Source organism: Proteus penneri (assembly GCF_003144535.1).
Lineage (GTDB): Bacteria > Pseudomonadota > Gammaproteobacteria > Enterobacterales > Enterobacteriaceae > Proteus > Proteus penneri.
In genome coordinates this window covers 1-57671 of sequence record NZ_PHFJ01000010.1, presented here as the reverse complement: position 1 = coordinate 57671, position 57671 = coordinate 1, and the positions used below count along the sequence as shown (strand labels likewise).

Below are 57671 nucleotides of genomic sequence, written 5' to 3'. Positions count from 1 at the left end.
ATACCATAATGGCGAAATGTTTTTCTTAATAAACTTAAATATTGGTTTAAATTACTATTTGATGAAACTAGCCCATTATCATCCCAAACACGTTTTAATACTTCATCACGATTAACCACTCCAGGGTGCTGAATAAAATAAAAAAGTAACGCATTTGCAGTAATAGAAAGATGTGTATCAACACTGTCTTTTTCTAATGATATCGCGCCATCCGTTGCGTCGTAATAAATTAAGGCATTTATTTTGTATTTCATTGTGCCCTCATTCATCCTGATTAAAATTACTGATTTTTTGTGTTTGCTATATAGTCAAATGTCATCTCAGATAATCTTGCTACTAATGCGTTACGCTCTTCTTGTGAAAGCGTAGGGCCCTCTGTTAATTCAGATAACCAAAGACCATCTGCGGCATAACGAATTAAAGTACCTAAATAACTATTATCTAATTTATCGCCTTTGGCTAAATGATCTAGCATCCAATCTCGCCAGCATTTACGCATAATAGGTTCATTTGGCATTGCTAAAGACAATATCGCTAATTGGCGACTTTCGTCAGACTGTTTTAAATCAGAAATATAAGTTAAATACGCACGAGAAAAACGCCCTGCTTCAATAGGATCATTTTCCATAATAACTGCAATACGACTATCCATAATACCTAATAGCCGTTTAAATACGGCCTGCACTAATTCCAATTTCCCGGGGAAGTGATGAAGTAGACCACCTTTACTTACACCCGCTTCTTTTGCTACAGCATTTAAAGAAAGAGAGGCTATTCCTTCATTAGCCACAATAACGCTTGCCGCTTCCAATAATTGTTCTTGAACTCGGATGGGGTCTTTTTTTCGGTGATGCGCAGTCGTATTCATGCATAGGATAATACCGACCAGTCGGTATGTTCCTTATTGATCAAAATCAATCACTTTTAGACTCGTACTAATTATCTGTAAATAATGCAGTTGACTTCACATTCCTTTATTTTTAATCAAATTTAATTTAAAAATTTAAATTAATTTATAGTTTTGACCTAGATAGATAAATTAATAATTTGAAGATAAGTTAAATTTGATTTTTATCAAGAATAAAATTTAACTTATTATTTTATTAAAAATAAAAATCAGAAAAAAACAAATAAAACAATACATTATTTGTTTATTTTAAATTAGGATTAATATTCTTTTCTAATTTAACTTTATATTAAATAGACTTCATAATATGATCATCTATTGAAATAAAATCATCAATACTTTATAAAGAAATCTAGCATCAAACAAACTCAGAATTTTAAATATTAAAAACCTTCTTTAAATAAAGAAGGTTTTAATTCTTAATGTATAACTTTAATTAAATACTGGCTTTTAATGCTTGTTCTAAATCCTCTAAAATATCATCAATATGCTCAATACCAATAGATAGACGAATTAAATCGCGTGAAACGCCTGCCCGTTCTAATTCTTCATCATTTAATTGGCGATGTGTAGTTGATGCAGGATGACATGCTAATGATTTTGCATCACCAATATTCACAAGACGAACAATGAGTTGCAATGCATCGATAAATTTTGCACCCGCTTCAGCGCCCCCTTTAATACCAAAAGAGAGAATACCCGCGGGCTTACCTGACATATAACGTACCGCTAAATCATGTTCAGGGTGATTGTTTAACCCCGCATATTTAACCCATGCCACTTGAGGATGATTCTGCAGATATTCTGCTACTTTTTGTGCATTTTCAGTGTGGCGATCCATACGTAGAGCCAGCGTTTCTAACCCTTGTAGAATTAAAAAAGCATTAAATGGTGACAATGCAGCACCTGTTCCACGCAAAGGCGCAACACGACATCTTGCTATATAAGCAGCAGCACCAAAGTGCTCAACGTAATTTACGCCATGATAAGAAACATCAGGTGTATTTAATATTTCAAAACGATCTTTATGCTCAGCCCAAGGGAATTTACCAGAATCAACAACAATGCCACCAATCGAGTTGCCGTGACCGCCAATATATTTAGTTAACGAGTGGATAATAATATCTGCGCCATGTTCAAAAGGACGACACAAATAAGGTGTTGCAACCGTATTATCAACAATCAAAGGTACACCATGACGGTGAGCAACATCAGCCAATGCTTGAATATCGACAATATTTCCGCTTGGGTTTGTAATAGTTTCACAAAATACCGCTTTTGTTTTGTCGTCAATTAACGCTTCAAGAGCCGTAATATCATCATGGGGAGCAAAACGTGCTTCAATACCAATACGAGGGAAAGTGTGTGCCATTAAATTATAAGTACCACCATACAGCTTCGCGACAGAAACAATATTGTCACCGACTTGTGCAATAGTTTGAATTGCATAAGTAATTGCCGCCATACCTGACGCTACAGCAACTGCTGCGATCCCGCCTTCTAATGCTGCAACTCGTTTTTCTAATACGTCATTGGTTGGGTTCATTATACGGGTATAAATATTGCCGGGCACTTTTAAGTCAAAAAGATCGGCACCATGCTGCGTATCATCAAATGCGTAAGATGTCGTTTGGTAAATAGGTACAGCAACGGCTTTTGTGGTTGGATCAGGTGAATAACCGGCGTGAACAGAAAGTGTCTCAAGTTTCATAGCAATTCCTTTTTTGTTGCATTTGTTCTTATCGTATTACTTAACACATCTTCATTGGAGATGTTCCAAGTGTAACTTTTCAGTTTATAAGTAATATAGATAAGCCGATATTTTCCTCATCGCATAGTGAAAAAATTTCAACTTACACAAATGCCCTTTTTAAATAGAATTTCTTGATCCAACAACCTCTATTTACGTCAATATTTAACTTAAAAACCCCCTATTTTAGGTTATTTGGTCATTTTAAGTGGTTTTATCGTTTTTTGACGAGTTGCTAACCAGCAAATTAAAGAACCGCCTGTCACCATCATTACCCCCTGCCAAAATGAGAAAGAAAGGGCGGTAGACAATAGTATTGAGGAAAATGCAGTAGAAATAACAGGCGTAAAATAAGAGAGTGTGGCTAATAAGGTTACATTGCCTCTGATCATACCGATTGTCCAAGCCGCATTAGCAAGCCCAATTGCTGCACCAGTGATTAACAAAAGCGTGATACTTTTTGTATTAATAATCCATTCAACTGGTGTTGAAAATAGGTATTGCCCCCATAACGCAAGTGAGGTTAATAAGAAAAAAGGCACTATACCATTATTCCCACCAGAAATAAGACGAGTTAAATTGCTATAAAATGCCCATAAAATGGCACCTGAAAACGCCAATATATAGCTTAATGGATTGCTTTGAATATTTTGCCATAAGCCTTCAATAGTTAGAGGATTATCCCCACTAACAACCCAAACTAATCCACTAAATGAACATAATAATCCTATGATCAGTAAAATAGAGAATCGCTGTTTATTGACTATGACAGCAAGTGCTAAGGTAAAACTAGGCCATAAATAATTCACCATTCCTAGTTCTATGGCTTGTGTTCTATCTGTTGCAAATCCTAATGCCAAGGATAAACACACTTCATATGTAACAAATAATATCGCTCCCCAAAAAAGATAACGTTTAGGAAAAAGTGATAGTTTAGGTATACCTAAGATCAAAATAAGAAACACTGTTCCTGTAGTATAAATCAGTGCAGCCCCCCCTACAGCACCAAAATACTCACTAATATTACGAATTAAACCAACAATGGTGCTCCAAAGAAGAATAGCAACAATGCCATATAACGTCCCTTTTGATGAGCTAGATATCATTTTGTGCCTTCAGATTTAAGATTGTGCCATTAGTGCCGATATTAAAATAAAACCAGCATAATTGCTTTAACCATTCTTATGCAAAAAAACAAAAAAAGTTGAATACTGAAACATTTTGTTACAATTAATATCAAACATAAAACATATTGACCTACTCCCATGAGTAGTAAAAAAAGTATCATCAATTTTATATTTATAAAATACGTCTTTTAATTTCAATTTAAAATGAATAAATAATATTTCTATTTTTTTATTCAAATATAAATTTCAATTTTATATTTGAATAAAAAAGAAACCAGACCGTCTCTTTTGAGCATAAAAAGTGTTATTTTTTGTATCCTTTTATAAATAGTTTCATTGTGAAATATATCATATGAAACATCATCTTATAAGTATATTTACAGAGTCCTTTTAGGACGTTCCTTATTAGAGACTTACAACGAAATAAAAACAAAAAATAAAAATACAATAAATATCAATACGATATGTGATACCATGAAATCATTAGATAAAATAATGTATTATTCCACTTTTTAACACTAGCTATTACCGATAGTTATCAAGATACCAATAGATATCACCTATAAAACAAGCTAAAAACGATCGTTTAAAACGATTTCTCTATTTTTTTTAGCACATCTATAATTTTTGTGAATTTGACTTAGGTATGAATATGACTGTTTTATCGTTTTTACGATAATTGCGGTAATCAGCTCTCTGTTAAATATATATAAACAGCCTTACGTTACACGTCTAAAAAATAATTTATCCCCTTTTATTCTCTATTTAAAAATAGAGAATAAATAGCGTTAACTATTAACTTAATATATTAAGTTAATAGTTAAATATATATTTAAAACATAGGAATAATTAATGAAAAAGTTATTATTGTCTGCAATTATCACTTCTGCAATGGCAGTTATTGTAGCACCTGCATTTGCAGAAGACACCGGCACTCCTGCACCAACAGAAGTCACCGTTAATGGCGGTACTGTAAACTTTGAAGGTTCTGTTGTTAATGCAGCTTGTGGTGTTGATAGTAGCTCAGCAAACCAAACTGTTCGTTTAGGTCAATTCCGCGTTGCCGAATTTACTAAAAAAGGTGATGAAACAGGTCGTATTCCTTTTAGTATTAAATTAAATAACTGCGATATTACTGTTTCAACATTAGCTGCAATTACTTTTAATGGTACAGCCTCTGACGGCGATGCAAGCGCATTTGCGTTGCAAGGTAGTGGTGCAGCGACAAATGTAGCATTAAAAATTACTGACTCAAGCAGTAAAAATGTTATTCCTGGCCAACCATCAACAACTCAAAAGTTAATTGAAGGCGAAAACCAATTAAATTATAACGCATCGCTTGTTTCAACTGATGACACCGTTAAGGCAGGTAGCGCAAACGTTACCACAAACTTTATGGTTACTTACTCTTAATTGCTCATCATTTTTGATTGATATCTGATTGCCAAGGACGGCATATTTTTATCAAAAAATACAATTGCCCTATATTCATTACCTAATATATTTTTATTATGAAAAAAATACTTATATTCCTTACTATTTTTCTCTTTCCATTATTATCTTATTCTAATGGTGTTTCATTAGGTGCCACACGTATTATTTATAATTCAAATATTAAACAAACCAACCTTGTTATTACTAACTCAGATAAAGAAAATAGCTTTTTAATTCAGTCATGGGTTTCTGATAATAACGGAGTTAAAAATAATAATTTTATTGTCACACCTCCTTTATATATTCTTGATGCCAATAAAGAAAATGCATTAAGAATTATGTATACCGGTGCACCACTACCTGAAGATAAAGAAAGTTTATTTTGGATGAATGTAAAAGTAATCCCTTCATTACAAGATGAACTAGCTAAGGAAAATACACTACAAATTGCAATACAGAGCCGAATAAAGCTTTTCTATCGCCCCGGAAATTTGCCTGCTTATAATGAAAAGTTTGCAAATCAGATTTCTTTTTCTTACCAGAATGGTGAGCTTATTGCGAATAACCCAACACCTTATCATATAACTATGGTGAATTTAGCGGTAAAGGATAATCAACTTCCTACCAGCATCATGATAAATCCGTTATCTCAATTAGTGTTAGGAAAAATAAAAAGTAATGCAAATCTCATTTCATTCCAAACAATTAATGATTATGGCGCACAGACGGCTGTATTAAAAAAAGAAATCTCTCATTAAAGATTACATCAGCTCAAGACTTCTTGGTCAAAAAACATGATTAATAAAAATACAGTTTATTTCTTCTTTTCTGGTGCTATCACAATATTAATGGCTTTGCCATTTTTAGCACACAGTGCAAACCGATTTAATCCTGCATTTTTGGCTGACTCTCCCGATTCTGTCGCTGACTTAAGCTATTTTGAAGCCGGAAATAGTATCAAACCAGGAGATTACCCTCTTGATATTATTTTTAATAATGAATATCTGAGAACAGAAAACATTCATTTTATTAGCCAAGATAAAAGTGTAACTCCTTGTTTAAATAAATCTTTTTATCTATCATTAAATATTAATACTAAACTATTTTCTGATATTGAAAACGCCTCAGATAAACAATGTATTAATATTGAAGACATTATTCCCGACTCTGTTATTAATTATGATATTGAGAAACAAGCATTAAAAATTCAAATCCCTCAAGCAGCTTTAGATCTTAAAGCACGTGGTTATATTCCACCAGAAAAATGGGATAACGGTATTACTGCGGGAATATTAAATTATACCTTTAGCGGTGCCAACAGTTGGGGAAATTCTCATAATAATAGTTACTATTTAAATCTACGTAGTGGGATCAATATTGGCGCTTGGCGATTAAGAGATTATTCCACTTGGCATTCATCTAATGGAAAAAACCAGTGGAACCACATCAACACCTATCTTCAACGCAATATCGTGTCGTTAAAAAGCCAATTACAAATTGGCGACAGTTATACGTCATCAACACTTTTTGACAGCATTAATTTCCGAGGTATTTCCTTAGAAAGCGATGACACCATGTTGCCTGATAGCCAAAGAGGTTTTGCCCCTATTGTTAGGGGAATAGCAAATAGTAATGCCAAAGTCGTTATAAAACAAAATGGCTATGTTATTTACCAAACCTTTGTTGCGCCTGGAGCATTTGAAATTAAGGATCTCTATCCAACATCAAATAGCGGAGATCTCTATGTTTCTATTGAAGAGAATGATGGCAGTAAACATGATTATGTTGTGCCGTATTCTGCAGTGCCCATTTTACAGCGAGAAGGTCAAAAACAATTTGTTATTCAAGCAGGTGAAATCCGCCAAAATAACCAAAATAAAAAACCACGCTTTCTACAAGGCCATCTAATCTATGGATTGCCTTATGACACAACAGTATATGGTGGGGCTTTAGTTAGCGCTGATTATCAATCTTATGCACTTGGAGCCGGTAAAAATATGGGCTCTTTAGGTGCATTATCAACAGATATCACTTTTGCTCATAGTAAACTACCAGATAATTCGACATCAGAAGGCTACTCTTTACGCTTTCTCTACGCAAAATCACTTAACCAATTTGGTACTAATTTTCAATTATTAGGCTATCGCTATTCTACTTCTGGATTTTACACGCTAGAAGAGACGCTCAACACACGTATGTCTGGCTATCTCTATGAAGATAATCAACAGACTCCTTCACGTTATTTTGACTTGCGTAATCATAAAAAAGGCAGTCTCCAGATCAATTTATCACAACAACTTGCCGATTATGGCTCTGTTTTTATGACAACACACTGGCAAAACTATTGGGGAACGAATGAGAAAAACGTCTTAGTCCAAACGGGTTATAACGGCAATATCAAAGGACTTTCTTACAACATTATTTACAGTTATAACCGCATGATGAATAGTGGAGAAAGGGATCAAACACTCTCTTTTGGCGTTTCTATTCCGTTACAACTTCTTATGCCTTCAGGTTATCAACCCATCAATAGTGCCTATCTCACTTATAACTACAGCCATAATAATAACGGTTATTCTGCTCATAATGCAGGTGTTGCTGGCACATTGCTTGACGACAATACGTTAAATTACAGTGTTCAACAGGGATATAGCAATCAAGGTGGCAATTATACGGGAAGTGCTTCTCTTGGATATCAAAGTCGCTATGGCAATTTCAATGCTGGTTATAACTACCATCAAGATGCTCAGCAACTCAATTACAGCCTTGCAGGTGGCATGCTGTTACACAGTGAAGGGATCACATTAAGTCAGCCATTAAGCTCAAATACCATTTTAGTTGATGCTGGCAAAACAGCAGATGTACCGATTGATAATGCAACAGGAATTTATACTGATTGGCGTGGATTCGCGGTTATTCCCTATGCCACAGCTTATCGCCAAAACAAAGTTGCTCTAGATACCACGGCTCTCCCAGATAACATCGAAATTGAACAAAATATTCAACAAGTCATTCCTACTCAAGGTGCAGTTATTAAAGTTAACTTTGACGCTAAAACAGGATATCGATTATTACTGACATTAAAACAACAAGGGCGACCGCTACCTTTCGGTGCTATCGCTACCGATAAACAGAATCATCTCTCCGGTATTGTGGGCGATGATGGTTTGCTCTACCTCTCTGGCGTACCTCACTCAGGCCTATTAGATGTTCGCTGGGGCAATGAATCATCTAAACATTGCCAAGTGAACTATCAATTACCTATTGAACAACACAATGAACCCTTTGTAAAAATGACACAGGAGTGCCAATAATGCGCAGATTAATGCTTGTTTTGGCTTTATTGATACTTTCTATAAGCAAAGGCAATACTTATGATACTTTGATTCAAATTAATGCCCGAGTAACCGGCAACACTTGTACAGTAGAAACCAACTCAAAAACAATTACGGTGAAACTAGGTAATATTGCGACTAAAGATTTCACTTCAACGACAATTACTCAACAACGTACACCTATTATCCCTTTTAGTATTAAGTTGGTAGATTGCCAACCCGAAGCCAGTGGCGTGAAAGTCAGCTTCAAAGGGACGCCTTCTGCATCAGATAATACATTACTTGCAGTTAATCAGGATGGTGCTCAAGGTATTGCTATTGCACTTATGGATAAATCAGGCACACCTATTGCCATCAATGAGAAAAGCCAATCTTACCTGTTATTGCCTAATCAAGATAATACCTTGCAATTCTATGCCCGCTACGTCGCAACACATTTGCCTGTTAGTTCAGGGCAAGCTAATGCGACTGCGACTTTTTTACTGGAGTACCAATAATGAAATATTTCCTTTCTTTCTTATCATTACTGGTTTTTTTAGTGTTTATCCCTGAGAAAAGGGTATGGGCAGTGGCAGATCCTCTTATTGTATCACCTGTACCTATGAGTTTTGATGGTGCTGCTGATGGAACGCCAGCCGGTACGCCAATCACTTCAACATGGATTGGGGAAACATCTGTTTATAATGGTTTCAAATGTGAGAACAAATTCCTACAAAAATGTTGGGTTGAAACACTCTATGCCAATGCATTAGGTTCAAAAATAAGTGGGATCTACTATTATGAAGGCAGTAATCGATATCCTGTGTATGCTCTTGCTGGCGTAAAAGGTATTGGTTATGCCTTTGGGTTAAAAGATAATAATGACAATGTTTCTTATGTGCCTATTGATGTCGGCACAGGCTCAAGTGCAACGATTATTTATCCCGCAGCAGGCTCAACAGTAAACAAAGGCGTAGACCGCGTCTCATTAAAAGCAAAAGTTGTCTTTGTCGTTACTGACGAACACTTAGAAACTGGCGTTTATAATATTCCTTACACCGTAATTGCCAATACTTGGTCTGAGTACGGCGGTGCTCATAAAGGAAATAACACCTCACTTGTCGCGATAAATCCTGTAACAATCACCATTAAAGCTCGTGGCTGCACAGTCAATACCAAAAACCTAACCTATGAGTTAGGTGATATTTCAATGAGAGAGATGAGTGCTGTTGGTTCAACTTCAAAAATACAAACAAAGCCCATTTCAGTGACTTGTGATACCAATGTTCACTTGTACGCCAGTATGACCGATCAATCTACCTATTCTAATAATACGGATATTCTCACCTTAACATCAGATTCAGATGCATCAGGTATTGGTATTCAATTTTTCTTTAATGATACCCCTACCCCCGTAACTTATGGACCTGACATTAGTGCAACGGGACAACCTAACCAACGTTTACTTCATATAACAACATCTAATAACGAAAACTACACATTAAACCTGTCAACTCGGTATATCACGACTGGAACACTAAAACCTGGTAAAGCAAACGGGTTGGCCAGTCTGACTTTTTCTTATCAATGATGATTTGAATTTTTAAGGCTGATAAATGATAGATAACAGCAAAACCATTAATTTTCGTATAGGTCAGCGAATACGCCATTTACGAAAAAAATTAAAATATTCAGGTACTTTATTCGCTAAAGAATTAGAGATAAGCCAGCAACAGCTTTCTCGTTATGAACGAGGAACAAATAGGATCAGTATCGAATTAATTTATCGTATCTCTGAGAAATTTGATGTTCATATTAGTTACTTCTTACAAAGTAATCATATTTCAAGTATTGAACAACGAAGAAAAACTCAAGAAAAAAACAATCGGTTAATTGCCGAAAGCTGTATTAAGAATGATTTTAATTGAACGTAATCTATTTACTCTTTTTCTCATTACTGGCTATCTTTTACTTCTCTTTATTTTTAATTAAATAAATATGTATTCTTTTCTATTATAAAAAAGCCACCTTAACGGTGGCTTTAGGGTAAAAATTAAAGGTAATTAGCGTCCGGCTTTTAATTTTTGGTAATAGCTTTCGTATAATACAGTTGCATCACCCACATCATTTTGCCATTCGCCTTTGTTAATAATCTCTTCTGTTGGATAAAGAGAATTATCTTTAGTGATCACATTTGGTAGTAATTTTTGTGCGGCAAGGTTTGGTGTTGGATAACCAATATTCTCTGCAACTTTGGCGGCTATTTCTGGACGTAATAAGAAGTCGATAAGTTTATGAGCACCTTCGACATTCTTAGCATTAGCAGGTATCGCTAAGCTATCCATCCAGAAAATACCCCCTTCTTTTGGCCACACCATTTCAATCGGGGCGCCAGCATCACGAGCAATAAATGCCGAGCCATTCCAAATCATCCCTAAATTAACTTCCCCTTGCATATAAGGGTTAGCGGGGTTATCTGAATTGAATGCTAATACATTTGGCATCAACTTTTGTAGCTCTTTATAGGCTTCTTCAATCTGTTTAGGATCAGTTGTATTGCCCGAATAACCTAATTTCAATAATGCCATTTGGAACACTTCACGGGCATCATCGGTTAATAACAGGCTATCTTTATATTCAGGTTTCCATAAATCTGCCCATGAAGTAATGCTACTCACATCAACTTCATCGCTATTAATACCAATAGCTGTCGCTCCCCAAATATAAGGGATTGAGTAATCATTTTCTGGGTCGAATGATTTATGTAATAAACTAGGATCGAGATTATCAAAATGAGTTAATTTTGATTTATCGATTTTTTGTAGCATGCCTTCATGACTCATTTTAGAAATAAAATAAGTAGAAGGAACCACCAAATCATATGCACCTTCTTTATAGGTCTTTAACTTGGTATACATGCTTTCATTGGATTCATAGGTGGAATAAATCACCTTAATCCCAGTTTCTTTCGTAAACTGTTCAAGCAAACCAGGCGGCACATACTCCGTCCAGTTGTAGAAATATAATGTCTTACCATCATCAGCCGATGCTGTGCCGATACTTAATGCCATTACACTGGCAGCAAGTACAGAGGACCACTTTTTCATTTATGTTTCCTTCAGTGGTTGATGCGTTAATATCAAATAGGCAGCTAGCCTACCTCCAACAGATTGGTCATTAAGACCCCAAAAAGTGCGAGAAACTCGCACTAATACATGTCATTACGCTTTGCCAGTTCGGTCTTTTAAGATCAACTGACTAATTAACACTAATACTAAGGATAGACCTAAGAGGATGGTTGCAAGCGCATTCACCTCAGGTGAAACCCCAACTTTCACCATTGAGTAAATTTTCAGTGGTAAAATCTCATAGCTTGGTCCCGTCACAAAAGAAGAAACCACCACGTCATCCATGGATAACGTAAAGCTTAATAACCAACCTGAAGCCACTGCTGGCATGGCTAAGGGCATAATGATTTTACGTAAAATAGTAAATTCACCCGCACCTAAATCTTTGGCTGCCTCTAACATTTTCACATCAAATCCACTTAATCGTGAGTACACCGTTACTACAACAAAAGGTAGGCAAAATGTAATATGTGAAAATAAAAGCGACCAAAATCCCAATGAAACACCTAGGATCATAAACAGCACAAGCAATGAAATTGCCATCACAATATCAGGTGACATCATGACAACAAACAACATACCACCGACAAATTTTTTGCCACGAAAACGGTAGCGATAGAGTGCAACCGCTGCTAATGAGCCAATTAATGTCGCAAATGTCGCAGACGTGACCGCCATCGTTAATGAATGCCCAGCCGCTTGAAGCAGACTGTCATTATTAAATAAAATGGCGTACCAATCTGTGGTAAATCCTTTCCAATTAATCCCGAAACGCGATGAGTTAAAAGAGTTAACTATCAGAATGATAATCGGGATATAAAGATACGCGTAAATAATGGACATAAATCCACCACGCAATAACCGTCCTATCATTCTATTTCTACCTTCTTATGCAGTAGCTTCACGGCTCGGTAATACACAAACAGCATTAATCCCATCACCAATGTTAAGCAAATACTGGTTGCCGCCCCAAAAGGCCAGTCACGAATATTTAAGAATTGGCTTTTTATTACGTTACCAATTAGTAAATTCTTCGCGCCCCCCATTAAATCAGCGACAAAGAATAACCCCATAGCAGGTAACATCACGAGTAAACAACCCGCAATAATGCCTGGCATTGTTAATGGAATAATAATACGAATAAAGGTTTGAAATTTATTGGCACCTAAATCGCGCGCTGCTTCTAAACAAGATTTATCTAACTTTTCAATGCTGGAATATAACGGTAATACCATAAAAGGTAGCAAAATATAAACCAGCCCCAGTACAACGGCTTCTGGGGTATAAATAATCCTGAGTGGTTTATCAATAAGTCCAACCCACAACAGAAATTCGTTAAAATAACCTTTTGTACTTAGGAATATCTTTAATCCATAAATACGAATAAGGGAGTTTGTCCAAAAAGGTACAATCAATAAAAACAACATTAATGGCTGTATTTTCTTAGGCATTTTTGCAAGGAAATAAGCAAAAGGATAACCTAATAATAAACACGCTAATGTTGCTACCGCCGCCATATTGATTGAATGCAGTAATACTTCTGCATACATAGGATCAAATAAGCGATAATAGTTATCGAGTGTAAAGACCATCTCGACAAGGTTAGCATCATCACGCGTTAAAAAACTGGTCGCAATGATCATGATATTCGGCAAGAAGACGAACACCATCAACCAACCCACAACACCAGTAATTACGATGTTTTGAAATAGTTTACGTGTTTTCTTCATCTGCCAGCACGACCTCCCAGCTTTCAACCCAAGTCACTGCAATTTTTTGGTCTAACGAGTGATCAACATCTGGATCATCTTCATTAAAGAATTCACTAACCATCACTACCTTGCCATTTTCCATTTCAACAACAGAATCTAGCGTCATGCCTTTATAGTTACGTTCACGAACATAACCAATCAGACCAGGAAGATTTTCAAGATCGTGAATTTCTTCAACCCGGAGATCTTCAGGTCGAAGTAATACTTTGAGGTGCTGGTTTTGTGTCACTGGTAATGTGGTATAAATATCACATTCATGACCTTCAACATCAGTACGAATACGCGTTTCATCAATACGATGGAGTACACGTGCATCAAAGATATTAATTTCACCTATAAATTGCGCAACAAACAGGTTTGTTGGCTCTTCATAAATTTCACGCGGTGTTCCATCTTGCTCAATACGCCCTTCACGCATCACCACGATCCGGTCTGACATAGTCAGCGCCTCTTCTTGGTCATGAGTCACGAAAATAAAGGTTATTCCTAATTTACGTTGTAAGGCTTTTAATTCATTTTGCATCTGTTTACGTAATTTGTAATCCAGTGCAGATAATGATTCATCAAGCAATAAGACCTTTGGTTTATTTACAACAGCACGCGCAATCGCAACACGTTGCTGTTGTCCACCTGAAAGGTGTGCAGGGCGACGTTGGGCGAAATCTTCAAGTTGCACCATACGCAAGGCTTCTTCAACGCGAACATTAATCTCTTCAGCAGGCGTTTTTTGCATGCGAAGACCAAATGCGACGTTTTCAAAAACAGTCATATGAGGGAAAAGTGCGTAACTTTGGAAAACCGTATTTACAAAACGTTGTTCCGCTGGGATATCCGTAATATCTTGCCCATCAAGAATTATTTGCCCATCGTCAACGTCTTCTAAACCCGCAATTAAGCGCAAAACCGTCGTCTTACCACAGCCCGAAGGACCAAGGATGGTTAAAAACTCGCCATGGTTGATAGTGAGATCGAGGCGGGAAATAATTTGTTTTCCGTCGAAACCTTTACTTAAGGATTTTAATTCGACAACTGGTATCAGAGATGTTTTCTCAGTCATTTAAGGTAATACTCTATCCCGAAGAATAATGCAGATAGAACCGCCACTGGAAAAGACTGTGTGAGCTGCCGGAGCATTATGCTCCACAGAAGCCCAAAACCAGCGACGCCGTATGTATAGTACAAGCGGAAAATGATAAACGCAGTGACGTGAAATTGAAAGCAAAAAGGTGCTTAAACAATGAAAAACTATTCATATTTAAGTTTTTCATCATAAACTATGCTCTTTAGGATTTATGATAAAAACACAATAAAATCAAAATACTATTAATTTATATAAATAGCAAAAACCAATTAAGTTTATGATTAAATAAAATTTCGCCTAGAAGTTGTCTAATCGCCTTATTTTCCTATAAATACTTATTAGCTCATTTATTTGCAGTACTATTTTTTTGTATCGTTATTCATACAAAAAGTTAATTAAATTACGCTTCTTTTTATATTTTCATCTTATCATGATGATAAAAACTTTATATATCATATAGATAAAATTGAAATAACACCTCCTAATATTTTGGAGGTGTTAAAGGAATGGATGCCATTTTACTTAATGACGTTTTATTAATTTTTTTAAATACAAAATTGCGTTATTCACATTGGGTAAAGGGCCAATTTTATCATTTAACAGTGGAAACGTACCTGTTCTAATTAATAAGTCACGCATTTGTATCGGCGTTAACACACTGTTTGTATGGTCTTTATACCAAGATTGGATCACCGCTGCAGCTCCTGCAACTAAAGCACTAGCTGACGATGTACCACTAAAATTAGCCGTATAAGTATGGTTATCATCACTTCTAAACAGATCACCATAACCAGCCGTTGCAACATCTTCTCCCCACGCTTGTACATGAATAGGTGAACCATGCGTTGAGAAAGGCAATCGATTTAATGTATAGGGTGAACCCGCACCAACACGTATTGAATTATTATCATGACGTTGTCGATAACTTTCATAAGCAGGTAAATCTAAATCTACCCCTCCATTACCAGCCGCCATAATCACAATGATCCCAGCATCTGTTAATGCGCGAGTCGCTTCCCAAATATGCATTTCATAGTCAGCGGGTACGTAAGCTTGGTGCTCACAGATGGTTTGCATTTCATATAAAACGATATCGCCCGCATGTAATATGCGTTTACTGGCAATAATCGCATCAATGCGCCCACAAGTTAATTCAGAGATGGCATAAAACATATCTAATTTATAAGCGAGCCCTGTGATCCCTTTACCATCTTTTTTTCCCATTATTAATCCTGCAACCGCAGTACCGTGATCAGCCTGACTGGTTTTTTCATTAAAAGGGAGTAATGGTGTAATATTATCCGTTGATAAATCATGATGAGAAAGATTGAAATCCCACTCAATATCAGCGACTTGTATCCCTTGTCCATAAGCTTCTTGTTTCCATGCTTCAGAAATCCCCAATCCATTAATTTTATTAATATTTATCGTTTTTTCTGGCATATTTAGGTATTGCTGATATTGAGTAAAATCAGGCGTAATATTAGGAGGTTCAATAGGCTGTATCGGTATCGTTTGTACATATTCGATATCAGGGTGTTGTTGTAATACTTTAATCATTTCATCTAAAGAATAATGATTACTCTCTGGCAAATTAAGGTAATAATATTTATTTAGATCATTAAAATTTATTGAAATAGAATCAATATAATTTTTTGGAGGTAATTGATGAGCAGAGGACATTATTGGAACTAAAGATATATTAGTTAAAAAGGGATAATATTTTTTATGAAAATTAGAAAATAACAGATTTTTATTATCATAATCAATGTGTTTTACTTTTATAAGGATTTTTCTTTTAATGTTCATATTCAATGCTCCTCTTTTTATTTTTTTGCTTTATAGCGTAAAATATTGAGCAGTGACTATTTCCATTTTTAGTAGAGATAATATAAATAGATTGTTTTATAAAAAATAATATCAAGCCTGTACTCTAAAAATAGGCTTAATATTATTTGAATGATATTTATTAACTAAAATCAATATGTAGACGTAATTTTCCACAACAACAACATTTAAATAAATAACCTTGGCATCCACCATCATCCCATAAGCGCTCTGATAAATCAGAAAGTTCAAAACCAACGTCTTGAATATCTTGTTCTAAAGAAGCAAATTGTTCTAATTTATCCTTGATATCGTCCCATTCTACATAATCAATAAAGGCACAAGGTTCATCGCAATGTATTAGCCAATATTCTTGTTGCCAGCCATGATAACCAGGCGTCCGTTTTGTTAATTCATCGAGTTTATTTTTATCTATAGGAGGTAGAGTAGAACCACAATACTCTCCCTCTTCGTCATAAAGAACTTCTCCGCCTTCAATGCTTGCAATATCTTGAAATTCACCATCAAACTTTTCACTTGCAGAACCATCCGCAATACACCACGGGCATAGTGCATCAATATCTTCTACTGAGTAGAAAGGGCTACCATAATAGATATCAGTTTCCTTTCCACAACAATCACATATAACGGTATCATCTGTGATAAAAACACCTGTTTTTATCGGTTCAGGATGATATTTAAAATAAGGTAATGCTCTTTTTTCTGTTGGCATATGTTTTCCTATTTTATAGTTTATTATCACTTATCTTCGGCTTTATAAAATCATCCTAGCATCAGATCTAGCATGTGTAAGCTATCCTCTATGCTATAATGCGCGCTCATTTTATCTCCTTTAATAATTTAGAGATAATCACCGCCTAAATAGACGAAAGAATTACAACATGTCAGAAAATATAGAACTCAATAAATCAACAGAAAATCATGATGTTAATAGCAATTCAAAAAAATATAATTTGAACCGCTTCTCTGTTGCACCGATGCTCGATTGGACTGATCGTCATTGTCGTTATTTCTTTCGTCAGCTCAGTAAAAACACGCTGCTTTATACTGAAATGGTGACAACAGGTGCCATTATTCATGGTAAAGGTGACTATCTAAAATACAGTGAAGAAGAACATCCAGTTTCATTACAATTAGGCGGAAGCGATCCCCAAGCTTTAGCGCAATGTGCAAAATTGGCACAAGAACGTGGTTATGATGAAATTAATTTAAATGTAGGTTGTCCTTCAGATCGCGTACAAAATGGGCGTTTCGGTGCTTGTTTAATGGGAGATGCACAGCTCGTCGCAAATTGTGTGAAAGCCATGCGTGATGTGGTTGATATTCCTGTCACAGTAAAAACACGCATTGGGATCGATGACCAAGATAGCTACGAATTTTTATGTGATTTTATTGAGACTGTCAGTCGCGATAATAATTGCGATACTTTTATTATTCATGCACGTAAAGCATGGTTATCAGGTTTAAGCCCAAAAGAGAACCGTGAAGTTCCACCTCTAGATTATCCTCGTGTTTATCAATTAAAGCGTGATTTCTCGCATCTCACTATGGCGATTAATGGCGGAATTAAATCGTTAGAAGAAGCTAAGGAACACTTAAAATATATGGATGGTGTTATGGTTGGCCGTGAAGCTTATCAAAACCCATCAATTTTAGCGCATGTTGATCATGAACTTTTTGATAATCAATTGCCTATTGCTGATGCTGTCGCTGCCGTAAGAGCAATGTATCCTTATATTGAAAAAGAACTCTCACAAGGGACTTATTTAGGACATGTTACTCGTCATATGTTAGGGATTTTCCAAGGTATTCCGGGCGCTAGACAATGGCGTCGTCATTTAAGTGAAAATGCGCATAAACAAGGTGCTGATTTATCTGTATTAGAAAATGCCCTGAAATTTGTGACTGATAAATAATGTAAAAAATAAAACCAGCCCCTAAAGGCTGGTTTATTTTAATTAAAGTAATGAGAAGAAACGATTATAATTTGCAATTAAATAAGCGATTTGAAATTCAAAAGCCTCTTTAACTTCACTTTTACCTTCTTCTGAACCCTCTTTCTTTTTAATATCAAAAAAGGCGTTTTGCATTAATTGAACTGATACATCCATTGATTTTTGAAATGCAGATAAATTATTATTTTCACCCAATCGTTTAAATAATGCTTCTATCTTTTCATCAGCCACATCACGAATAAACTGTAATTCAACATTACTGACTTTATTATCCTCATAGATAAAATCAATAAAATCATTTAACTCATTCTTTTGCATAAGCACTCCATACTCTATTAATAAAATTAGTAGAAACGTAAATTAAAAGAGATAAAGTTAAAAATAAATATAAAATAAAAATAAGGTTTTTTTTTGATAATAAAAATAGGAATGCATTATATTTATTAATAAAAGATAAATATTTAAAACCTGTCTAATTTATTTTAAACAGGTTTTAAATCTTAAAAATAATAATTAAGGAATAAGTAAGCTTGATCCTTGAGATTGTCGGCTTTCAAGATAATGATGCGCTTCTTTGGCATCTGCTAAAGCAAATTTCTGATTATCTGGCACACTAACATCAATTTTACCACTACCAATTAATGCAAATAATGCTTCACTTGCAGCATCTAGCTCTTCGCGCGTTGTGATATAACCCGAAATAGATGGGCGCGTCACATATAAAGAACCTTTTTTATTGAGAATACCTAAATCAACACCCGTTACTGCACCTGATGCGTTACCAAAACTCACCATTAAGCCTCGATGTTGCAAACAGTCTAACGAGTCTAACCAAGTCGCTTTACCAACAGAATCATAAACAACTGGCACTTTTTGGTTATTAGTTAGCGCCAAAACACGTTCCACAATCGACTCAGTCTGGTAATTAATTACTTCCCATGCACCTGCGGCTTTTGCTTTAGCAACTTTTTTATCACTGCCTGCTGTACCAATCATTTTTGCGCCAATGGCTTTTGCCCACTGGCTTGCAATTAAACCAACACCACCAGCAGCCGCGTGAAATAAGAAAGTTTCACCAGTTTGTAATTTATAGGTTTCATTGAAGAGATAATAAACCGTTAATCCTTTTAAAAAAGAGGCTGCAGCTTGTTCAAAAGAGATATTATCAGGCAGACGCGCCACTTTATTTTCTGGTACATTATGCGTATCGCTATAAGCCCCTAGCGGAGATTGCGCATACACAACTCTGTCCCCTTCTTTTAGTGAAGTCACTTTAGCGCCTGTTTTGATAATAATGCCCGCAGCTTCAGTGCCTAATCCACTTGGAAATTGGCTTACAGGATATAATCCGCTACGTACATAAGTATCAATATAGTTAATACCAATTGCCTTATTGGCAACTTGAACTTCGTGATCACCAAGAGGAGCGGGTGTAAATGTTACTAACTCAAGAACATCTGCATCACCATGAGTTGCAAATTGAATACGTTTAGCCATTACTATCTCCTTTGTAGGATGAGAGGTTAAATACACGAGCGCAAAAAGACCTTTAGAGATAATGACAAAGGATAGCTATTTCTACAAGGCACAGATAATTGGGTTAGCGTATACTAATACGCTGACTGAGACTTTTTCGATTTTATGCAGGATTTATGGCCAGAAACAAGACCACTGACAAGCTGATGTCTGATATTAAAGACCGACAAATGGAGGGATTAAAGCTACCTCCCCATTCGCTGGAAGCAGAGCAGTCCGTGTTAGGCGGTCTGATGATAGATAATGAACGTTGGGATAATGTTTCTGAACGCGTCACCGCAGAAGACTTTTATAGCCGACCTCATCGTACTATTTTCTCTCAAATGCAACGTTTGTTGGAATTAGGCAAACCTATCGACCTTATTACGCTATCAGAAGCATTAGAACAAAATGCCGAGTTAGACAGTGTTGGCGGTTTTGCTTATTTAGCAGAACTTTCTAAAAATACGCCAAGTGCGGCGAACATCAACGCTTATGCCGATATTGTCCGAGAACGTGCTGTTGTTCGCGATATGATAAAAGTCGCCAACGAAATTGCAGATGCGGGTTTTGATCCTCAAGGACGCACCAGTGAAGATCTACTCGACTTTGCTGAATCAAGAGTGTTCCAAATTGCTGAAACAAGAGCCAATAAAGACGAAGGTCCTAAAGCAATAGATGCCATTTTAGAAGAGACAGTTGAAAAAATAGAACAGCTCTATCAAAAACCTCATGATGGTGTCACAGGTGTTTCAAGTGGTTATCAAGATCTTGATAAAAAAACCGCAGGATTACAAAAATCAGATTTAATTATTGTCGCGGCACGTCCTTCGATGGGTAAAACCACATTTGCCATGAACTTATGTGAAAATGCGGCAATGACAGAAGAAAAACCCGTACTTATCTTTAGTTTAGAGATGCCTGGTAACCAAATTATGATGCGTATGTTGGCATCATTATCTCGTGTCGATCAGACAAGAATTCGTACAGGCCAGCTTGATGATGAGGATTGGGCGCGTATTTCAAGCACCATGGGTATTTTGCTTGAAAAACGCAATATGTATATCGATGATTCATCGGGTTTAACACCAACAGAAGTACGCTCTCGTGCTCGTCGAATTTATCGTGAACATGGTGGTTTAAGTCTTATCATGATTGACTACTTACAGCTAATGAGAGTACCTTCATTATCTGAAAACAGAACTTTAGAAATTGCTGAAATTTCTCGTTCTTTAAAAGCATTAGCTAAAGAACTGCAAGTTCCCGTGGTTGCACTATCACAGTTAAACCGTAGTTTGGAACAACGTGCTGATAAACGCCCTGTTAACTCCGACTTACGTGAATCGGGCTCTATCGAGCAGGATGCTGACCTTATCATGTTTATTTATCGTGACGAGGTTTATCACGAAAGTAGTGATTTAAAAGGTGTTGCAGAAATTATCATCGGTAAACAACGTAATGGTCCAATTGGTACAGTCAGACTTACCTTTAACGGTCAATGGTCACGCTTTGATAACTACGCTGGCCCAGCTTACGACGATGAATAATCACTAACCTTGATTTAATTAGAGGAAGTATTGGAATAATATGAAAGCGGCAACCGCAGTGATAGATCGCCGCGCTCTGCGTCACAATTTTCAGCATGTGAGAGACTATGCCCCACATAGCCACCTGATAGCTGTCGTGAAAGCAAACGCTTATGGTCATGGGTTATTAGAAACAGCGTATACCTTAATGGATAATGCTGATTGTTTTGGTGTTGCACGTATTGGTGAAGCATTAACCTTACGAAGTGGGGGCATTGTAAAACCCATTCTTCTGTTAGAAGGTTTTTTTGATATTGCTGATTTACCTATTTTGGTCGTCAACCATATTGAAACCGTTGTTCACAGCCAAGAGCAATTAGAAGCCTTAGAACAAGCCAATTTAGATGAACCCGTAAAAGTATGGATGAAAATCGATACTGGTATGCACCGTTTAGGTATACGCCCTGAAGATGCACAAGCTTTTTATTTACGACTTTCTGCCTGCAAAAATGTACAACAACCTGTCAATATTGTGAGCCATTTTAGTCGCGCTGATGAACCTGATGTTCCTGAAGCAACACAAAAACAAATCTCACTATTTCAAGATTTTATTCAAGATAAAGCCGGTGATAAGTCTATCTCAGCTTCTGCTGGTATTTTATTTTGGCCTCAAGTTCATTATCAATGGGTTCGCCCCGGCATTATCACTTATGGCATCTCACCTACTGGTGATGAAAGAACGGGCAAAGACTTTGGTTTAACCCCGGCAATGACACTGAAAACAAGTCTGATCGCCGTTCGTAAACATAAAGCGGGTGAACCTGTTGGTTATGGCGGCACCTGGGTCAGTGAAAAAGACACTTATCTTGGTGTGATCGCCATTGGTTATGGTGATGGCTATCCTCGCAGTGCGCCGTCAGGTACTCCGGTGTGGATTAATGGTCGAAAAGTGCCTATTGTGGGTCGTGTTTCGATGGATATGATCAGCGTCGATTTAGGGACTGAACTGATTGATAGTGTCGGTGATGAAGCTATTTTATGGGGAGATGTGCTGCCTGTAGAAGAAATTGCCAAATATAGTGGTATTAGCGCCTATGAGTTGATTACAAAATTAACCTCGCGCGTCATCATGGAATACCTAGACGAACAATAATACACACGATATTGTATCCCTATGACACACTAAAAGTGATTGGAGAAGAAGCCGTGTTTCAACAGGTTGAAGCGTTTCCGGGAGATCCGATTCTCTCATTGATGGATGTTTATAACAAAGACCCGCGTCAGGATAAAATTAATTTAAGCATTGGTCTTTATTATGATGAAGAAGGCAAGACCCCTATTTTAGGAACAGTGTCAGTTGCACGTCAACAGCTCAATGCCATGACCCCCACAGCAACACTTTATTTACCAATGGAAGGGCTAGCACCTTATCGTAGCGAAATTCAAGATCTCCTTTTCGGTGCAGATAATCCTCTAATTGCAGAAAAGAAAATAGCCACAATCCAAACATTAGGTGGATCAGGTGCATTAAAAGTGGGTGCTGATTTTCTGCATCGCTATTTCCCAGGATCAGAAGTGTGGATAAGTGATCCAACTTGGGATAATCATCGTTCTATTTTTGCAGGCTCAGGTTTCAAAGTGAATGACTACCCTTACTTTGATCCTAAAACCAAAGGCGTAAAATTTGAAGCACTTTTAGATTGCTTTAAAAAACTGCCTGAAAAAAGCATTGTATTGATGCATCCTTGTTGCCATAACCCAACAGGTTCTGATCTGACTAAAGATCAATGGGATCAAGTCACTGAAGTATTAAAAGCTCGCCAAGCAATTCCATTTTTAGATATTGCTTATCAAGGATTTGCTGAAAACTTAGATGATGACGCTTACGCGATCCGTACTATGGCAAAAGCAGGATTACCGATACTTATCAGTAACTCTTTTTCAAAAATATTTGGGATCTACGGTGAACGTGCTGGCGGCTTATCCGTTGTTTGTGATAATGCCACTGAATGCGAACATGTGTTAGGTCAGTTGAAAGCGGGTGTACGTCGTATCTATTCAAGCCCTGCAAACTATGGTGCACAAATTGTCAATAAAGTGCTATCAGACCAAGTTTTAACTGCACAATGGCAAAAAGAAGTCGCGCATATGCGTGATCGCATTAAAGAGATGCGTGTTACGTTAGTCAAAGCTTTAAAAGTTGCACTGCCTGAAAAGAATTTTGATCATCTATTAACTCAACGCGGTATGTTCAGCTATACCGGCTTTACACAAGCACAAGTTGATAGATTACGTGACGAATTTGGTATTTATCTTGTTGGTACTGGCCGTGTTTGTATGGCAGGTGTTAATACCGGTAATGTTCAGCGTATTGCTCAAGCCTTTGCGGCTGTGAGTATTTAAACCAATTAACACGATTTCATGATAAAAAAATACCTGCCTATTTTTCATAAGCAGGTATTTCTTTTTACTGCATCACAACATTACTGTCGCTTTAGGTTTTCACCTTTTATATATTGACAACTTGCTTCTTTTCCCCAGCATTACGACGCGCTTTTTCTTCCATAATCTCAATGATTTGAATATCGGTATGTTGCATTGCATGACTCGCTAATGCACAGAGATTCGCTATTGAGCTATCAACATTGTCGCTGACAATACCATCAGTACCCGCAACACTTTGATTTTGCATCGCCATCAATACTGCTTTATAGGCACTCGCTGCACTACTTGATACTTTCATTGCACAGCTATTGGATGCGCCATCACAGATAATGCCACTGATATCACCAATCATACTGTTGATAGACATACTGACAGTGGTGAAATCTTTTGTCAGTAACCATGCCATTCCTGCTGCTGCCCCCATTGAAGCTGTAGTTGCAGCACAAAGAGCAGAAAGCGGTGGAAAATGGCTATGGACATAAATTGCCATTAAGTGTGATAAAACTAACGCACGCAATAAAGTTTCATCATCTGCTTTAATAAATTCAGCAACAACCATTACGGGCAATGTTGCGGCAATACCCTGATTACCAGAGCCTGAGTTACTCATTGCAGGTAATACCGCTCCCCCCATGCGAGCATCAGAAGCTGCTGATGCTCTGATCATGATTTCACTAAGTAAGTCTTTACCTAACAAACCTTTCTCTTGTTGCAGAATTAAGGTGCGGCCAATGGCTAATCCATAGGTGTTTTGTAGCCCCTCTTCTGATAAAGCACCGTTTAAACGAGCAGCATTAAGCATAAACTCAATTTCGCTCACGGGTACATTAAGTGCGAAGTTATAGATATCTTCAGCACAAACATCAGTAAAAGGTTTTTCATCAGTACATGCACCATTATTGGTAAGTGCTGATTTATCTTCTTCAAAAACAACGCTACCGTTACATTCACAACGAACAACGTGTGTATGCTCTCTTGCAATACTGACGATGGCATAACCAGATTGGCTATACACTTTCGCTTCAGAATAAAGAACATCCTCACAAGGTGCTTTTACACCCACGGTGACTTTACCTTGAGCAACCAGTGTTTTAGCTTGAGCAACCGCATCAGCGGATGCTTTTAATAAGACCTCCAATCCAGCATCAGGATCTCCTCCTGTCGCACCTAATGCTGCCGCAATAGGTAGCCCAGCCATTCCCGTTCCCGGCACTGTTACGCCCATTCCGTTTTTCATCAAGTTTGGCGAAACCCAAGCTTCGATACGAACAACTGGCTCTCCTAAAAGTGCAGTTGCTTTCGCTGCTGCCAATGCTAATGATATTGGCTCAGTGCAACCGACTGCAGGCTTAACACCTTCACGTAACTGACGAACAAACTGTGACCATAAATGAGAATTTTTGTTCTGGCTCATAATCTAACACCTTGGATTAATTTAGTTTTTAAAAACAACTCCTAACTAGAACCGAAGCTGGCGACTATGAAAATGCCAAGAACGGAGAGATAACGAGCAGTAAACCGGTAAAGATAATCAGATAGAGTGACGCACCTTTGTATTTGTGTAACATAGGTACTTTGTACACTAAGTATGCAGGGATAAGACAACCCACCATACCGAAGATTGGGCTACAAATTGAAGTGAAGCTTAGTACTGGTGCATTAAGGATGATTGCACCCCATGCCAGTAGCACAGCGAAAATCATGATGCCATTTTGTACCCATTTTTGGTTGATTTTTTCTAATGGGATATAACGTTGCAGAATGTTCATGACGATCCCTTGTGTCGCCTCACGGAAACCTAAGTAGACACCAAAGAATGCCGTCATTACAGCGAAGATATTCAGCATAACGCTTACTACTGTAACCCAACCGCCAGGGAAGAATTTCGCAGCAATCGCTAATGCAGAGATATTTTGTTCATACGCTTTAACGGCTTCATCATGACCCATTGCTAATGTGAATGAGATTGCATAGAAGAAAACTGTACAGAACAACACACCAAACGCGATGTTCATTGCACGTAACGCTTTGTGACGAGCAACTTCACGGTTTTTATTACGACCACGGTAAGAGATAACCATTGGACTTAATGTTTGGATAAACAGAATTGAAGTCAGTGTAAAAGGTAATGTAATGATTGCTTCTTTGATTAAACGTCCAGCAGGTGGTAATGCTCCTACGTTATAAAGGTGCCACATACCAATCATGGAGAGCCCTAACGCAGCAACAACCAGCAGTTTAGTCAGCACCATAAAGCTTGATAATTTAAACAGTAATTGCTCACCACGAGAAGAGATGGCCACTAAAGCACAAATCAGGATCAATCCATAGAATGGGTTTTCTGACAGTAAACTTTCAGTCACACCAAATGTTTGTAAGTAAGAAGCACTGTCATTGGTGATGGCTGTTGAGTAAACAAACATCCAAATGACCAACATAACAAAGTAAAGTGCGCCTAATAAAATACCCCAGTTTTTACCAAGATAACCTGTGATAACGCTTGGGTAGTCTTTACACTCTGGAGATTCAGCCAACGTATTAATAAATAGACGTTGGAAAAGGTACATCGCTGGATAACCAATCAGTGAGGATAGTAGGAAAACCCATAATCCCATCAGGCCTACCTGTACAGGTAAAAACACAATACCTGCACCGATCGCCATACCGATGCTCATGATAACCCAGCCCACATCATTGCCGTCGAATTTAATAGCTGCACGCCATTCTTGTTCAGTCATACCTGCGCGACGCGCGCCAGCACTAGTTGCGGGATAGCTTGTTGTCTCTGTTTTTGAGGAAGCCGTTTCCATATTAGTACTCACTTTTATATTGTAATTGTTAATAGCAAAACGAATTTTGGGGGTAAAAAGTCTATCTAACATTGCGATGTCAAAATAACCTTACTCTTTGCAGGTATTATTTATTATGGGTAAATGATAGGAAATATTACGGAGAAAAAAGTTGTTATAAATCGTGATAGCCCGAAATGATTTGGAAAAAAATTCTATCGTAAGGAGAAAAGTAGGATTATCTGTTCAAAGAGCACAGTAAATAATAACCTACCTTCTACCGCGACCTTTAAAAGCAAGTAAATATTTGATAAATAACGAAAAATACATATTGTTATACAATAATAGTCAAGTATAACAATTGAAACAAATCACCAAATAAACTGTGCTGTCTATCACGATATACTATGATAATCCTTTCTATTTAGCTTTGTTATCTCGTATTTGGTTAAAATACTGTTACAAAATAGCATAATTAACCATTTAATCTGTTTTTTATAAAAATAGACGATTGATAAGATAAAAATAGATAAGGAAGTGTATAACCAAAAGAGAATACTTTTTTCGATAGAATTAAATTCTATCGTACTTCATGGATTTACTTTTCTTGAAGAAATCGCGCTACAAACAAGAAAGAAGTTATTGTCTGTAGCGCTTAGATCATAAGGAAATAAGTGGCGTGATCTTAATAACCGCGTTCTAAGATTGGTTTTAAGAATCTTGCAGTATGTGAGCCTTCAAACTCTGCAACGTGTTCTGGTGTACCTGACACTAAAATTTGGCCACCACCGCTTCCGCCTTCAGGGCCAAGATCCACAATCCAGTCGGCTGTTTTGATCACATCAAGATTGTGTTCAATCACAACAATGGTATTACCTTGGTCGCGTAACTTATGAAGCACGTCAAGTAACAGCTCAATATCAGCAAAGTGAAGTCCTGTTGTGGGTTCATCGAGAATATAGAGAGTCTGTCCCGTACCACGTTTTGACAACTCTTTTGCTAACTTAACCCGCTGCGCTTCACCGCCCGATAACGTCGTTGCTGATTGTCCCAAGCGAATATAAGAAAGGCCAACATCAATCAATGTTTGTAGCTTACGAGCCAATGCTGGCACAGCATCAAAGAACTCTCTCGCCTCTTCAATGGTCATATCTAACGCTTCGTGGATATTTTTTCCTTTGTATTTAACTTCAAGAGTTTCACGGTTATAACGCTGGCCTTTACATTGATCACAAGGTACATACACATCAGGTAAAAAATGCATTTCAACTTTTAAAACGCCATCACCTTGGCAAGCTTCACAACGCCCACCTTTTACGTTGAAACTGAACCGTCCCGGTGTATAACCACGAGTACGAGATTCAGGTACACCCGCAAATAGCTCACGAATAGGTGTAAAGACACCGGTATAAGTTGCGGGGTTTGAACGAGGAGTACGACCAATTGGGCTTTGGTTAATATCAATCACTTTATCGAAATATTCTAGCCCTTCAACATCTAAATAAGGTGCAGGTACACTATTTGTTGCCCCATTTAATTGGCGTTGTGCGATAGGAAATAACGTATCGTTGATCAACGTTGATTTACCTGATCCTGAAACACCTGTAATACAGGTAAATAAACCTACTGGTAATTTTAGATTTACATTTTTTAGGTTATTACCTTTTGCGCCAAGAATGGTCAGCATTTTTTCGCGATCAACAGGCACTCGTTGTTCTGGAATTGCGATGCGACGTTCACCACTTAAGAATTTCCCCGTTAATGAATTCGGGTTATTAATAATATCTTCAAGTGTCCCTTGAGCGACAATTTCACCACCATGAACACCTGCACCAGGACCAATATCAATAACATGATCAGCGGCACGGATGGCATCTTCGTCATGTTCTACGACGATCACAGTGTTACCCAAATTACGCAAGTGGATCAGCGTTTCAAGTAGACGATCGTTATCTCGTTGATGTAACCCTATCGAAGGTTCATCCAATACATACATCACACCAACTAATCCCGCACCAATCTGACTGGCTAAGCGAATACGTTGAGCTTCACCACCTGATAAAGTTTCTGCAGAACGAGAAAGTGTGAGGTAATTTAATCCCACATTGACCAAGAATTTTAATCGGTCACTGATCTCTTTTAAGACTTTTTCTGCAATCTTCGCTCGCTGACCGCTCAATTTTAGATTTTGGAAAAAGGTCATGGCATGACCAATACTGTAATCTGCTATTTCAGGCAATGTGGTGTTTTCAACATACACATGGCGCGCTTCTCGGCGTAAACGTGTACCACCACAAGAAGCACAAGAACGATTACTAATATATTTAGAAAGCTCTTCACGTACCGCACTAGATTCTGTCTCGCGGTAACGGCGTTCCATATTATTTAATACACCTTCAAAAGGATGATGACGAACAACAACATCACCACGATCGTTTGTGTATTTAAATTCAATATTCTCTTTGCCTGATCCCGTTAAAATGACTTTTTGAATATTATCTGGTAACGAATTAAATGGTGCTTCAACATCAAAATGATAGTGCTCACCCAATGAGCGTAACATTTGGAAATAGTAGAAGTTACGGCGATCCCACCCTTTGATGGCACCACCAGCAAGGGAGATGTCTCTATTTTGGATCACTAATTCAGGATCAAAAAATTGCTGAACACCTAAACCATCACAAGTTGGACAAGCCCCTGCGGGGTTATTAAAAGAGAATAAACGAGGTTCTAACTCGCTCATGCTGTAGCCACAAACAGGACAAGCAAAGTTTGCAGAAAAAATAATGTCTTCTGCATTGTTATCATCCATATCAGAGATAACGGCAGTACCACCTGAAAGTTCTAACGCAGTTTCAAAAGATTCCGCTAAGCGTTGAGCCAGATCGTCACGTACTTTAAAACGGTCAATTACCACTTCAATGGTATGTTTTTTCTGTAATTCTAATGTTGGTGGATCAGAAAGATCGCACACTTCGCCATCAATACGCGCACGAATATAACCTTGAGCAGCAAGATTATTGAGTAGCTTAATATGCTCACCTTTACGTTCTTTCACCACAGGTGCTAACAGCATTAAGCGCTTACCCTCTGGTTGCTCAAGTACATTATCAACCATTTGGCTCACTGTTTGAGCGGCTAATGGAATATCATGATCAGGGCAACGAGGTTCACCAACACGCGCAAATAAGAGACGTAGGTAATCGTGTATTTCGGTGATGGTTCCCACCGTTGAACGTGGGTTATGTGATGTAGATTTTTGTTCAATCGAAATAGCGGGAGATAAACCTTCAATGTGATCAACATCAGGCTTTTCCATTAACGAAAGAAACTGACGAGCATAAGCAGAAAGTGATTCAACATAACGTCGTTGCCCTTCTGCATAAAGCGTATCAAAGGCTAAAGAGGATTTACCTGAGCCTGAAAGTCCCGTAATAACAATAAGTTTATCGCGAGGAATGACCAAATTGATATTTTTTAGATTATGGGTGCGAGCGCCCCGTACTTCGATTTTATCCATGAATATATCCCGGATTGAGAGAGTCGCCGAAAAAGAAATAATCGGATAATTATGACACAAAGTTAACTGAATGGATATACAGTATATATAGTGAAATTGAATGATGATGTAAACCTGTCATTTTGAGACAAAAAAATTTCGACAATGTTCACAATTGAGAAATTCATCACACGTCATATTCAAATTTTAGCGTACGTGATAAACTTATTCGCTTATGATTTCAAAAAATTTACTTTCGCAGGAGTACCTCACATGGCGAGCAGAGGCGTAAACAAAGTTATTCTTATCGGTAATTTAGGGCAGGATCCAGAAATCCGTTATATGCCAAGTGGCGGTGCAGTTGCCAACCTAACATTGGCAACATCAGAAAGCTGGCGCGATAAACAAACCGGTGAAATGAAAGAAAAAACCGAGTGGCACCGTGTGGTAATTTTCGGCAAATTAGCGGAAATTGCAGGCGAATATCTGCGTAAAGGTTCACAAGTGTATATCGAAGGCCAATTACAAACACGTAAATGGCAAGACCAAAGCGGCCAAGACAGATATAGCACTGAAGTTGTTGTTAATATCGGCGGCACAATGCAGATGTTAGGTGGCCGTGGCGGCCAAGATAGCGCGCCATCTCAAGGTGGCCAAGGCGGTTGGGGTCAACCACAACAGCCACAAGCATCACAACAATTTAGCGGTGGTGCTCAATCTCGCCCACAACAACCCGCTGCAGCTCCAGCACCAAGCAATGAACCACCAATGGATTTTGATGACGACATTCCGTTTTAAGGTTCAGAAAAAATTATCTAAAATCATCTAAAAAATTAACCCAGCTTAGGCTGGGTTTTTTGTTACTAATGGCCAGTACATATCAAACATGAAAAACCCTTTCGCCCATGTGAATCAACTTACTTTACACGATAAATTATTACATATTTATCTCTCTTTAAAAGTACCTACTTTATATTGTTGAAAGAAAACATGTTTTTTTATCGAACATCAGATCCTGTTAAAAAGGATGTAATCCTACAGTTATTTTCACAAAACCCCACTTTACACAAAGGTTTACTCTTGAAAAATATGATAGGATCTATGTTATTAACAACGTCTGAGAGCATCTTATCCCCATGAATGAAGAGAAATTGCTCGCTCAGGCAGAAAAGATCTGCCAGAAACGAGGTGTTCGCCTGACTTCACAACGTCTGGCAGTATTACGTCTGATAATCCAGCAACCTTCTGCTATCAGCGCATATGATTTGTTGGATTTATTACGCCAAGTTGAGCCTCAAGCAAAACCGCCAACAGTCTATCGCGGATTAGAGTTTTTACTTGAGCAAGGATTTATTCATAAAATAGAATCCACCAACAGTTATGTGCTTTGTCATCATTTTGATGATGTTGAACATACGTCAGTAATGCTAATTTGTGACCGTTGCTTATCTGTCACTGAAAAGAATAGTCATAAAATCGAAGATGCGATTTCATTACTAGCAAAAGAGAGTGGATTTCATTTACGACATAGCGTCATCGAAATTCATGGATTGTGTTCACAATGCCATGAAGCACAAGAGTGTACCCATCCTGAAGGTTGTCATCATGATCATAGTATGGATGATAATCTTAAGCAGAAAAAAACCGGCGACTATAAGCCTCGTTAAACTTATAAAATACAAAAAGCCAGCTAAATGCTGGCTAATACGTGTTCTACTTTTGAATTCTCATTTCAGCTAATGAATAAGCTTTACTTTCTTCACGCTTACCAATAGCAATAACTAAAATAACGGCTTCTGAATCAATAATTTGGTAAACCAATCGAAAACCAGATGCTCGTAATTTAATCTTATAGCATTTGAAGGAGATAGATTCATTTTTCAACCACTTGATAAGCTTCTTTTTTTAGCTCATCGCCTACTCTAACTTGTATTGTTGTCATAAACACCTCCGTAATTAAAACTTATCAGATTGTAATTACATTTGTAGTGTAATGGTGTTTTTTTATACAAATTAGAAAAATAAAAAATGCAGATGATTTTATGTTTTTACACATCATCTGCATCTTTTTAAAATAAGTTGTGTTGACTTACTTCGGTACAAATTACAGCCATTCGCCGTTACGAATAACCCCAACGGCTAAACCTTCCACAGTAAAGCTTTGTTCGCGTAAATCGACGATAATTGGTGAAAACTCTGGGTTTTCTGCATGAAGCTCAATTTTATTACCGCTTTTCTTGAAGCGCTTTACTGTCACTTCATCTTCAATACGCGCCACAATCACTTGCCCATTGTGAACATCTTGCGTTTTATGCACAGCAAGTAAATCACCATCCATAATACCGATATCTTTCATTGACATGCCATTAACACGCAATAAAAAATCTGCACTTGGTTTAAATAGCATTGGGTCAACTTGATAATGGCTTTCAATATGCTCTTGCGCTAAAAGTGGTTCACCCGCCGCGACTCGCCCAATTAATGGCAATCCTTCTGGCTCTTCTTCCATTAGCAAACGGATACCTCTGGATGCACCAGAGACAATTTCTATCACGCCTTTACGAGCAAGAGCTTTTAAGTGCTCTTCTGCCGCATTTGGTGAGCGAAACCCAAGCTGGGAAGCTATTTCAGCCCGTGTTGGTGGCATACCCGTTTGCGAAATGTGATCACGAACCAAATCGTAAACCTGCTGCTGCCTTGCAGTTAATGCTTTCATTCCGCCCCCTGTTTGTTTATACAGTCAAACTGTGAGTATATACAGGTATATGACGATTTGAAACCTAAAATGAATATAAAACACGCATCTCTGGATTATTTTTCGACAAAAAGCGAAATTTTTAACTTTATGCGAAGAAATGCCCCCAAAGAATGGTTACCCAAGTAAATAATCCCAATATAATAGCAATCAGAACGGCGGCAGAACCCATATCTTTTGCACGTCCGGATAATTCATGGTATTCAGATCCAATTCGATCGACAACCGCTTCTATTGCGCTATTTACCAGTTCCAAGATCACAACCAATACAACGGAACCAATGAGTAAAATGCGCTCTAGACCACTGACATCGATGAAAAATGAAAGGATAATTGCAACCAAGGTCACAATTGCTTCTTGTCTAAAAGCGGCTTCATTAATCCAAGCGGCACGAATGCCTTTGTATGAATAGCCACCTGCTTTGATGATTCGGGTAAGACCTTTATTTTGATTAGCCATAATAAACTCTATCGAAAACAAACGATTATTTTGCCACTTTTCTCTATTAATATTGTCACAGCACCACAGATCTACGAAAGACTTTCTGTTATGCTTTCGAAGTATTGCTAATAAGAGGCTACAACTATTTATGTCAGCTTGGCGTAAACTATATTATAACACATTGAATTTACCACTAAAATTACTGGTAAAAAGCAAACGAGTTCCGACTGATCCTATCACTGAATTAGGGTTAGATACGTCGCGATCTTTCCTTTATGTTCTGCCTTATCATTCAAAGGCGGACTTACTGACATTAAGACAGCAATGTTTATCTTTAGGATTGCCTGATCCACTGCAACCCATTGAGATAGGCGGTACGAAGCTTCCTGCTTATGTCTTTATTGATGACGGCCCAAGAGTATTCCGTTACTACTCCCCCGATCCTCGTAAAGATTCCGTGAAGACATTCCACGCTTATCTTGATGCACATCGTAATAACCCACATCTTGATATCGAGATGTTGCCAGTTTCTGTGATGTTTGGACGCTCTCCTGGTCGTGAAGGCCATAATGGTGTTCCACATTTACGCGTGCTTAACGGTATCCAAAAATTTATCGCTATCCTCTGGTTAGGTCGTGATAGTTTTGTTCGTTTTTCACCCACTGTATCAATGCGTGAAATGGCGAACGAACACGGCACGGACACGAGTATAGCGAGAAAACTTGCACGTGTTGCACGTATTCACTTTTCACGCCAGCGTTTAGCCGCTGTTGGCCCTAAATTGCCAGCACGCCAAGATCTCTTCAATAAATTGCTTTCATCAAAAGCAATTGAAAAAGCGATTGAAGATGAATCAAAAGCGAAGAAAATCTCACTTGACAAAGCGCGTAAAAATGCCACAGATATCATGGAAGAAATTGCAGCTAATTTCTCATATGAAGCAGTGCGTATTAGTGATCGCGTATTAAGTTGGACATGGAATAAGCTCTACCAAGGTATCAACGTTTATAATGCCGAACGAGTACGTAAACTCGCGCAAGATGGGCATGAAATCGTGTATGTTCCTTGTCACCGTAGCCACATGGACTACTTACTGCTTTCTTATGTACTTTACCACCAAGGTTTAGTCCCCCCACATATAGCAGCAGGTATTAACCTCAATTTCTGGCCAGCCGGCCCTATTTTCCGCCGTTTAGGGGCTTTCTTTATTCGAAGAACCTTTAAAGGTAACAAGCTTTACTCCACCATTTTTCGTGAATATTTAGGCGAGCTATTTACACGTGGCTACTCCATTGAATATTTCGTTGAAGGTGGCCGCTCTCGTACAGGTCGATTGTTAGATCCTAAAACAGGAACACTTTCAATGACGGTACAAGCCATGTTGCGTGGTGAAACACGTCCTATCTCTGTTGTTCCAATTTACATTGGTTATGAACACGTTATGGAAGTGGCAACCTATGCCAAAGAATTACGTGGCGCAACAAAAGAGAAAGAAGGCTTTATGCAGATGGTCAGGGGATTACGTAAATTACGTAACCTTGGTCAAGGCTATGTGAACTTTGGTGAGCCAATTTCTGTTGTACAATACTTAAATCAAGCTGTACCACAATGGCGTGATGATATTGACCCCATTGAGCCACAGCGCCCAAGTTGGTTAAACCCAACAGTAAGCACACTCGCTGATAACATTATGGTTCATATCAATAATGCAGCATCTATTAATGCAATCAATCTTGTTTCAACAGCTTTATTGGCATCACGTCAACGCGCACTCACGAGAGAACAACTGTTAGAGCAAATAGATTGTTATCTACAATTATTACGCAATGTGCCCTATTCGACGGATATGATTGTGTCTGATAAAAACGCTAAAGCCTTATTAGAACACGCTCTACAGTCAGATAAATTCCAAGTCGAAAAAGACAGCTTGGGTGATATTGTGGTACTCCCTCGTGAAAGCGCGGTATTAATGACTTATTACCGCAATAACACAATCCACTTAATGATCACTCCGTCATTAATTGCAAGCATCGTCTTACATCATGAAAAAATTCATCGTGATGATTTGATGAAACAAGTTGAGCTCATCTTCCCTCTTATTAAAGCGGAACTATTTATTCGTTATGAGAAAGAAGAACTCCCTGAAGTCATTAATACTTTGATTGCAGAATTGTGCCGTCAGCGCCTGATTTGTTGTGATAGTGATGGCTTACTGCGTATCAACCCAGCGCGTATTCGTCCATTACAGCTTTTAGCCGCCAGCGTCAGAGAAACACTGCAACGCTATGGCATTACACTCTCTTTACTCAATTTTGCACCTGAAATTAGCCGTGCATTATTGGAAAAAGAGAGCCGTATCTTGGCACAACGTCTTTCAGTTTTGCATGGTATCAACGCACCTGAATTCTTTGATAAAGCGGTATTCTCTACCTTAGTTTCAACACTACGTGAAGAAGGGTATCTCAATGATAATGAAGATATCCTAAAAGCAGATGCATCTGCCCTTTACCAAGTGATTGCAAAATTAATGTCACCAGAAATTCGCTTAACCATTGAAAGCGTCGGGATCACTGAAGATAACAATTTAGTACAAACTGTTGACGAAAAAAGTGAGCCTAAAGCTGATGAATAATCAGTAAATAGCATTATGACCGAAATAGAAAAGGGATAAGCTCATTGCTTATCCCTTTTTATTTCTACTCAATACTAGAGAATACTTTAGCGCTTATTTATCTTAAAAATAACTAAATAAAATACCCGCAAATAAAACAAAACCAACATAGTTATTATTCATAAAAGCTTGAAAACACGGCGCTCTTTCACGCTCTGCAATAAGCTTCTGTTGATAAATAAACAGAGCTGTGACTAACAATAGCGACCAGTAGTAGATACCTTTCAAATTCAGCAAAATACCAATACCCACTAATAATGCCAGCATCACCAGTTGTAAAATACCGATAATAATTTTGTCATAACGACCGAATAAAATAGCGGTAGATTTAACCCCTATTTTTATATCATCATTACGATCAACCATTGCATATTGCGTATCGTAAATAACAGACCAGACAATATTAACCAGGAATAATAGCCAGCACACTAACGGCAAAGTTTCAGAAACGGCGGCAAATCCCATTGGAATTGACCAACCAAAAGCCATACCTAAAATAAGCTGAGGTAAGTTACTAAACCGTTTAACGAAAGGATAAAACCACGCCAGTGCAAGCCCTGCCACAGAGAGCCAAATAGTCATGGTGTTAAGTGTTAGAACTAATGCAAATGACAAGAGTACCAAAACGATAAATAAGATTTTGCTCTCTTTTTCTGTCACTGCCCCACTAGGTAATGGTCTATTTTTAGTTCGTTCAACACTGCCATCAATTTTTCGGTCAGCAAAGTCGTTTATTACACACCCAGCGGCACGCATAGAGAACACGCCAATAGTAAAGACAATCAGAATATGCCAATCTGGAAAGCCTTTAGCGGCAATCCACAAAGCCCAATAAGTTGGCCAAAGTAGTAATAGCGCTCCGATAGGTTTATCTATACGCATTAAACGGCTATATGCTTGCCATTTACTTTGCGTCATACTTCCCTCCAATTTTAGCTCCCCTTAATTACTTCTCATAAACTGGTGATGCAGGTAGAAACATCTCGGTTAATAATAAAGGTTTATCTGAAAGCTGAAAACGAGAACGGCGTAACCAATACCCATTTTGTTGCCCGATATGAATAAAATCACGACTTAAGGTTGTTTCCTGAAACAGATAACGCCCAAGTGGAACGGTTCTTAGATTGACCAGTTTTCTGTCTTCGCCTGTCAATGTCTCTTCTGGCACTAACGTCCGCCCTAATAACCAAGGAATATCATCACCACACAATACCACTTCTCTTAACCAATAACGCTGACTTTTGGGTAAACACGCTCTTTCGTCAGCAGGTTCAATAAAGTCAACAAATCCTTCTTGGTAAGGCATTACAGTGACTTTATTACAATATTGCTCAAAACGTCGAGTCATCGAGCCTAATTCCATTAACCAACTTAATGTACTTTCTTTAATACTTTCGTGTTCCTCATTAGGTAACCAATGGATAGGAGCGGGAGTAATTATTGATTTTTTGAACATTATTTCATCATCACGCGTTGATGATCCTAGCTTATGCGATTTATTATTCATAAGGATATCATGATGTGACTCAGGGAAGTTAAAAGCTGATAACATTTCGCATAAATAATCTAAAAAAGCGTTAAAAGAAAATTAGATTGAGCACGAAACATTCGAAAAATAAAGGAGGCCATAAAAACCTCCTTTGTATCTAACCGACTACTTATATTCAGTTTATTCGATTAACGCCATGCTTTATAACGATTAATCAGATTATTTGTTGAGCTATCATGGCTGTTAACACTTTCCTTACCTTCTAATTCAGGAAGAATGCGGTTAGCTAGCTGTTTACCTAATTCAACACCCCATTGGTCAAACGTGAAGATATTGAAAATAACACCTTGTACAAAGATCTTATGTTCATACATGGCAATCAATGCACCCAATGAATAAGGCGTAATTTCTTTTAATAAAATAGAGTTTGTTGGTCGATTACCTTCAAATACTTTAAAAGGTGCAACATAGTCCATGGTTTTAGGATCTTTTCCTGCTGCGGCAAATTCAGCATCAACTTGCTCACGAGTTTTACCAAAAGCGAGTGCTTCTGTTTGAGCAAAGAAGTTAGACATCAGTTTTGCATGATGATCAGATAGAGGATTATGGCTAATTGCAGGTGCAATAAAATCACAAGGGATAATTTTTGTACCTTGATGGATCAGTTGATAAAACGCATGTTGGCCATTTGTACCCGGTTCGCCCCAAATAATAGGCCCTGTTTGGTAACTGACTTTATTTCCATCGCGATCAATATACTTACCATTTGACTCCATATTGCCTTGTTGGAAGTAAGCAGCAAAACGATGCATGTACTGATCGTATGGCAGAATCGCTTCAGTTTCTGTACCAAAAAAATTGTTATACCAAATGCCAATCAGTGCAAGGATTGTTGGGATGTTATTTTCAGCATCAGCGGTTCTAAAGTGGTTATCCATTGCATGAGCACCTTCCAGTAATTGCTCAAAGTTGTCATAACCAACAGATAACGCGATAGATAAACCAATTGCTGACCATAATGAATAACGACCACCGACCCAATCCCAAAACTCAAACATGTTGGCCGTATCAATACCAAATTTTTCAACTTCGGTGCTATTCGTAGATAACGCGACGAAATGTTTAGCGACAAAAGCACTCTCTTTCGCTGATGCTAAGAACCAATCTCTTGCTGAATGCGCATTTGTCATGGTCTCTTGTGTGGTAAATGTTTTTGACGCAATTAAGAATAATGTCGTTTCGGGATCACATTTTTTCAGTGTTTCGGCAATATGTGTACCATCAACATTCGAAACGAAATGCATAGTAAGGTGGTTTTTATACGGACGTAATGCTTCTGTTACCATATAAGGGCCGAGATCGGATCCACCGATACCAATATTCACAACATCAGTAATTGCTTTGCCTGTATAACCTTTCCATTCGCCACTAATAATACGTTCACTGAACTGTTTCATTTTATTCAGCACGGCATTAACTTCTGGCATGACATCTTTGCCATCAACGATGACGGGAGTATTGCTACGATTACGTAATGCGGTATGCAATACAGCACGATCTTCAGTACGGTTGATTTTTTCACCCGTAAACATGCTATGTATCGCACCTTCTACGTCACATTCCTTAGCCAAAGCCTGCAATTTATCTAATGTTTCTTTCGTAATACGGTTTTTTGAAAAATCCACTAGAATTTGGTCTGAAAATACTTTTGAAAATTGCTCAAAGCGTGATGGTTCCTGAGCAAAAAGTGTTTTCATCTCGGTATCTTTGATAACCGAAAAATGGTTTTCTAATGCCTTCCAGGCGAGTGTTTGGGTTGGGTTTACATTTTTCATTCACAATACTCTCTTAAGATTACAATCTGATATTCTCAGATTGTAGCCTGACATTTAATAGTTACAGTCAATTCTTTCTCATTTGATGATATTGGTCAAAACCATTCAACAAATCTAGTACTAATTACTTTCATAGGTAAAACCGATAATGCAGAGCTGATTATTAATTAAATTGATTATTCTTCACTCTACATTGACTCTCTACTTAATAACCGATATTTCTAAGTTGTGTCCAACATCTCATTTTTGCCTAAAGGAATACGACAATGACTGATAATACTGCTACGCCTTCATCTGCATCATCGCCATACACTATCGCTAAATTTGGTGGCACTAGTGTTGCTAACTATTCAGCAATGGAAAAGTGTGCAGATATTATTCTTAAACAAAAATCAGTTCGTGTCGTCGTTCTTTCGGCATCTGCGGGAATAACTAATTTATTAATTGAACTTGCATCAGGGACTGAACTTTCACAACGAGAAGCTTTACTCTCACAAGTGCGTGATATTGAGTATGCGATTATCAATCAGCTTTCTCAGCCAGAAATTATTTCTCAAGAAATAAATCGCCTGCTTGAGAATATTGAGATGCTCTCAGAAGCAGCGTCACTTGCCACATCTGATGCATTAACAGATGAATTAGTCAGCCACGGTGAATTAATGTCGACATTGCTCTTTGTTGAACTATTGCGTGAAAAAGGTGTACAAGCAGACTGGTTTGATGTCAGAAAAGTGATGAAAACCAACGATCTGTTTTGCCATGCTGAACCCGATATGATGCAATTAACAGAGCTCACACAAAGCCTTATTCAACCTCGTTTAGAGGAAACAGTGATTGTCACACAAGGCTTTATTGGTCAAGAGCCAAAAGGTAGAACAACAACGCTAGGTCGTGGTGGTAGTGATTATACCGCTGCATTGATTGGTGAGGCGCTGGGAATGTCTCGTGTAGATATCTGGACGGATGTACCGGGTATTTACAGCACTGATCCAAGAATAGTGCCAGAGGCACATCGTATTGATCAAATTGCCTTTGATGAAGCTGCAGAAATGGCAACTTTTGGCGCTAAAATTTTGCATCCTGCGACATTATTACCCGCAGTTCGTAGTGGTATTCCTGTATTTGTTGGCTCAAGTAAAGCCCCCGAAGAAGGTGGCACATTAGTTTGTGCTCAAACAGAAAATCCACCTGTATTTCGCGCGATTGCGCTACGTAGAAAACAAACTTTACTCACGTTACATAGCCTGAAAATGCTTCATGCACGCGGTTTTTTAGCAGAAATATTTACTATTTTATCGCGTCATCATATCTCTGTTGATGTGATAACCACATCTGAAGTAAGCATTGCGTTAACCCTCGATACAACAGGTACCACCAGCGCATCAGGTAGTTTATTAACCAATGCGCTCTTAACGGAACTATCCGCATTATGTCGTGTTGAAGTAGAAGAAAATTTGGCTCTGGTTGCGATTATCGGTAATTCACTCTCACAAGTGAATGGCTTAGGAAGCCAGATTTTTGGCGCATTAGAAAATTACAATATTCGAATGATAAGTCACGGCGCAAGTACCCATAATTTATGTTTATTAGTTGATGGGAAAGATGCGGATAATATTGTGCGTAAATTACATGATACACTGTTTTAATTAATGACTAATTTCAAGATATAGAAGAGAGATAAGACATTATTTCTCTTCTACTTTTCATACGTTACATTAAAAATACTTTATTTTTTTAATAGACTCGATAACCGCCATATTTTTTCGCAAATTGGTTAAATTTACCAAAATCAATTAAAGCAATTTCTAAAGAACGATGAGCTAGATGAGACATCTTTGCAATTTTCTCAACAAAAACTCGGTTATCTTCTAGTAACTTAGCGGTAAGCGTAACTGCAATGATTTCACACTCATTCGGAGTGACAATCCAACCATCATTAGTGGCAAATTTATGAATAGGAATATGACCTTCTTTGTCACTTTCTTTGGCTAATAACGCTTCTTCTTCTTTCATGGCTTGCTTAAATAACACAATTTCTTCATCAACAGGCTCAGGAGAAGTAGGAATTTTATGATAAATATAGTCTCCAACTTCTTCAATTCGTGCAGGCGTCATTTCTGCTTTTAGCCAAATATTGTCAAATGCTTTTTCGTCTAAAATTGCCTCTGTATCTAAACTTCCTGTTAATTGCATCAGATTTAAAAAAGCATTAATTAAAACTTCACTTAATGGATAATTCCCTTTTGCTAAAGAAGGAAACGGCACCTCAACGCCAGCAGGTGGGGTTTTCTGAAGGTACAAAGTATAGTTCATCGTCATGTCCTTTTTTCTGATACAGGCTTATAGCTTATACACCTTTAATGGGAACTGCGAGAGGAAATAACAAGGGGATATCGCTATCCCCTCTAGATTATTATATTGTTGAGATCTTAGAATAAAGACAAATTAAGACTCATACCCTAAATTAGGCGCTAACCAACGTTCAACTTCACTAACACTCATCCCTCGACGTTTTGCGTAATCGTCAACCTGATCTTTTTGAATTTGAGCAACTGCAAAATATTTACTTTCAGGATGACTAAAATACCAACCGGATACTGAAGCACCTGGCCACATTGCATAAGCATCTGTTAGCTTCATACCAATACGATTTTCAACATCAAGCAGTTGCCAAATTTTGGCTTTTTCTGTGTGTTCAGGACAAGCCGGATATCCCGGTGCAGGTCGTGTTCCTTGATATTTTTCTCGAATAAGCTCGTCATTAGAGAGAGCTTCATCAGGGTTATATCCCCAAATTTTTGTTCTCACTTGTTGGTGAAGGTATTCCGCAAAAGCTTCAGCAAGACGGTCTGATAATGCTTTCACCATAATCTTATTGTAATCATCATGAGCATTATCATAAGCATTGGCGAGCGTGTCTTCTTCTAACCCTCCTGTTACAGCAAAAGCACCGAAATAGTCAGGAACACCACTTTCTACAGGAGCAATAAAATCGGCTAAACAGTAGTTAGGAAACTCTTTTTTCTCTGTTTGCTGACGTAAATGGCAGCTATATAACAACGGTTGTTGCCTAGTTTCATCGCGATAAATCACAATATCATCACCGACACGATTTGCAGGAAATAACCCAACAATTCCTTTTGGTGTTAATAATTTTTCGTGACTTAATTTATCCAGCATCGCATTTGCATCGGCAAATACACGTTTTGCTTCTTCGCCCACCACGTCATCTTCTAAAATTCGAGGATATTTACCCGCTAAAGACCACGTCATAAAGAAAGGTGTCCAATCGATATACTCACGCAAGGTTTCAATACTTGCAGCGATCTCCTGCACGCCTAATTGATTAGGCTTTGGTGGTATGTAATTTTGCCAATCAATTTGTAGTGCATTCTGTCGTGCAGCTTCTAAAGAAACAGGAGGCGTACGAGGTTTTTTTCTGGCATATTGCTGGCGTACGACTTCATATTCACGCCGTGTTTTTGCAACAAAATCCGCTTTTTGTGTTTCAGATAATAGTGCGGCAACAACACCTACAGTTCTCGATGCATTTTGTACATAAACGGTAGGATGACTGTAATTGGGTTCTATTTTTACTGCCGTATGCGCTTTAGATGTTGTTGCTCCACCAATCATTAATGGTAAAGAAAAACCGCGCCTTTCCATCTCTTTAGCAACATTCACCATCTCATCCAGTGAAGGTGTGATCAGCCCTGAAAGACCAATAATATCGACTTTTTCATCAATTGCTGTTTGCAAAATTTTATCGCAAGGCACCATCACACCTAAATCGATAATTTCGTAGTTATTGCACTGTAAAACAACTCCGACAATATTTTTACCAATATCGTGAACATCCCCTTTTACGGTAGCGAGTAAAATTTTACCTGCGGAAGTACCTGATTGTTTTGTCGCTTGAATATAAGGTTCGAGATAAGCAACCGCTTGTTTCATCACACGAGCTGATTTCACAACTTGGGGTAAAAACATTTTGCCTTCGCCAAACAAATCACCCACTGTATTCATACCATTCATCAATGGCCCTTCGATGACTTCAATTGGGCTTGATGCTTGTTGACGACAAGCTTCCGTATCTTCAACAATAAATTCGGTGATCCCTTTTACTAACGCGTATTCTAAGCGTTTTTCTACATCCCATTGTCGCCATTCTGCTAACTGATGATTTTGCTCATCACTTTTACTTCCGCGATAACGCTCAGCAAGTGCTAATAAATTGTCGGTGCTCTCTTCATGGCGATTTAAAATGACGTCTTCAACCGCATTACGCAGTTCATCTGGTAATGAGTCGTAAATGGCAAGTTGCCCTGCATTCACAATTCCCATATCCATACCATTTTTGACGGCATAATAGAGAAAAACGGAGTGAATAGCCTCACGAACAGGATCGTTACCCCGAAATGAGAATGAAACGTTAGAGACCCCACCAGAAATTAAGGCATAAGGTAGTTGAGATTTAATATCTGCACAGACTTCAATAAAATCAACAGCATAATTATTATGTTCAGCAATACCAGTTGCAACGGCAAAAATATTAGGATCAAAAATAATATCTTCAGGTGGAAAACCTGCTTGCTCTGTTAATAACTGATAAGCTCGACGACAGATTTCGATTTTACGCTCTCGAGTATCCGCTTGCCCCACTTCATCAAACGCCATAACAACAACAGCGGCACCGTATTTACGCACCAATTTAGCGTGTTCAAGAAAAGGTATTTCTCCTTCTTTCATCGAAATAGAGTTAACAATGCCTTTGCCTTGAATGCATTTTAGTCCCTCTTCTATTACTTCCCATTTTGAAGAGTCGATCATCACCGGAACCTTGGCAATATCAGGCTCACCTGCAATAAGATTGAGAAAACGTGTCATAGCTTCCACCGCATCTAACATGCCTTCATCCATGTTGATATCGATGATTTGAGCACCATTTTCAACTTGCTGACGTGCAACATCCAATGCTTCTTGGTAATTGCCTTCTTTTATCAAGCGCTTAAATTTCGCAGAACCTGTGACGTTAGTTCGTTCCCCCACATTTACAAACAGTGAATTATCATCAATCACTAAAGGCTCTAAACCTGAAAGACGACACGCTTTCTTAAGAGTCGGTAATACTCTTGGTGCGATACCTTCTACTGCTTGTGAAATGGCAAGAATATGTGCAGGTGTTGTTCCACAACATCCCCCTACAATATTGAGAAAACCCGCTTGCGCCCATTCTTTAATTTGCTCAGCCATTTCTTGGGCATCTAAATCATAGCCTCCAAATGCATTAGGCAAACCAGCATTAGGGTGAGCACTAACATAAGTTTCAGAAATTTGTGAAAGTGTTTGAATATATTGACGTAATTCTTTAGGTCCTAACGCGCAGTTTAGACCAAATGAGAGCGCATCAGCATGACGTAAAGAGTGGTAGAACGCTTCTGTTGTTTGTCCTGTTAAGGTTCTCCCTGATGCATCTGTAATGGTGCCAGATATCATCACAGGTAATTCAATATTGAGCGATTCAAATTCACATTTAATCGCAAAAATAGCGGCTTTCGCGTTTAGAGTGTCGAAAATAGTTTCGACCATAATTAAATCAACACCACCTTTAATTAATCCGCGCGTTGCTTCTCGATAAGCTTCCACCAGCTTATCAAACGAAACATTACGAAAAGCTGGATCATTAACATCTGGGGATATAGATGCTGTTCTGTTTGTTGGCCCTAACACACCCGTGACATAGCGAGGTTTATCAGGTGTTAAGGCACTCCATTTATCTGCACAGGCTTTTGCTAATTTTGCAGCCTCTTCATTTAGCTCGAAACAGAGTGACTCCATGTGATAATCAGCCATCGCAATAGAAGTCGAGTTAAAGGTATTGGTTTCAACAATATCAGCACCCGCTTGAAAATAAGCATCATGTATATCCGCAATAATCTGGGGCTGTGTTAACACTAAAAGATCATTATTTCCTTTAACATCACAATTCCAATCAGCAAAACGTTCACCTCGATAATCAGCTTCTGTTAGTTGATATTGCTGGATCATTGTCCCCATTGCGCCATCAAGTACTAAGATGCGTTTTTCTAATGCTTCCACCAGTTGTTGTTTTATGTTTGCCACGTTGCTTCCTCTTAATCGAGAATGTTTTTATTCTTATTTCTTTATTTTTCTTTCGTTGTTTTTTTATCCTACCATATCTTTTTGCAAAGATTTCTAAGACGAAGATGAGAGATTTTCACTTAGTGATAAATACTTTTAATAAATATTTCTTATCACACATATTGTTTTGAAAAATGCAGTGATCGGAGGAGTTTTATTACACGGGATAGTTCATAATAGATACTAATATGGATAGCATTTCTGGAGTGTATACATGACAGTTTCCCCTACAAATAAAAAAGTGCGTAAGACGAAAACAACTGCCACTCAAAGCACTACACAAGGAGGCCCCGTTCAGTCATTAAGTCGAGGACTGACATTATTGGAATATATTTCCGAATCTCCGGGTGGTATCGCCCTAACCGATCTCGCCTTTCAAGCTGGATTACCTAATTCCACAACACACCGCTTACTCACGACACTTCAGCAACATGGTTTTGTCCGTCAAGTTGGCGATTTAGGATTGTGGGTTGTTGGTACACACGCCTTTATTGTTGGCAGTAGCTTTCTACAAACTCGTAATCTTTTAGTCATGGTGCATCCTATTTTGCGTCAGTTGATGGAAGATTCTGGTGAAACCGTCAATCTGGCTATTCTTGACCAAATTGAATTTGATGCCGTGATTGTCGATCAAGTGCAATGTAATGCGCTAATGAGAATGTCGGCGCCTATTGGCGGTAAATTACCGATGCACGCATCCGGTGCGGGTAAAGCGTTCCTTTCTACGTTGCCAGAAAATAAATTACTGCCTTTGCTCCAGAAAAAAGGCTTAATGGCTTATACACCTCACACCCGAACACTCCCTTCTTCACTAAAAGAAAACTTAGAGCAAGCCCGTAAACAAGGTTTTTCTTTCGATGATGAAGAGCATGCTTTAGGCTTACGCTGTATTGGTGCTTGTATTTATGATGAACACCACCAGCCTTTTGCAGCAATTTCACTTTCAGGCCCGGTTTCTAGAATGACTGATTCACGTATCACTGAATTAGGCGCAATGGTTATCAAAGCAGCAAAACAAATTAGCCGTGAATATGGTGGGGTAAAAAGCTGATCCTCTCTTTCACCTTCCTCATTACCAAACAATGAGGAAGGAACTCCTTAATTAAACCGATTCAGCTTTTTAAAAAGACAGAGTTTCGGCTTTATATTCGTTAAATATTAAAAAACTGTTATTTATCACCTAAAAAAATTGATGTTGATCACAGATGTTGTTTAAGACGCATTAAGAGTATTGCAACTCTTCTTGTTACCCGTAACAATGTTACCGGTAACAAATACTATAGCTAAATTCAAATACTCTCTTTTCATAGCCAATAGTAACGCTCATCACCCTGTGTGAATAAAGGAAGCATCATTATGAACCCTAAAAACCATGACCCAATTCAGAACGACTTTGTTCCGCTTAATGAGACAGTAAAACAGGTGACTGAGCGCATTATTGCTCGCTCACATGTAACTCGTCGTGCTTATCTGAAAAAAATCGAAGCCGCAAAAAGCCAAACTGTACATCGTGCTCAATTGGCTTGTGGTAATTTGGCTCATGGTTTCGCTGCTTGTCAGGCTGACGACAAAAATCGCCTGAAAAATATGGTTCATAATGATATTGCCATTATCACGGCTTACAATGATATGTTGTCGGCTCATCAGCCATATGAAGATTATCCTCAAAAAATTAAAAAAGCATTACATGCTGTTGGTGCTGTAGGACAAGTAGCAGGCGGTGTTCCGGCAATGTGCGACGGAGTCACTCAGGGACAAGATGGTATGGAGTTATCGCTCCTTAGTCGTGATGTGATTGCAATGTCAGCGGCAGTTGGTTTATCCCATAATATGTTTGATGGTGTACTCTATTTAGGGATCTGCGATAAAATTGTTCCCGGACTGACGATGGCAGCGCTCTCTTTTGGTCATCTTCCTGCGATTTTTGTTCCAGCAGGCCCTATGACTAGCGGTTTACCCAATAAAGAAAAAGTCCGTATTCGCCAACTCTATGCTGAAGGTAAAGTAGATCGCCATGCTTTATTAGAAGCCGAAGCAGCGTCTTACCATAGCATTGGTACCTGCACCTTTTACGGTACAGCGAACTCAAATCAGATGGTCATGGAAATGATGGGATTACATCTACCTGGCGCTTCTTTTGTCCATCCAAATACACCATTGCGTGATGCATTAACAGATGCTGCGGCAAGTCAGATTGTACGATTGACAGAAAACTCAGGTAATTATCTTCCTATCGGTCAGTTAGTTGATGAAAAAGTCATTGTTAATGGCATTATTGCGCTACTCACAACAGGTGGTTCAACTAACCTCACTATGCACTTAGTCGCCATGGCACGCGCAGCTGGCATTATCATTAATTGGGATGATTTCTCTGAACTTTCGCAAGTTGTGCCACTTATTGCTCGTATTTATCCTAATGGCCCTGCCGATATCAATCAGTTTCAAGCAGCAGGTGGTATTGCACTGATTATTCGTGAACTACTGAAAAAAGGCTTAATTCATCGTGATGTCAATACTGTTGCAGGGTTTGGCATTGAGCGTTATACCTTAGAACCTTGGTTAAATGAGGGTAAACTGGATTGGCGCGAAGGTACAACGAGCTCTTTAGATAAAGATGTCATTGCTGATATCAATACACCATTCTCATCACATGGTGGTACACAAGTGATGCAAGGCAATTTAGGTCGAGCTGTAATGAAAACTTCTGCCGTACCTGATGAAAATAAAATTATTGAAGCCCCTGCGGTGGTGTTTAATAGCCAACATGATATTGCCGCTAAATTTGAAACCGGTGAGCTAAATAAAGATTGTGTGGTTGTTGTGCGTTATCAAGGACCACAAGCTAACGGTATGCCTGAATTGCATAAACTGATGCCACCTTTAGGTGTATTAATGGATAAAGGTTATAAAGTAGCATTAGTGACAGATGGTCGACTTTCAGGGGCTTCAGGTAAAGTTCCCGCTGCAATTCATGTTACACCAGAGGCTGTAAATAGCGGTTTATTAGCCAAAGTACGTGATGGTGATATCATTCGTGTTAATGGTAAAACAGGTGAGTTAACACTCCTTGTTGATGAACAAACACTCAATGCTCGCCAAGATAAGATACCTGATTTAAGTGCGAACGATATAGGCTGTGGCCGTGAACTGTTTGTGAATTTACGTCGTCATTTATCCGGAGCTGAACAAGGTGCTTGTTGTATTGATTTTTAATGGCAACAAGTTTTAATGCCTAACGAGGAGCAGATTTAATTCATTTGCTCACCATTTTCTAATTAGGAAATACAAATGATGAATCATTGGAATACAAGTGCAGAGTCTGTACTAAAATCAGGGCCTGTTGTTCCTGTTATTGTTATCAACCATATTGATGATGCAGTCCCTGTTGCAAAAGCATTAGTCGCCGGTGGTGTAAAAGTTTTAGAAGTCACATTACGTACAGATTGCGCGATTGAAGCTATTCGACGTATTGCGAAAGAAGTCCCAGAAGCCATTGTGGGTGCAGGAACCGTGATTAATCCACAACAGTTAGCACAAGTTACTGAAGCAGGCGCTCAATTTGCTATTAGCCCAGGGTTAACAGAAGCGCTACTCAAAGCGGCGGTGGCTGGAACAATCCCTTTAATTCCGGGTATCTCAACAGTTTCTGAGCTAATGCTTGGTATGAGTTATGGCTTAAATGAATTTAAATTTTTCCCAGCAGAAGCGAATGGTGGGGTAAAGGCTTTAAAAGCAATTGCAGGACCATTCTCAACAATTCGCTTCTGCCCAACTGGTGGCATCTCGCCAGAAAACTATCGTAATTACCTTGCACTTGAGAGCGTGCTTTGTATTGGGGGTTCTTGGTTAGTGCCTAATGATGCGGTGAAAGCAGGTGATTTCCAGCGTATTACTGAATTAGCTAAAGAAGCCGTTGCGGGCGCTCAACGCTGATTATCTCAATACAAAAATAGGTTTTATCCAATAAAGATAGGTATCCCCTTATACCTATCTTTATTTTTATGTTTTCCTAGGACAATTTATTAACTAAATCGCTTAGTTTGGGAATAGGCGTAAACATCTTCAATATACCCTTCTTTAATTCTTTGCTGTTGTTGTTGCCAATATTCTGGTGATAAAAGATCACGATGTTGAGTTTCAAAATAGCGACAGACTTGTTTATCACTACATAAAAAATAGCGAAATTCTTCAGGGAATACATCATTGAGTGCAACGCTATACCAAGGCTCGCTCGCTAATTCATCTTCAGGGTAACGAGCAGGAGGGATCGCACGAAAATTCATATCTGTCATATAACTAATTTCATCATAGTCATAGAAAATCACACGATGATGTCGAGTCACACCAAAGTTTTTAAACAGCATATCACCGGGAAAAATATTCGCAGCAATAAGCTCTTTCAACGCTTGTCCATAATCTTCAACAACAGCCTTAAGTTGATTATCATCGCACTGCTCCATATAGATATTGAGTGGTATCATCCTCCGTTCCATATAAAGATGGCGGATCAGTAGCTTATCACCTAGATCTTCCAATTTATTGGGGATCTCCTGTTCAAAGACAGCCATTAACTCAGGGCTAATTCTTTTCTTCTCGATTATAAAATTCTCAAACTCTTGGGTATCTGCCATTCGTCCAACACGATCGTGCTCTTTAACCAATTGATAGCATTCTTTTACACGCTCCGCCGTGATCGTTTTTTGTGGTGCAAACTTATCTTTGATCACTTTAAAAACACGATCATAAGTTGGTAATGTAAATACCAACATCACCATACCCTTTACACCAGAAGCTTCAATAAATTGCTCTGATGAAAAATTCATAAAGGCAAGGTATTCACGATAGTATTCTGTTTTACCGTGTTTTTGACACCCTATCGACATATAAAGCTCAGCAATAGATTTGCTCGGTAATATATCTCTTAACCATGCGACTAATGCCGCAGGAAATGGCGCATAAACCATAAAATAAGAACGGGCAAAACCAAAGACAATACTGGCTTCATCTGCGGTTATCAAACAAGTATCAATCAACAATTGTTGTTCAATATTATGAATAGGTAATAGAAACGGAATATATTGATTATCAATAACAATTTTACCTATCAGCCAAGCAGCTTTATTGCGATAAAAGAGTTCATTTGCGATATGAAATACTGCGCTCTGTAATTGTTCCGAAGAGAACTGAGCGGTAAGTACATTACAAATAGAGTGAATATCGCGTTGCTTATTTTGCCACGGCAATCGTAAAGGTAAGCGTGATAAAATATCTTGCAGTAATGCGGATAAATCACTTTGAATAACAAACTGCTTTGATAACGGTCGAGGCGCTTGTGTAAAGCGATAAGCTGGCTGTGATGAAAAAACAAAGAGGTTTTTTTTATTCAATTCACGATGGTAAAACAGACGACAATAAACAGAATTAAAAAAACTCTCTGCAATCTCAAATCGAGGGTAATTGGGCAATAATTGCGTATAGTTCTCTTTCACCTTTTGTAGAAAAAGACTATCTTTATCAATGTCATGTCGAATACATTTAAGTTGCTCTACCACTAATCCAACATGATTATCATATAAACGGATGCGCTCTTTCATCGCGATTTGCACACCATGCCAATCCGCTTGCTCAAAACGATATTGAGCTCCTGACGTTATCTCAAGGAAACGACCATATTGAGCATCAAAGCCTTGTAAAATTGTTTGAGCAATTAAATCTTCTGGCGTCATAGCAACCTCACGAAAAAGAGGAGCATCCTGCTCCTGAATTATCACCACAAAAACAGATAATAATATTTTTGGATCTTTAGAATTGCTGCTCTTCTGTTGAGCCTGTTAGTGCCGTCACTGAAGACATACCACCTTGAATAATCGTCGTGACTTTATCAAAATACCCTGTTCCCACCTCTTGTTGATGTGATGAGAAGGTATAGCCTTGATTAAGTGCAGCAAATTCTTTTTCTTGTACTTTTTCAACGTAATGCTTCATACCCTCACCTTTAGCGTAGTCATGTGCTAAATCAAACATGTTAAACCACATGCTATGAATGCCCGCTAAAGTAATAAATTGGAATTTATATCCCATTGCAGAAAGCTCATCTTGGAAATGCGCAATCGTGCGATCATCAAGATTCTTTTTCCAGTTAAAAGAAGGAGAACAGTTATAAGCCAGCATTTTTCCAGGATATTTATCGTGAATAGCTTCAGCAAACTTAGCTGCCATTTTCAGATCAGGTAGCGATGTTTCACACCACACCAGATCGGCATAAGGCGCATAAGCAAGCCCTCGGCTAATGGCTTGATCAATACCAGCATGAGTACAGAAAAAACCTTCAGGTGTGCGTTCTCCAGTTAAGAACGAACTATCATAAGGATCGCAGTCTGAAGTTAAGAGATCGGCGGCATCGGCATCCGTTCTTGCAACAAGTAATGTAGGCACATCAGACACATCAGCGGCTAAACGAGCGGCAACAAGCTTTTGGACAGCTTCTTGGGTTGGAACTAATACTTTCCCCCCCATATGGCCGCATTTTTTTACTGCGGCTAACTGATCTTCAAAGTGAACACCTGCCGCTCCCGCTTCAATCATCGCCTTCATTAATTCAAAGGCATTTAATACGCCACCAAAGCCAGCTTCCGCATCAGCCACAATAGGAAGGAAAAAATCAATATAATCTTTATGTTGAGGACCAATGCCATTTGACCACTGAATTTGATCTGCCCGTCTAAAGGTATTATTAATACGTTGGACAACATTAGGAACAGAATCAACTGGATATAGCGACTGATCAGGGTACATGCTTGCAGCCGTGTTTGCATCAGCAGCGACTTGCCACCCTGAAAGATAAACAGCTTCTAATCCTGCTTTTGCTTGTTGCAATGCTTGCCCACCCGTTAAAGCACCCAATGCATTAACATAGCCTTTCTTCGATTTTCCATTTAATGATGACCAAAGCCTTTGAGCGCCACGTCGTGCTAAGGTATGTTCTGGGTTAACCGAACCTCTTAATTTAATAACATCTTCAGCGCTATAAGGACGGGTAATACCTTTCCAGCGGGGTTGTTCCCACTCTTTCTCTAATTGGGCGATTTGCTCTGATCTACTAATAGTCATAAAAACAGCTCCTATAAATACGGTAGTGATGATGTTTGCAGTTTATAAATACGTTGTGACGTATCTTTTTTAATTTAAAAGTTGGTAACCCGGTAAAGTCAGAAAATCGACTAATTCATCTTGGGTTGTGATCTTATCCATTAAAGAAGCCGCTTCTTTAAAACGCCCTTCTTCAAAACGAGTATCACCGACTTCTTGGCGTATCACCTCAAGCTCTTCTTTCAACATGTTACGAAAGAGATCTTTAGTCACAATTTGCCCATCAGACAGTGTTTTTTGATGGCGGATCCATTGCCAAATAGAAGTACGCGATATTTCTGCCGTTGCGGCATCTTCCATTAATCCATAGATAGGTACGCAACCATTACCCGAAATCCACGCTTCGATATATTGCACGGCAACACGAATATTAGCTCTCATGCCCTTTTCTGTACGTTCACCTGTACAAGGTGCTAATAACATTTCTGCCGTTATTTTTTCATTACGTTGCACATCGAGCTGATTAGAGCGAGCCCCCAATACCGCATCAAAAGCAGATAATACCGTTTCAGCAAGGCCTGGATGAGCAATCCAAGTGCCATCATGGCCATTTGTTGCTTCAAGTTCTTTATCATCAAATACTTTTTTCAAAATAATGCCGTTTTGCTCAGGATCTCGACTTGGAATAAACGCCGACATTCCGCCCATAGCAAAAGCACCTCGCTTATGGCAAGTCTGGATCAGTAAACGCGAATAAGCACTTAAGAAAGGTTGAGTCATCATGATCCCCTGTCTATCAGGTAAGACACGATCAGGATAATTTTTTAATGTCTTGATATAACTAAAAATATAATCCCAACGACCACAGTTAAGTCCAACGATATGCTCTTTCATATGAAAGAGAATTTCTTCCATTTGGAAAACAGCGGGTAAAGTTTCAATTAATACCGTGGCTTTAATGGTTCCTATTGCTAAACCAAAGCGCTTTTCAGTGAAATGAAAAACATCGCTCCACCATTTAGCCTCTTGCCATGTTTGCAATTTAGGAATGTAAAAATAAGGGCCACTCCCTTTTTCTAATAGGGCTTTGTGGTTATGGTAAAAATACAAAGCAAAATCAAATAATCCCCCTGCAATAGGCTCCCCTTTCCATAGCACATGCTTCTCGGGCAGGTGGAGTCCTCTTACTCTGGCAATCAATACTGCCGGTGACGCTTTAAGTTGATAACATTTACCTTGTTCATTGGTATAAGAAATAGTGCCTTTAACGGCATCACGCAGATTAATTTGACCATCAATCACTTTGTCCCATGTAGGTGCTAAGGAATCTTCAAAGTCCGCCATAAAGACTTTTACATTGGCATTTAATGCATTGATAACCATTTTGCGATCAACGGGCCCTGTTATTTCAACACGACGGTCTTGAAGATCTTTAGGTATGGGATTAACTTTCCATTCTGAGTTTATAATGGAATCTGATTCCGAAATAAAATTAGGAAGTTCACCATTATCAACTCTGTTTTTCCAGTTATCTCTTTCAGCTAATAAAGTATGACGTCTATCTGAAAAATGATTTAATAAGTCAGCCAAAAATAACTTAACATCATGATTTAATATCTCTTTTTCCTGTTTACCAAAAGATTGCGTAAAATTTAATTCTTCTTTAGTTAACGATTGTGACATTCTGCATTCCCCTAAAAGCGTTTACACACCTGATTAAGATTAATGCAGTTTTTACAAAAATCAAAAATGAATTCCATTTTTATTTAAATAATTTTTAACAATGTGATTACATCGTTGTTTTTTTATTGTACAAAAATCAGAATTACAAAATAATTCGAGAGCTCTGGAAGAGATCGATAATAGACAGAGAAAAGGAATGTTAATGTTTGATAATTTTGGCTATATAGCTTTTTCTTATATGAATATTCTTCATATACAACATGAAGACCTCGACATTCAAAAGGTTATTAGCTAAATTTGGGCTTCTAGATGTCTAGATGTTTTTAGAGGTTATTAAAATGCCAATTAGAGTACCCGATGAGCTACCCGCAGTCAGTTGTTTACAAAAAGAGAATGTCTTTGTTATGACATCCAGTAGAGCGAGTATTCAAGATATTCGCCCTTTAAAAGTGCTTATCCTTAATTTAATGCCAAAGAAAATAGAAACAGAAAATCAATTTCTGCGATTACTTTCTAATAGCCCTCTTCAAATTGATATTCAATTATTACGTATTGACTCTCGTATACCTAAAAATACCCCAGTAGAGCATCTCGATACTTTCTACTGCGATTTTGACCAAATTAAAGAACAAAATTTCGATGGACTTATCGTCACTGGCGCACCATTAGGGCTAGTCGAATTTAAAGATGTGGCTTATTGGAATGAAATAAAAGAAGTAATTACATGGGCTAAAGAGCATGTCACTTCTACACTCTTTATTTGCTGGGCGGCTCAAGCTGGATTGAATATCTTATACGGCCTGCCTAAATACACGCTAGAACAAAAAATTTCAGGCGTATATAATCATAACACTTGCTCACCATTTTCACTGTTAACTCGCGGATTTGATGAAACTTTCTTTGCGCCACATTCTCGTTATGCAGGTTTTCCTATCGACCTTATTCAAAATAATACTGATTTAGAGATCCTCGCGACTTCAGAAGAAGCTGGCGCTTATTTGTTTGCATCAAAAGATAAAAGAGTTGTCTTTGCAACTGGGCACCCAGAATACGATCCCAATACACTAGCAGATGAATATCATCGTGATGTTAAAGCAGGGCTAGATCCTCAATTACCAGAAAATTATTTTCCTAATAATGATCCAAGCAAAAAACCTATCGCTTCTTGGCGTAGTCATGGGCATTTATTGTTTGCAAATTGGTTGAATTACTATGTTTATCAGATAACACCATTCGATCTTGCCCACATGAATCCAACCTTGGATTAAAGAAAAACCCCAAAATAAATTTGGGGTTTTAAGATAATCATTTGCCAAGCTAAGAATTATTTATAGCGATGAGCTAATGCGTTAGCCGCGATCATTGCGTTATAAACATCATCTTCAGTAACTTTCATTGGCATATTGCCCATGGTATCACCTTCAGCACAGGCAATTTTCGCCACAGTACGCCATTCGCTTTCAATAAATTCTTTCATACCCATATCTTCAAGTGTCAGTGGTAATTCTGCCGCTTTAATAATACGGATCACTTCATCAATTTCTTCTTGTGGTGCATTTTCTAACACTAATTGAGTTAATAAACCGAATACTACTTTTTCACCATGTTGAACACGGTGTAAAGACTCAACCGCTGACATACCATTATTTACTGCATGAGCAGCAGCTAAGCCACCGGCTTCAGCACCAACACCACTCAGGTAGATTGTTGCTTCAATAGTTTGCTCTAATGCAGGAGTGGTAATTTTATGGCGAATAGCGTCCATTGCTTTATCAATGTTTTCACTTAACATTTCAAAGCAAAGCTGTGCTAAGCCAAGACCTGTACGTGATGGACGTTGATTGACCAAATTTAAGCCGTCTGCTTGATAGCAAGCACGAGCTTCAAAGTAAGTCGCTAGAGCATCACCAACACCTGCTGAGAAAAAGCGTTGTGGGGCAGATGCAATAATAGCGGTATCTGCAATAACAACGTCCGGGTTTTGTGGCAAGAATAAATATTTATCAAACTCACCATTTTCTTTGTATAACACAGACAATGCAGTACAAGGCGCGTCAGTTGAAGCGATAGTTGGGAATAAAATAACAGGAATGTGCTGATAATAAGCAACGGCTTTAGACACATCTAATGTCTTACCTCCCCCAATACCAATAATCACGTTCGCTTTATTTTCAACCGCAATTTTACCGAGGCGATTAACTTCTGCCTCAGTACATTCGTAATTAAATTTTTCAACTAGTGAAACAATGTTATTTTCTTTTAGAGAAGGAATGGCTTCTTTAGTTACTTTTTCTAAAAAAAACTCATCACTAATAATAAATGCGTTATCACCAAAATCTTTTACATATTTACCGACAGAAGACAGTAATTGGCTACCAATAAAGAATTTTTTTGGTGAGGTTACAGAGCGAGGTAATATAGATGACATAACTAAATTCCTTTATTTTAGATTTTGCTACACACAATAGCAGAATTAGTATTTCATATTACCTCTCATCATAATATGAATCTAGTAAACTCTCTAATAATCATTATCTAAATCATTTTTGTTAATTATTTTTAATTTATATAAAACAAATAGTTATTTTATATTTTTTGAAAAACAGATTATCTACGTATTTATTACGATAATAAAGGCATCATCACGGTGATGCCATAAAAAGAACAACACAATGAATCGTTATTTGATATACAGTCATGCTATATTCACGATATAACAATATATTATTTTATTAAGGTGATTTCTTGTGGAAGACGCTGTTATTCTCGTAGATAAAAATGATAATGAGCTGGGAACGATGCCAAAGCTTGAAGCTCATATTGTAGGCGCCTTACATCGAGCCTTCTCAATATTTATTTTTAATTCAAAAAAGCAATTACTTATTCAACAACGTGCAATATCCAAATACCACTCCGGTGGTTTATGGGCAAATACATGTTGTAGTCACCCTCTTCCAAACGAATTACTTTCAGATGCTATTAATCGTCGTTTAAATGAAGAATTAGGCATGAAATGTGATATGCAATCTATTGGAACTATTCTGTATAACGAAAAAGTGACTGATGATCTTATAGAACATGAGTTTGATCATCTATTTCTTGGATTTAGTAACGAATTACCCCAGAGTAATCCAGATGAAGTGATGAATTACCGCTGGATCTCCCTCGATTCTCTTTATCAAGATATTGAAGAGAATGCACAAAATTACAGTGTTTGGTTTCGTTATATATTAAATCGAATGGGAATTGAGCAATTTTCTCGTTGGAGCCAAGGTATTATTTAGCAATTATCTTATTAACAACCTAAATATAGAATAAATGGCTCATTTTTTGAGATTTAAAAACCCCCAAACGCAAAAAAGCCAACCCATTGGGTTGGCTTTCTCGTCTTAATTAATGCCTGGCAGTTCCCTACTCTCACATGGGGAGACCCCACACTACCATCGGCGCTACAA

General features: G+C 38.1%; 46 protein-coding genes (1 of these 46 running past the window's edge). 19 read left to right on the top strand and 27 right to left on the bottom strand.

Going from position 1 to position 57671, the window contains the following annotated elements; genetic code table 11:
* The 4 genes from CUB63_RS12345 to yddG form a co-directional block, all read right to left on the bottom strand.
* On the bottom strand, positions 1-254 hold the start of the coding sequence (locus CUB63_RS12345; RefSeq protein WP_109848146.1) for a transcriptional regulator. It extends 601 nt beyond the left edge of the window; 254 of the gene's 855 nt are visible here — the first part of the coding sequence; it begins with the start codon at positions 252-254; its stop codon lies beyond the left edge, outside the window.
* 26 nt (positions 255-280) lie between these two features.
* Positions 281-868 (bottom strand): TetR/AcrR family transcriptional regulator, encoded by a 588-nt coding sequence (locus tag CUB63_RS12340; RefSeq protein WP_109400116.1) that lies wholly within the window; start codon positions 866-868, stop codon positions 281-283.
* A gap of 475 nt (positions 869-1343) precedes the next feature.
* Complete coding sequence (locus CUB63_RS12335) at positions 1344-2618, bottom strand: bifunctional O-acetylhomoserine aminocarboxypropyltransferase/cysteine synthase (protein WP_109400117.1); 1275 nt, start codon at positions 2616-2618, stop codon at positions 1344-1346.
* Positions 2619-2848: 230 nt separating this feature from the next.
* Positions 2849-3763 carry an aromatic amino acid DMT transporter YddG gene (gene yddG / locus CUB63_RS12330; RefSeq protein ID WP_109848145.1) on the bottom strand — a complete coding sequence of 305 codons (915 nt, stop codon included), beginning with the start codon at positions 3761-3763 and terminating at the stop codon, positions 2849-2851.
* 873 nt (positions 3764-4636) lie between these two features.
* Here yddG and CUB63_RS12325 point away from each other — a divergent pair.
* The 6 genes from CUB63_RS12325 to CUB63_RS12300 all read left to right on the top strand — a co-directional run bounded on the left by CUB63_RS12325 (position 4637) and on the right by CUB63_RS12300 (position 10460).
* Entirely contained in the window at positions 4637-5197 is a 561-nt protein-coding gene (locus tag CUB63_RS12325) for a fimbrial protein (RefSeq protein ID WP_006536338.1), read from the top strand.
* A 98-nt stretch (positions 5198-5295) separates the two neighbouring features.
* On the top strand, positions 5296-5976 hold the full coding sequence (locus CUB63_RS12320; protein ID WP_109400119.1) for a fimbrial biogenesis chaperone: 681 nt from the start codon (positions 5296-5298) through the stop codon (positions 5974-5976).
* Positions 5977-6012: 36 nt separating this feature from the next.
* Positions 6013-8532, top strand: a complete 2520-nt coding sequence (locus CUB63_RS12315; protein ID WP_109848144.1) for a fimbria/pilus outer membrane usher protein — start codon at positions 6013-6015, stop codon at positions 8530-8532.
* Positions 8532-9050, top strand: a complete 519-nt coding sequence (locus CUB63_RS12310; protein WP_109848143.1) for a fimbrial protein — start codon at positions 8532-8534, stop codon at positions 9048-9050. Before CUB63_RS12315 ends, CUB63_RS12310 begins: the two co-directional genes overlap by 1 nt.
* A complete protein-coding gene (locus CUB63_RS12305; protein ID WP_109848142.1) occupies positions 9050-10123 on the top strand; it encodes a fimbrial protein in 1074 nt (357 codons plus the stop codon). The genes CUB63_RS12310 and CUB63_RS12305 overlap by 1 nt, the downstream gene beginning before the upstream one ends.
* Positions 10124-10148: 25 nt before the next feature.
* Positions 10149-10460, top strand: a complete 312-nt coding sequence (locus CUB63_RS12300; RefSeq protein WP_072064475.1) for a helix-turn-helix domain-containing protein — start codon at positions 10149-10151, stop codon at positions 10458-10460.
* Positions 10461-10595: 135 nt separating this feature from the next.
* Here the strand turns inward: CUB63_RS12300 and potD are convergent, their stop codons facing one another.
* The 6 genes from potD to cbrC all read right to left on the bottom strand — a co-directional run bounded on the left by potD (position 10596) and on the right by cbrC (position 17073).
* Positions 10596-11639: a spermidine/putrescine ABC transporter substrate-binding protein PotD gene (gene potD / locus CUB63_RS12295; protein ID WP_006536345.1), complete on the bottom strand. Its 1044-nt coding sequence runs from the start codon at positions 11637-11639 to the stop codon at positions 10596-10598.
* A 114-nt stretch (positions 11640-11753) separates the two neighbouring features.
* Positions 11754-12533, bottom strand: a complete 780-nt coding sequence (gene potC, locus CUB63_RS12290; RefSeq protein WP_006536346.1) for a spermidine/putrescine ABC transporter permease PotC — start codon at positions 12531-12533, stop codon at positions 11754-11756.
* Positions 12530-13390 carry a spermidine/putrescine ABC transporter permease PotB gene (gene potB / locus CUB63_RS12285; RefSeq protein ID WP_006536347.1) on the bottom strand — a complete coding sequence of 287 codons (861 nt, stop codon included), beginning with the start codon at positions 13388-13390 and terminating at the stop codon, positions 12530-12532. The genes potC and potB overlap by 4 nt, the downstream gene beginning before the upstream one ends.
* Complete coding sequence (potA, locus tag CUB63_RS12280; protein WP_109848141.1) at positions 13374-14489, bottom strand: spermidine/putrescine ABC transporter ATP-binding protein PotA; 1116 nt, start codon at positions 14487-14489, stop codon at positions 13374-13376. Before potA ends, potB begins: the two co-directional genes overlap by 17 nt.
* Before the next feature lie 546 nt (positions 14490-15035).
* On the bottom strand, positions 15036-16073 hold the full coding sequence (locus tag CUB63_RS12275; RefSeq protein ID WP_229096586.1) for a S8 family serine peptidase: 1038 nt from the start codon (positions 16071-16073) through the stop codon (positions 15036-15038).
* A gap of 409 nt (positions 16074-16482) precedes the next feature.
* Complete coding sequence (cbrC, locus tag CUB63_RS12270) at positions 16483-17073, bottom strand: PF03691 family colicin E2 tolerance protein CbrC (RefSeq protein WP_109848139.1); 591 nt, start codon at positions 17071-17073, stop codon at positions 16483-16485.
* 169 nt (positions 17074-17242) lie between these two features.
* Here cbrC and dusA point away from each other — a divergent pair, with 169 nt between their 5' ends.
* Positions 17243-18277 (top strand): tRNA dihydrouridine(20/20a) synthase DusA, encoded by a 1035-nt coding sequence (gene dusA / locus CUB63_RS12265; RefSeq protein ID WP_109848138.1) that lies wholly within the window; start codon positions 17243-17245, stop codon positions 18275-18277.
* A 42-nt stretch (positions 18278-18319) separates the two neighbouring features.
* Here the strand turns inward: dusA and CUB63_RS12260 are convergent, their stop codons facing one another.
* Entirely contained in the window at positions 18320-18634 is a 315-nt protein-coding gene (locus CUB63_RS12260; RefSeq protein WP_072065183.1) for a hypothetical protein, read from the bottom strand.
* 195 nt (positions 18635-18829) lie between these two features.
* Positions 18830-19813, bottom strand: coding sequence for a quinone oxidoreductase (locus CUB63_RS12255; protein ID WP_109400125.1), 984 nt, complete (start codon positions 19811-19813; stop codon positions 18830-18832).
* Positions 19814-19968: 155 nt separating this feature from the next.
* Between CUB63_RS12255 and dnaB the strand changes: the two genes are divergently transcribed.
* From dnaB to CUB63_RS12240, 3 genes are read left to right on the top strand one after another with little or no spacing between them, the layout of a single operon-like run.
* On the top strand, positions 19969-21378 hold the full coding sequence (dnaB, locus tag CUB63_RS12250) for a replicative DNA helicase (RefSeq protein WP_023583065.1): 1410 nt from the start codon (positions 19969-19971) through the stop codon (positions 21376-21378).
* 40 nt (positions 21379-21418) lie between these two features.
* Positions 21419-22510: an alanine racemase gene (gene alr, locus CUB63_RS12245; RefSeq protein ID WP_006536361.1), complete on the top strand. Its 1092-nt coding sequence runs from the start codon at positions 21419-21421 to the stop codon at positions 22508-22510.
* A 53-nt stretch (positions 22511-22563) separates the two neighbouring features.
* Entirely contained in the window at positions 22564-23760 is a 1197-nt protein-coding gene (locus CUB63_RS12240) for an amino acid aminotransferase (protein WP_109848137.1), read from the top strand.
* A gap of 106 nt (positions 23761-23866) precedes the next feature.
* On the opposite strand, the gene CUB63_RS12235 is transcribed toward CUB63_RS12240, so the two are convergent.
* The 3 genes from CUB63_RS12235 to uvrA form a co-directional block, all read right to left on the bottom strand.
* Positions 23867-25216 carry an L-cysteine desulfidase family protein gene (locus CUB63_RS12235; protein ID WP_109848136.1) on the bottom strand — a complete coding sequence of 450 codons (1350 nt, stop codon included), beginning with the start codon at positions 25214-25216 and terminating at the stop codon, positions 23867-23869.
* A gap of 64 nt (positions 25217-25280) precedes the next feature.
* Positions 25281-26612: an SLC5/6 family protein gene (locus CUB63_RS12230; RefSeq protein WP_006536365.1), complete on the bottom strand. Its 1332-nt coding sequence runs from the start codon at positions 26610-26612 to the stop codon at positions 25281-25283.
* 664 nt (positions 26613-27276) lie between these two features.
* Entirely contained in the window at positions 27277-30111 is a 2835-nt protein-coding gene (uvrA, locus tag CUB63_RS12225) for an excinuclease ABC subunit UvrA (RefSeq protein WP_109848135.1), read from the bottom strand.
* 252 nt (positions 30112-30363) lie between these two features.
* Between uvrA and ssb1 the strand changes: the two genes are divergently transcribed.
* Complete coding sequence (gene ssb1 / locus CUB63_RS12220; protein WP_072065188.1) at positions 30364-30888, top strand: single-stranded DNA-binding protein SSB1; 525 nt, start codon at positions 30364-30366, stop codon at positions 30886-30888.
* Positions 30889-31226: 338 nt separating this feature from the next.
* On the top strand, positions 31227-31757 hold the full coding sequence (gene zur, locus CUB63_RS12215) for a zinc uptake transcriptional repressor Zur (protein ID WP_006536370.1): 531 nt from the start codon (positions 31227-31229) through the stop codon (positions 31755-31757).
* A 46-nt stretch (positions 31758-31803) separates the two neighbouring features.
* Here the strand turns inward: zur and CUB63_RS12210 are convergent, their stop codons facing one another.
* From CUB63_RS12210 to CUB63_RS12200, 3 genes are all read right to left on the bottom strand, one after another.
* A complete protein-coding gene (locus CUB63_RS12210; RefSeq protein ID WP_109848134.1) occupies positions 31804-31983 on the bottom strand; it encodes a type II toxin-antitoxin system RelE family toxin in 180 nt (59 codons plus the stop codon).
* Positions 31984-32194: 211 nt separating this feature from the next.
* Positions 32195-32806: a transcriptional repressor LexA gene (gene lexA, locus CUB63_RS12205; RefSeq protein WP_023583074.1), complete on the bottom strand. Its 612-nt coding sequence runs from the start codon at positions 32804-32806 to the stop codon at positions 32195-32197.
* A 127-nt stretch (positions 32807-32933) separates the two neighbouring features.
* A complete protein-coding gene (locus CUB63_RS12200; protein ID WP_006536373.1) occupies positions 32934-33305 on the bottom strand; it encodes a diacylglycerol kinase in 372 nt (123 codons plus the stop codon).
* A 130-nt stretch (positions 33306-33435) separates the two neighbouring features.
* On the opposite strand from CUB63_RS12200, the gene plsB reads away from it, so the two are divergent.
* Entirely contained in the window at positions 33436-35919 is a 2484-nt protein-coding gene (plsB, locus tag CUB63_RS12195; RefSeq protein ID WP_109400130.1) for a glycerol-3-phosphate 1-O-acyltransferase PlsB, read from the top strand.
* A 102-nt stretch (positions 35920-36021) separates the two neighbouring features.
* Here the strand turns inward: plsB and ubiA are convergent, their stop codons facing one another.
* The 3 genes from ubiA to pgi form a co-directional block, all read right to left on the bottom strand.
* On the bottom strand, positions 36022-36876 hold the full coding sequence (gene ubiA / locus CUB63_RS12190) for a 4-hydroxybenzoate octaprenyltransferase (RefSeq protein WP_006536376.1): 855 nt from the start codon (positions 36874-36876) through the stop codon (positions 36022-36024).
* Between the two features lie 28 nt (positions 36877-36904).
* Positions 36905-37414: a chorismate lyase gene (gene ubiC, locus CUB63_RS12185; protein WP_072065203.1), complete on the bottom strand. Its 510-nt coding sequence runs from the start codon at positions 37412-37414 to the stop codon at positions 36905-36907.
* Positions 37415-37635: 221 nt separating this feature from the next.
* Positions 37636-39282: a glucose-6-phosphate isomerase gene (pgi, locus tag CUB63_RS12180; protein ID WP_109400131.1), complete on the bottom strand. Its 1647-nt coding sequence runs from the start codon at positions 39280-39282 to the stop codon at positions 37636-37638.
* A gap of 266 nt (positions 39283-39548) precedes the next feature.
* Between pgi and lysC the strand changes: the two genes are divergently transcribed.
* Positions 39549-40928 (top strand): lysine-sensitive aspartokinase 3, encoded by a 1380-nt coding sequence (lysC, locus tag CUB63_RS12175; protein ID WP_006536381.1) that lies wholly within the window; start codon positions 39549-39551, stop codon positions 40926-40928.
* Positions 40929-41016: 88 nt separating this feature from the next.
* Here the strand turns inward: lysC and CUB63_RS12170 are convergent, their stop codons facing one another.
* A complete protein-coding gene (locus CUB63_RS12170; protein WP_229096596.1) occupies positions 41017-41595 on the bottom strand; it encodes a hypothetical protein in 579 nt (192 codons plus the stop codon).
* A gap of 132 nt (positions 41596-41727) precedes the next feature.
* Positions 41728-45405 carry a methionine synthase gene (metH, locus tag CUB63_RS12165; RefSeq protein WP_109848133.1) on the bottom strand — a complete coding sequence of 1226 codons (3678 nt, stop codon included), beginning with the start codon at positions 45403-45405 and terminating at the stop codon, positions 41728-41730.
* A gap of 253 nt (positions 45406-45658) precedes the next feature.
* Between metH and iclR the strand changes: the two genes are divergently transcribed.
* From iclR to CUB63_RS12150, 3 genes are all read left to right on the top strand, one after another.
* The gene (gene iclR, locus CUB63_RS12160; protein ID WP_109400135.1) at positions 45659-46495 is read left to right on the top strand and encodes a glyoxylate bypass operon transcriptional repressor IclR; all 837 of its coding nucleotides are present in this window, start codon (positions 45659-45661) and stop codon (positions 46493-46495) included.
* Between the two features lie 305 nt (positions 46496-46800).
* Positions 46801-48657, top strand: a complete 1857-nt coding sequence (gene edd, locus CUB63_RS12155; protein ID WP_109848132.1) for a phosphogluconate dehydratase — start codon at positions 46801-46803, stop codon at positions 48655-48657.
* A gap of 78 nt (positions 48658-48735) precedes the next feature.
* Positions 48736-49377, top strand: a complete 642-nt coding sequence (locus tag CUB63_RS12150; RefSeq protein WP_006536388.1) for a bifunctional 4-hydroxy-2-oxoglutarate aldolase/2-dehydro-3-deoxy-phosphogluconate aldolase — start codon at positions 48736-48738, stop codon at positions 49375-49377.
* A gap of 89 nt (positions 49378-49466) precedes the next feature.
* On the opposite strand, the gene aceK is transcribed toward CUB63_RS12150, so the two are convergent.
* The 3 genes from aceK to aceB form a co-directional block, all read right to left on the bottom strand.
* Positions 49467-51170: a bifunctional isocitrate dehydrogenase kinase/phosphatase gene (aceK, locus tag CUB63_RS12145; protein ID WP_109848131.1), complete on the bottom strand. Its 1704-nt coding sequence runs from the start codon at positions 51168-51170 to the stop codon at positions 49467-49469.
* A 76-nt stretch (positions 51171-51246) separates the two neighbouring features.
* Positions 51247-52554: an isocitrate lyase gene (aceA, locus tag CUB63_RS12140; RefSeq protein ID WP_072065199.1), complete on the bottom strand. Its 1308-nt coding sequence runs from the start codon at positions 52552-52554 to the stop codon at positions 51247-51249.
* Positions 52555-52623: 69 nt separating this feature from the next.
* Entirely contained in the window at positions 52624-54216 is a 1593-nt protein-coding gene (gene aceB, locus CUB63_RS12135; protein ID WP_109848130.1) for a malate synthase A, read from the bottom strand.
* Between the two features lie 338 nt (positions 54217-54554).
* Here aceB and metA point away from each other — a divergent pair, with 338 nt between their 5' ends.
* Positions 54555-55484, top strand: coding sequence for a homoserine O-acetyltransferase MetA (metA, locus tag CUB63_RS12130; protein WP_109400148.1), 930 nt, complete (start codon positions 54555-54557; stop codon positions 55482-55484).
* A 56-nt stretch (positions 55485-55540) separates the two neighbouring features.
* On the opposite strand, the gene CUB63_RS12125 is transcribed toward metA, so the two are convergent.
* Entirely contained in the window at positions 55541-56644 is a 1104-nt protein-coding gene (locus CUB63_RS12125) for a glycerol dehydrogenase (protein ID WP_072065201.1), read from the bottom strand.
* Positions 56645-56963: 319 nt separating this feature from the next.
* Between CUB63_RS12125 and idi the strand changes: the two genes are divergently transcribed.
* Entirely contained in the window at positions 56964-57500 is a 537-nt protein-coding gene (idi, locus tag CUB63_RS12120; protein ID WP_109848129.1) for an isopentenyl-diphosphate Delta-isomerase, read from the top strand.
* Positions 57501-57671 lie beyond the last annotated feature (171 nt).

What these genes read in the sequence shown, in the direction of transcription:
- CUB63_RS12340 (WP_109400116.1), bottom strand. Translation starts at nt 868, where the DNA reads ATGAATACGACTGCGCATCACCGAAAAAAAGACCCCATCCGAGTTCAA.
- CUB63_RS12335 (WP_109400117.1), bottom strand. Translation starts at nt 2,618, where the DNA reads ATGAAACTTGAGACACTTTCTGTTCACGCCGGTTATTCACCTGATCCA.
- yddG (WP_109848145.1), bottom strand. Translation starts at nt 3,763, where the DNA reads ATGATATCTAGCTCATCAAAAGGGACGTTATATGGCATTGTTGCTATT.
- CUB63_RS12325 (WP_006536338.1), top strand. Translation starts at nt 4,637, where the DNA reads ATGAAAAAGTTATTATTGTCTGCAATTATCACTTCTGCAATGGCAGTT.
- CUB63_RS12320 (WP_109400119.1), top strand. Translation starts at nt 5,296, where the DNA reads ATGAAAAAAATACTTATATTCCTTACTATTTTTCTCTTTCCATTATTA.
- CUB63_RS12315 (WP_109848144.1), top strand. Translation starts at nt 6,013, where the DNA reads ATGATTAATAAAAATACAGTTTATTTCTTCTTTTCTGGTGCTATCACA.
- CUB63_RS12310 (WP_109848143.1), top strand. Translation starts at nt 8,532, where the DNA reads ATGCGCAGATTAATGCTTGTTTTGGCTTTATTGATACTTTCTATAAGC.
- CUB63_RS12305 (WP_109848142.1), top strand. Translation starts at nt 9,050, where the DNA reads ATGAAATATTTCCTTTCTTTCTTATCATTACTGGTTTTTTTAGTGTTT.
- CUB63_RS12300 (WP_072064475.1), top strand. Translation starts at nt 10,149, where the DNA reads ATGATAGATAACAGCAAAACCATTAATTTTCGTATAGGTCAGCGAATA.
- potD (WP_006536345.1), bottom strand. Translation starts at nt 11,639, where the DNA reads ATGAAAAAGTGGTCCTCTGTACTTGCTGCCAGTGTAATGGCATTAAGT.
- potC (WP_006536346.1), bottom strand. Translation starts at nt 12,533, where the DNA reads ATGATAGGACGGTTATTGCGTGGTGGATTTATGTCCATTATTTACGCG.
- potB (WP_006536347.1), bottom strand. Translation starts at nt 13,390, where the DNA reads ATGAAGAAAACACGTAAACTATTTCAAAACATCGTAATTACTGGTGTT.
- potA (WP_109848141.1), bottom strand. Translation starts at nt 14,489, where the DNA reads ATGACTGAGAAAACATCTCTGATACCAGTTGTCGAATTAAAATCCTTA.
- CUB63_RS12275 (WP_229096586.1), bottom strand. Translation starts at nt 16,073, where the DNA reads ATGATTAAAGTATTACAACAACACCCTGATATCGAATATGTACAAACG.
- cbrC (WP_109848139.1), bottom strand. Translation starts at nt 17,073, where the DNA reads ATGCCAACAGAAAAAAGAGCATTACCTTATTTTAAATATCATCCTGAA.
- dusA (WP_109848138.1), top strand. Translation starts at nt 17,243, where the DNA reads ATGTCAGAAAATATAGAACTCAATAAATCAACAGAAAATCATGATGTT.
- CUB63_RS12260 (WP_072065183.1), bottom strand. Translation starts at nt 18,634, where the DNA reads ATGCAAAAGAATGAGTTAAATGATTTTATTGATTTTATCTATGAGGAT.
- CUB63_RS12255 (WP_109400125.1), bottom strand. Translation starts at nt 19,813, where the DNA reads ATGGCTAAACGTATTCAATTTGCAACTCATGGTGATGCAGATGTTCTT.
- dnaB (WP_023583065.1), top strand. Translation starts at nt 19,969, where the DNA reads ATGGCCAGAAACAAGACCACTGACAAGCTGATGTCTGATATTAAAGAC.
- alr (WP_006536361.1), top strand. Translation starts at nt 21,419, where the DNA reads ATGAAAGCGGCAACCGCAGTGATAGATCGCCGCGCTCTGCGTCACAAT.
- CUB63_RS12235 (WP_109848136.1), bottom strand. Translation starts at nt 25,216, where the DNA reads ATGAGCCAGAACAAAAATTCTCATTTATGGTCACAGTTTGTTCGTCAG.
- CUB63_RS12230 (WP_006536365.1), bottom strand. Translation starts at nt 26,612, where the DNA reads ATGGAAACGGCTTCCTCAAAAACAGAGACAACAAGCTATCCCGCAACT.
- uvrA (WP_109848135.1), bottom strand. Translation starts at nt 30,111, where the DNA reads ATGGATAAAATCGAAGTACGGGGCGCTCGCACCCATAATCTAAAAAAT.
- ssb1 (WP_072065188.1), top strand. Translation starts at nt 30,364, where the DNA reads ATGGCGAGCAGAGGCGTAAACAAAGTTATTCTTATCGGTAATTTAGGG.
- zur (WP_006536370.1), top strand. Translation starts at nt 31,227, where the DNA reads ATGAATGAAGAGAAATTGCTCGCTCAGGCAGAAAAGATCTGCCAGAAA.
- lexA (WP_023583074.1), bottom strand. Translation starts at nt 32,806, where the DNA reads ATGAAAGCATTAACTGCAAGGCAGCAGCAGGTTTACGATTTGGTTCGT.
- CUB63_RS12200 (WP_006536373.1), bottom strand. Translation starts at nt 33,305, where the DNA reads ATGGCTAATCAAAATAAAGGTCTTACCCGAATCATCAAAGCAGGTGGC.
- plsB (WP_109400130.1), top strand. Translation starts at nt 33,436, where the DNA reads ATGTCAGCTTGGCGTAAACTATATTATAACACATTGAATTTACCACTA.
- ubiA (WP_006536376.1), bottom strand. Translation starts at nt 36,876, where the DNA reads ATGACGCAAAGTAAATGGCAAGCATATAGCCGTTTAATGCGTATAGAT.
- ubiC (WP_072065203.1), bottom strand. Translation starts at nt 37,414, where the DNA reads ATGTTCAAAAAATCAATAATTACTCCCGCTCCTATCCATTGGTTACCT.
- pgi (WP_109400131.1), bottom strand. Translation starts at nt 39,282, where the DNA reads ATGAAAAATGTAAACCCAACCCAAACACTCGCCTGGAAGGCATTAGAA.
- lysC (WP_006536381.1), top strand. Translation starts at nt 39,549, where the DNA reads ATGACTGATAATACTGCTACGCCTTCATCTGCATCATCGCCATACACT.
- CUB63_RS12170 (WP_229096596.1), bottom strand. Translation starts at nt 41,595, where the DNA reads ATGAACTATACTTTGTACCTTCAGAAAACCCCACCTGCTGGCGTTGAG.
- iclR (WP_109400135.1), top strand. Translation starts at nt 45,659, where the DNA reads ATGACAGTTTCCCCTACAAATAAAAAAGTGCGTAAGACGAAAACAACT.
- edd (WP_109848132.1), top strand. Translation starts at nt 46,801, where the DNA reads ATGAACCCTAAAAACCATGACCCAATTCAGAACGACTTTGTTCCGCTT.
- CUB63_RS12150 (WP_006536388.1), top strand. Translation starts at nt 48,736, where the DNA reads ATGAATCATTGGAATACAAGTGCAGAGTCTGTACTAAAATCAGGGCCT.
- aceK (WP_109848131.1), bottom strand. Translation starts at nt 51,170, where the DNA reads ATGACGCCAGAAGATTTAATTGCTCAAACAATTTTACAAGGCTTTGAT.
- aceA (WP_072065199.1), bottom strand. Translation starts at nt 52,554, where the DNA reads ATGACTATTAGTAGATCAGAGCAAATCGCCCAATTAGAGAAAGAGTGG.
- aceB (WP_109848130.1), bottom strand. Translation starts at nt 54,216, where the DNA reads ATGTCACAATCGTTAACTAAAGAAGAATTAAATTTTACGCAATCTTTT.
- metA (WP_109400148.1), top strand. Translation starts at nt 54,555, where the DNA reads ATGCCAATTAGAGTACCCGATGAGCTACCCGCAGTCAGTTGTTTACAA.
- CUB63_RS12125 (WP_072065201.1), bottom strand. Translation starts at nt 56,644, where the DNA reads ATGTCATCTATATTACCTCGCTCTGTAACCTCACCAAAAAAATTCTTT.